Annotated in this window: 48 protein-coding genes and 4 pseudogenes (1 of these 52 running past the window's edge); 20 read left to right on the top strand and 32 right to left on the bottom strand. The window is 72.5% G+C overall.

The window, feature by feature from the left end:
- Together ACFVYK_RS01440 and ACFVYK_RS01435 are read right to left on the bottom strand one after the other, a co-directional pair.
- A pseudogene (locus ACFVYK_RS01440) lies at positions 1-552 on the bottom strand (SDR family oxidoreductase); its annotated part reaches 140 nt to the left of the window's first position; the annotation flags it as partial.
- Positions 553-641: 89 nt separating this feature from the next.
- Positions 642-956 (bottom strand): annotated as a pseudogene (locus ACFVYK_RS01435) (PaaI family thioesterase); the annotation flags it as partial.
- A gap of 441 nt (positions 957-1,397) precedes the next feature.
- Here ACFVYK_RS01435 and ACFVYK_RS01430 point away from each other — a divergent pair.
- A complete protein-coding gene (locus ACFVYK_RS01430) occupies positions 1,398-1,547 on the top strand; it encodes a hypothetical protein (protein WP_389767273.1) in 150 nt (49 codons plus the stop codon).
- Positions 1,548-1,779: 232 nt separating this feature from the next.
- Here the strand turns inward: ACFVYK_RS01430 and ACFVYK_RS01425 are convergent, their stop codons facing one another.
- A complete protein-coding gene (locus ACFVYK_RS01425) occupies positions 1,780-2,622 on the bottom strand; it encodes a helix-turn-helix transcriptional regulator (RefSeq protein WP_389767504.1) in 843 nt (280 codons plus the stop codon).
- A 151-nt stretch (positions 2,623-2,773) separates the two neighbouring features.
- Between ACFVYK_RS01425 and ACFVYK_RS01420 the strand changes: the two genes are divergently transcribed.
- Positions 2,774-3,724: a zinc-binding alcohol dehydrogenase family protein gene (locus tag ACFVYK_RS01420; protein ID WP_389767271.1), complete on the top strand. Its 951-nt coding sequence runs from the start codon at positions 2,774-2,776 to the stop codon at positions 3,722-3,724.
- A 427-nt stretch (positions 3,725-4,151) separates the two neighbouring features.
- On the opposite strand, the gene ACFVYK_RS01415 is transcribed toward ACFVYK_RS01420, so the two are convergent.
- Positions 4,152-5,099, bottom strand: a complete 948-nt coding sequence (locus tag ACFVYK_RS01415; protein WP_389767269.1) for a LysR family transcriptional regulator — start codon at positions 5,097-5,099, stop codon at positions 4,152-4,154.
- Between the two features lie 125 nt (positions 5,100-5,224).
- On the opposite strand from ACFVYK_RS01415, the gene ACFVYK_RS01410 reads away from it, so the two are divergent.
- The 7 genes and pseudogenes from ACFVYK_RS01410 to ACFVYK_RS01380 form a co-directional block, all read left to right on the top strand.
- Complete coding sequence (locus tag ACFVYK_RS01410) at positions 5,225-6,034, top strand: inositol monophosphatase family protein (RefSeq protein ID WP_389767267.1); 810 nt, start codon at positions 5,225-5,227, stop codon at positions 6,032-6,034.
- Between the two features lie 289 nt (positions 6,035-6,323).
- A complete protein-coding gene (locus tag ACFVYK_RS01405; protein WP_389767265.1) occupies positions 6,324-7,157 on the top strand; it encodes a GNAT family N-acetyltransferase in 834 nt (277 codons plus the stop codon).
- A gap of 172 nt (positions 7,158-7,329) precedes the next feature.
- Complete coding sequence (locus ACFVYK_RS01400; RefSeq protein ID WP_389767263.1) at positions 7,330-7,857, top strand: hypothetical protein; 528 nt, start codon at positions 7,330-7,332, stop codon at positions 7,855-7,857.
- A gap of 42 nt (positions 7,858-7,899) precedes the next feature.
- On the top strand, positions 7,900-8,091 hold the full coding sequence (locus ACFVYK_RS01395) for a hypothetical protein (protein WP_389767261.1): 192 nt from the start codon (positions 7,900-7,902) through the stop codon (positions 8,089-8,091).
- Between the two features lie 217 nt (positions 8,092-8,308).
- The gene (locus tag ACFVYK_RS01390; protein ID WP_389767259.1) at positions 8,309-9,118 is read left to right on the top strand and encodes an inositol monophosphatase family protein; all 810 of its coding nucleotides are present in this window, start codon (positions 8,309-8,311) and stop codon (positions 9,116-9,118) included.
- Positions 9,119-9,191: 73 nt separating this feature from the next.
- Positions 9,192-9,812 (top strand): NAD(P)-dependent oxidoreductase, encoded by a 621-nt coding sequence (locus ACFVYK_RS01385; RefSeq protein ID WP_389767257.1) that lies wholly within the window; start codon positions 9,192-9,194, stop codon positions 9,810-9,812.
- 170 nt (positions 9,813-9,982) lie between these two features.
- A pseudogene (locus ACFVYK_RS01380) lies at positions 9,983-10,105 on the top strand (response regulator transcription factor); the annotation flags it as partial.
- Here the strand turns inward: ACFVYK_RS01380 and ACFVYK_RS01375 are convergent.
- Both ACFVYK_RS01375 and ACFVYK_RS01370 read right to left on the bottom strand, forming a co-directional pair.
- Complete coding sequence (locus ACFVYK_RS01375; protein ID WP_389767255.1) at positions 10,075-10,755, bottom strand: DedA family protein; 681 nt, start codon at positions 10,753-10,755, stop codon at positions 10,075-10,077. The pseudogene ACFVYK_RS01380 and the gene ACFVYK_RS01375 overlap by 31 nt on opposite strands.
- Entirely contained in the window at positions 10,752-11,483 is a 732-nt protein-coding gene (locus tag ACFVYK_RS01370; protein WP_389767253.1) for a class I SAM-dependent methyltransferase, read from the bottom strand. Before ACFVYK_RS01370 ends, ACFVYK_RS01375 begins: the two co-directional genes overlap by 4 nt.
- 132 nt (positions 11,484-11,615) lie before the next feature.
- On the opposite strand from ACFVYK_RS01370, the gene ACFVYK_RS01365 reads away from it, so the two are divergent.
- The 3 genes and pseudogenes from ACFVYK_RS01365 to ACFVYK_RS01355 all read left to right on the top strand — a co-directional run.
- Positions 11,616-12,761, top strand: a complete 1,146-nt coding sequence (locus tag ACFVYK_RS01365; protein WP_389767251.1) for a sensor histidine kinase — start codon at positions 11,616-11,618, stop codon at positions 12,759-12,761.
- Positions 12,758-13,408, top strand: coding sequence for a response regulator (locus ACFVYK_RS01360; protein WP_389767249.1), 651 nt, complete (start codon positions 12,758-12,760; stop codon positions 13,406-13,408). The genes ACFVYK_RS01365 and ACFVYK_RS01360 overlap by 4 nt, the downstream gene beginning before the upstream one ends.
- Positions 13,409-13,577: 169 nt before the next feature.
- Positions 13,578-13,865: pseudogene (locus ACFVYK_RS01355) on the top strand (glycogen debranching N-terminal domain-containing protein); the annotation flags it as partial.
- Positions 13,866-13,922: 57 nt separating this feature from the next.
- On the opposite strand, the gene ACFVYK_RS01350 reads toward ACFVYK_RS01355, so the two are convergent.
- From ACFVYK_RS01350 to ACFVYK_RS01320, 7 genes are all read right to left on the bottom strand, one after another.
- Positions 13,923-14,252, bottom strand: a complete 330-nt coding sequence (locus ACFVYK_RS01350) for a CU044_2847 family protein (RefSeq protein WP_389767247.1) — start codon at positions 14,250-14,252, stop codon at positions 13,923-13,925.
- A 40-nt stretch (positions 14,253-14,292) separates the two neighbouring features.
- The gene (locus tag ACFVYK_RS01345) at positions 14,293-15,525 is read right to left on the bottom strand and encodes an extracellular solute-binding protein (RefSeq protein ID WP_389767245.1); all 1,233 of its coding nucleotides are present in this window, start codon (positions 15,523-15,525) and stop codon (positions 14,293-14,295) included.
- Positions 15,522-16,379, bottom strand: coding sequence for a hypothetical protein (locus tag ACFVYK_RS01340; protein ID WP_389767243.1), 858 nt, complete (start codon positions 16,377-16,379; stop codon positions 15,522-15,524). Before ACFVYK_RS01340 ends, ACFVYK_RS01345 begins: the two co-directional genes overlap by 4 nt.
- Positions 16,376-17,830: a VWA domain-containing protein gene (locus tag ACFVYK_RS01335; RefSeq protein WP_389767241.1), complete on the bottom strand. Its 1,455-nt coding sequence runs from the start codon at positions 17,828-17,830 to the stop codon at positions 16,376-16,378. The genes ACFVYK_RS01340 and ACFVYK_RS01335 overlap by 4 nt, the downstream gene beginning before the upstream one ends.
- Before the next feature lie 77 nt (positions 17,831-17,907).
- Positions 17,908-20,046, bottom strand: a complete 2,139-nt coding sequence (locus ACFVYK_RS01330; protein ID WP_389767239.1) for a tetratricopeptide repeat protein — start codon at positions 20,044-20,046, stop codon at positions 17,908-17,910.
- Between the two features lie 8 nt (positions 20,047-20,054).
- Positions 20,055-21,776: a serine protease gene (locus ACFVYK_RS01325; protein WP_389767237.1), complete on the bottom strand. Its 1,722-nt coding sequence runs from the start codon at positions 21,774-21,776 to the stop codon at positions 20,055-20,057.
- A 67-nt stretch (positions 21,777-21,843) separates the two neighbouring features.
- Entirely contained in the window at positions 21,844-23,094 is a 1,251-nt protein-coding gene (locus tag ACFVYK_RS01320) for an MFS transporter (protein ID WP_389767235.1), read from the bottom strand.
- Between the two features lie 172 nt (positions 23,095-23,266).
- On the opposite strand from ACFVYK_RS01320, the gene ACFVYK_RS01315 reads away from it, so the two are divergent.
- Positions 23,267-24,175: a LysR family transcriptional regulator gene (locus tag ACFVYK_RS01315; protein WP_389767233.1), complete on the top strand. Its 909-nt coding sequence runs from the start codon at positions 23,267-23,269 to the stop codon at positions 24,173-24,175.
- Positions 24,176-24,363: 188 nt separating this feature from the next.
- Here ACFVYK_RS01315 and ACFVYK_RS01310 read toward each other — a convergent pair whose 3' ends face one another.
- From ACFVYK_RS01310 to ACFVYK_RS01285, 6 genes are all read right to left on the bottom strand, one after another.
- Positions 24,364-25,236 (bottom strand): LLM class flavin-dependent oxidoreductase, encoded by an 873-nt coding sequence (locus tag ACFVYK_RS01310; protein ID WP_389767502.1) that lies wholly within the window; start codon positions 25,234-25,236, stop codon positions 24,364-24,366.
- 245 nt (positions 25,237-25,481) lie between these two features.
- Positions 25,482-26,540: a glycoside hydrolase family 5 protein gene (locus ACFVYK_RS01305; protein ID WP_389767231.1), complete on the bottom strand. Its 1,059-nt coding sequence runs from the start codon at positions 26,538-26,540 to the stop codon at positions 25,482-25,484.
- Positions 26,541-26,931: 391 nt separating this feature from the next.
- Complete coding sequence (locus ACFVYK_RS01300; protein WP_319281287.1) at positions 26,932-27,969, bottom strand: rod shape-determining protein; 1,038 nt, start codon at positions 27,967-27,969, stop codon at positions 26,932-26,934.
- Between the two features lie 158 nt (positions 27,970-28,127).
- Positions 28,128-29,546 carry an FAD-binding protein gene (locus ACFVYK_RS01295; protein WP_389767229.1) on the bottom strand — a complete coding sequence of 473 codons (1,419 nt, stop codon included), beginning with the start codon at positions 29,544-29,546 and terminating at the stop codon, positions 28,128-28,130.
- 617 nt (positions 29,547-30,163) lie between these two features.
- Positions 30,164-31,600 carry a carboxyl transferase domain-containing protein gene (locus ACFVYK_RS01290; RefSeq protein ID WP_389767227.1) on the bottom strand — a complete coding sequence of 479 codons (1,437 nt, stop codon included), beginning with the start codon at positions 31,598-31,600 and terminating at the stop codon, positions 30,164-30,166.
- Positions 31,597-33,090 carry an acyl-CoA synthetase gene (locus tag ACFVYK_RS01285; RefSeq protein ID WP_389767225.1) on the bottom strand — a complete coding sequence of 498 codons (1,494 nt, stop codon included), beginning with the start codon at positions 33,088-33,090 and terminating at the stop codon, positions 31,597-31,599. Before ACFVYK_RS01285 ends, ACFVYK_RS01290 begins: the two co-directional genes overlap by 4 nt.
- Before the next feature lie 239 nt (positions 33,091-33,329).
- Between ACFVYK_RS01285 and ACFVYK_RS01280 the strand changes: the two genes are divergently transcribed.
- Complete coding sequence (locus ACFVYK_RS01280; protein WP_389767223.1) at positions 33,330-34,205, top strand: RimK family alpha-L-glutamate ligase; 876 nt, start codon at positions 33,330-33,332, stop codon at positions 34,203-34,205.
- Between the two features lie 191 nt (positions 34,206-34,396).
- Here ACFVYK_RS01280 and ACFVYK_RS01275 read toward each other — a convergent pair whose 3' ends face one another.
- Positions 34,397-35,017 carry a hypothetical protein gene (locus tag ACFVYK_RS01275; protein WP_389767221.1) on the bottom strand — a complete coding sequence of 207 codons (621 nt, stop codon included), beginning with the start codon at positions 35,015-35,017 and terminating at the stop codon, positions 34,397-34,399.
- A 161-nt stretch (positions 35,018-35,178) separates the two neighbouring features.
- Here ACFVYK_RS01275 and ACFVYK_RS01270 point away from each other — a divergent pair, with 161 nt between their 5' ends.
- Entirely contained in the window at positions 35,179-35,952 is a 774-nt protein-coding gene (locus ACFVYK_RS01270; protein ID WP_389767219.1) for an IclR family transcriptional regulator, read from the top strand.
- A complete protein-coding gene (locus tag ACFVYK_RS01265; RefSeq protein WP_389767217.1) occupies positions 35,949-36,800 on the top strand; it encodes an SMP-30/gluconolactonase/LRE family protein in 852 nt (283 codons plus the stop codon). The genes ACFVYK_RS01270 and ACFVYK_RS01265 overlap by 4 nt, the downstream gene beginning before the upstream one ends.
- Here ACFVYK_RS01265 and ACFVYK_RS01260 read toward each other — a convergent pair.
- Genes ACFVYK_RS01260 through ACFVYK_RS01250 form a run of 3 tightly spaced genes read right to left on the bottom strand, consistent with a single transcriptional unit; the run spans position 36,689 to position 40,327 of the window.
- Positions 36,689-38,332: an NAD(P)/FAD-dependent oxidoreductase gene (locus ACFVYK_RS01260; protein ID WP_389767215.1), complete on the bottom strand. Its 1,644-nt coding sequence runs from the start codon at positions 38,330-38,332 to the stop codon at positions 36,689-36,691. The genes ACFVYK_RS01265 and ACFVYK_RS01260 overlap by 112 nt on opposite strands.
- The gene (locus ACFVYK_RS01255; protein ID WP_389767214.1) at positions 38,325-39,674 is read right to left on the bottom strand and encodes an MAB_1171c family putative transporter; all 1,350 of its coding nucleotides are present in this window, start codon (positions 39,672-39,674) and stop codon (positions 38,325-38,327) included. The genes ACFVYK_RS01260 and ACFVYK_RS01255 overlap by 8 nt, the downstream gene beginning before the upstream one ends.
- Positions 39,671-40,327: a toxin-antitoxin system, toxin component family protein gene (locus ACFVYK_RS01250; RefSeq protein WP_389767212.1), complete on the bottom strand. Its 657-nt coding sequence runs from the start codon at positions 40,325-40,327 to the stop codon at positions 39,671-39,673. The genes ACFVYK_RS01255 and ACFVYK_RS01250 overlap by 4 nt, the downstream gene beginning before the upstream one ends.
- A gap of 304 nt (positions 40,328-40,631) precedes the next feature.
- Between ACFVYK_RS01250 and ACFVYK_RS01245 the strand changes: the two genes are divergently transcribed.
- The 3 genes from ACFVYK_RS01245 to ACFVYK_RS01235 all read left to right on the top strand — a co-directional run bounded on the left by ACFVYK_RS01245 (position 40,632) and on the right by ACFVYK_RS01235 (position 43,556).
- Positions 40,632-42,146, top strand: a complete 1,515-nt coding sequence (locus ACFVYK_RS01245; protein ID WP_389767210.1) for an alpha-N-arabinofuranosidase — start codon at positions 40,632-40,634, stop codon at positions 42,144-42,146.
- A 93-nt stretch (positions 42,147-42,239) separates the two neighbouring features.
- Positions 42,240-42,701: an RrF2 family transcriptional regulator gene (locus tag ACFVYK_RS01240; protein ID WP_389767208.1), complete on the top strand. Its 462-nt coding sequence runs from the start codon at positions 42,240-42,242 to the stop codon at positions 42,699-42,701.
- Between the two features lie 204 nt (positions 42,702-42,905).
- The gene (locus ACFVYK_RS01235; protein WP_389767206.1) at positions 42,906-43,556 is read left to right on the top strand and encodes a DUF4360 domain-containing protein; all 651 of its coding nucleotides are present in this window, start codon (positions 42,906-42,908) and stop codon (positions 43,554-43,556) included.
- Positions 43,557-43,629: 73 nt separating this feature from the next.
- Here ACFVYK_RS01235 and ACFVYK_RS01230 read toward each other — a convergent pair whose 3' ends face one another.
- The 9 genes from ACFVYK_RS01230 to ACFVYK_RS01190 all read right to left on the bottom strand — a co-directional run bounded on the left by ACFVYK_RS01230 (position 43,630) and on the right by ACFVYK_RS01190 (position 55,096).
- Positions 43,630-44,391 (bottom strand): intradiol ring-cleavage dioxygenase, encoded by a 762-nt coding sequence (locus tag ACFVYK_RS01230; protein ID WP_389767205.1) that lies wholly within the window; start codon positions 44,389-44,391, stop codon positions 43,630-43,632.
- A gap of 229 nt (positions 44,392-44,620) precedes the next feature.
- Positions 44,621-46,444, bottom strand: a complete 1,824-nt coding sequence (locus tag ACFVYK_RS01225) for a pyridoxal phosphate-dependent aminotransferase (RefSeq protein WP_389767203.1) — start codon at positions 46,442-46,444, stop codon at positions 44,621-44,623.
- Positions 46,445-46,639: 195 nt separating this feature from the next.
- Entirely contained in the window at positions 46,640-47,686 is a 1,047-nt protein-coding gene (locus tag ACFVYK_RS01220; protein ID WP_389767201.1) for an aldose epimerase family protein, read from the bottom strand.
- Between the two features lie 84 nt (positions 47,687-47,770).
- Positions 47,771-49,018: a multiple monosaccharide ABC transporter permease gene (mmsB, locus tag ACFVYK_RS01215; RefSeq protein ID WP_389767199.1), complete on the bottom strand. Its 1,248-nt coding sequence runs from the start codon at positions 49,016-49,018 to the stop codon at positions 47,771-47,773.
- Positions 49,015-50,565 carry a multiple monosaccharide ABC transporter ATP-binding protein gene (mmsA, locus tag ACFVYK_RS01210; protein WP_389767197.1) on the bottom strand — a complete coding sequence of 517 codons (1,551 nt, stop codon included), beginning with the start codon at positions 50,563-50,565 and terminating at the stop codon, positions 49,015-49,017. Before mmsA ends, mmsB begins: the two co-directional genes overlap by 4 nt.
- Positions 50,566-50,597: 32 nt before the next feature.
- The gene (chvE, locus tag ACFVYK_RS01205) at positions 50,598-51,704 is read right to left on the bottom strand and encodes a multiple monosaccharide ABC transporter substrate-binding protein (RefSeq protein ID WP_389767195.1); all 1,107 of its coding nucleotides are present in this window, start codon (positions 51,702-51,704) and stop codon (positions 50,598-50,600) included.
- Between the two features lie 139 nt (positions 51,705-51,843).
- Positions 51,844-52,815, bottom strand: a complete 972-nt coding sequence (locus ACFVYK_RS01200; protein ID WP_389767193.1) for a hypothetical protein — start codon at positions 52,813-52,815, stop codon at positions 51,844-51,846.
- A gap of 122 nt (positions 52,816-52,937) precedes the next feature.
- Complete coding sequence (locus ACFVYK_RS01195) at positions 52,938-53,942, bottom strand: zinc-binding dehydrogenase (protein WP_389767191.1); 1,005 nt, start codon at positions 53,940-53,942, stop codon at positions 52,938-52,940.
- Positions 53,939-55,096, bottom strand: a complete 1,158-nt coding sequence (locus tag ACFVYK_RS01190; protein WP_389767189.1) for a mandelate racemase/muconate lactonizing enzyme family protein — start codon at positions 55,094-55,096, stop codon at positions 53,939-53,941. The genes ACFVYK_RS01195 and ACFVYK_RS01190 overlap by 4 nt, the downstream gene beginning before the upstream one ends.
- Positions 55,097-55,351: 255 nt before the next feature.
- Between ACFVYK_RS01190 and ACFVYK_RS01185 the strand changes: the two genes are divergently transcribed.
- Complete coding sequence (locus ACFVYK_RS01185) at positions 55,352-56,272, top strand: hypothetical protein (protein WP_389767187.1); 921 nt, start codon at positions 55,352-55,354, stop codon at positions 56,270-56,272.
- Positions 56,273-56,432: the final 160 nt, after the last annotated feature.

The raw sequence follows: 56,432 nt of genomic DNA, 5'->3' as shown, positions 1-56,432 counted from the left end.
GCGCGGTGACCGTCCGAGTCATGTCGGTGTCCATGTAGGCGACGTGCAGGCCTGCTACCCGGATGCCCCGGTCGGCGAGTTGGAGGCGCAGAGAGTTGGTGAGGGGCCACTGCACGGATTTCCCGGCGCAGTAGGCGCCGGACTCCGGGAAGCTGAACCAGGACAGGGCGGACAGGATGTTCAGGACGGCGCCGCCGCCGTTGGCCGCTATCTGGGACGCGAAACCGCGGACTACCGAGAGGGTGCCGTAGAAGTGGGTGTCCATCTCCAGGCGGATGTCGTGCAGGTCGCCCGCGAGCAGATCGGTGCCAGTGGATGAGCCGGCATTGTTGATCAGAACGGTCCGTCACCCGTGGCCCGGGCGGCCGCCGCGACGGAGGCGGGGTCGGTGATGTCGAGCGCGATCGGCGTGACGCCCGGCAGGTCCACCTGGTCAGGGTTGCGGGCGCCGGCGTAGACGGAGGCGCCGCGGCTGGGCAGTTCTGCGGCGAGGGCGCGGCCGAGGCCCCGGTTGGCTCCGGTGACGAAGGCGGTGCTGGGGGAGAGGTCCATGTGAAGTCCCTTTTTGCATGGGGCGGGGGGAAGGAATTGCCGATCGGATCGGGGTGGTGTTCCGTGCCTGGACGTGGTTCAGCCGCAGGTCAGGAAGCCTGAGAGGTGCCCTGGCCCACGTGTTGACGGGTGTGTGCGGTTTGCCGGTCGTCGGCTGGGAAGATCGGGCACGTGGTGGCGGCGTGGGCGAGCAGCCGACCGGTGAGGTCGGTGACGGCGGCGGTCGCGTAGGCGGTGCGTCGGTCGACGTTGAGGGCGGTGCCCTCGCAGCTGACGCGGCGGGTGTCGATGGTGACCGGGCGCAGGAAGGTGACGTCGATGCCCTGCGTGGTGTAGCCGGTTCCGGCGGGGAGGCGGGTGTAGACGGAGGCGCCCAGCGCGTCGTCGGCGAGGGCTGCGAGGACGCCGCAGTGGAATTGTCATGCTCTCGACGCTTTAAGCCCGTCCGGAAAGAGGCTGTCGTCAACTCGTCATCGACACACTCCTGCACGGCGCGGGACCACGCGGGGGCCGCCGGCACGCTTCGGCGGCGTCGGCGGTCGGTCAGTGGATCGCCAGTTCCTTGAGTCGGGCCGGAGATCTCCCCCGGCGCGTTGAACCTGCCGTGCGCGGCACCTCGGCCCCTTTTCCCTGTACCAGAACTTGTCTCCGCACGGCGTAGGGCCACCCGCCATAACGGCCACTGGGGCTCCATCCTGGGTGGCGGACGGACCTGTGCGCTGGAAGGGGAATCCGCTGCGGGCGAGTTCGAGAGCCCCTTTCGAGCTGGCGCGATCGCATGCTGGCCCGACGGCACGACCGTTCCGATCGACTTCGCGGACCTGAACCTGACGTTCGCCCAGCGGGTGCTCCTCAAGGCGCAGTTGAAGACCGGCGCCATCACGAAGGGAGTCGTCAAGGGCTGCAAGCCGGGCTCGGTGGTCGGCGTGTCCCCGCACGCCCCGAAGACCGTCAAGAGCGGCGCTACGGTCGACCTGACCCTCTGGGCCGGCTGACCCGGACCCTGACATGACGCCCGCCCCTGCGCCCATCAGGGGCGGGCGTCCGTTATAGGATCGCACCAGCCGGGTCCTTCGCGCCGGAATCGGCTGGAGAGGGCCGGCCGGTGGGCACACGCGGCTCCCTCCTGCGAGGAACAGGCGCCCAGGGCCGGCCGCCGCTTCCCGTCGGCGGTGCGGGATCGGCGTGCCGGGAGGGGCCGGCGCGCGGACCGGGTTCCGTGCCGAATCAGCGGGCGTCCAGCAGGCCTGCGAGGATGTGCAGGCGTTCGGCGTCGGGGCTGTCGTCGGCGGCGGTGCAGACAATGAGAGCGGGGCCGGGGTTGCCCGGTATCGGGTATGCGTCCCAGTCCAGGTTCAGTTCACCGACCTGGGGATGGTTGAGGCGCATGTGGCCACGAGTCGGTTCCTCCACGTCGTGGAGGGCCCACACGGCCGCGAACTCGTCACTGCGGACGGCGAGTTCACCGACCAGTTCCACGGCGCGCGGATGTCCCGGATCGGCGGCGACCTGTGTCCGTAGCATTCCGATCAGCTCGGCGACGGTGGCGGCGCGGTTCGGGCAGGTCCGGTCGGCTTCGGGGTGCAGGAACAGAGCCAGCAGGTTCCGCTCCCTCTGCGGCTGCCGGGTCGACTCTCCCAGCAGGGCTGCGCCGAGGGGGTTCCAGGCCAGCACGTCCAGGAAACGGCCGACGACCAGAGCGGGCGAGGTCGTGCCGCGCAACAGCCGTAGCGTCGTGTCCGGTACCGTCTCCGGTTCGTACGCACGCGGCGGACGGGCCGGGGTGCGAGCGGCGGCGGCGAGACCGTGCAGGTGGCGCGTCTCCTCGGCGGAGAAGTCGAGTGCGCGGGCGAGGGCGTCCAGGACCTGTTCGGAGGGACGTACGTCGCGGCCCTGCTCCATGCGCTGGTAGTAGTCCGGGCTCACCCCTGCCAGCAGGGCCAGTTCCTCCCGCCGCAGCCCGGCGACGCGCCGCCGCGGGCCGGGCTCCAGGCCGACGTCCTGAGGGCGCAGCCGGGTTCGGCGGGTGCGCAGGAACTCGGCGAGTGCGCGTCGGGGATCGTCGTTCATGGCGTGGGAGGAGTCGGTCACGGCGCCAGTATGCCGTCGGCGCGGCCCGTGAGGGTGGGTCTGCCGGACCCAGGAAAAGGAGAACGACCGTGATGCCGCGTGCGGGGGCCAGCATCGGACACACCACAGCCGGTCACGGAAGGACAGCGACATGAAGGCCGTTCAGGTCATGAGTTTCGGTACGGCGGACGTCCTGCGGATCAATGAGGTGGACCGTCCCGCTCCCGGCGCGGGGGAGGTCCTGGTGGCGGTCGAGGCGTCCAGCGTGAACGGGCACGATGTGATCGTCCGGGCCGGGGAGTTGAAGATGGTGTCGGGGCGCCGCTTCCCGATCGGTGTGGGACTGGACTTCGCGGGGACGGTCGCCGCGACCGGCGCCGATGTCACGGGTCATCGGGTGGGGGACCGCGTGTGGGGCATGGTGCATCCCCGCCAGAGGCACACGACCGCGGGGGCCGCCGAGTACGTAGTGGTCCCTGCGGACCGGATCGCACCCGCCCCGGAAGGCGTTTCGCCGGTCGAGGCGGCCTCCCTGGTCGTCGCGGGCTCCACGGCACTGCTCGCGCTGCGTGACAGCGTGCGTCTCACCGGCGGGGAACGGGTTCTGGTCCGGGGTGCGGCCGGCGGAGTCGGCACGGCCGCCGTGCAGTTGGCGCACGCGATGGGCGGCCGTGTGACCGCACTGGCCCGCGACCGCCACGCCGAGCTCCTCACCGGCCTCGGCGCCGACGAGGTCCTGGACTACCGCTCCACCACCTCGGGCCGGATTGGCCCGTTCGACGTCATCGTCGACACCGTCGGCTCGGAACTGAACTGCTACCGGAGCCGGTTGGACAGGGGCGGCCGGATGGTCACCGTGGGACTGTCCGCTTCCGCCCTGGCCGCGATCGCCGCGTCGAGCGTGTACGGGGCCCGCCGCATCCGCACTTTCAGTGCCAATCCCGAAACCGCCCTGCTCCGTGACCTGGCCGGTCATGTCACGTCGGGTGCGCTGCGCCCCATGATCGACAGCGTGTACCCGCTCACTGACATCGCTGCGGCGCACCAGGCGTTCGAGCGCGGCGGCGTCGCGGGCAAGCACGTGGTCGCGGTGGCGGAGTAACTCCGTCGTCCTGGTGCCCATCCGGTGTGAAGGGCGCTCGCGCGGGCTGTGATGCCGGCGCCGGTTCCGGCATGGCCTGCGCGGTGACGGGTGCCGCACATCCTCTGCCGCTCCCGCCGCGCGGCGACGAGCAGCGTCGCCCACAGTGCTTCGAGCACCGCCACAGCGGGCCGGTCCGGCCGCACCAGCAGCAGGGGGAGCAGTCCGAAGGGCGCCGTCAGGGCGGCGGCGGAGAGCCGTACAGCAGCGACATCAGCGATGTCGGCGGCTCCGGCCACGGGCACGGAGGTGGCCGCCGCGACGGTCAGGGAAGTCTGCCGCACACCGTACAGGCGCAACAGGGACGCGGCGGGGTTGGCCGTCGGCCCTTCACGGGTAATCCATCCGTCACCACCGAATGTGAGACAGGGCCGTTAAATTGCCGCCGTTAAATTGCCACACCCGCGGGTGGCCTGTTGGGCTCCTGCTGGCTGGGTGAGGTGAAGAGGGTGCGCAGGGTTTGGGTGGCTGTTTCGCGTAGCCAGGTGTGGGCGGGGTCGTTGTCGTGGCGTTGGTGCCAGAGCAGGTGCAGGGGTACTTCGGGCAGGTCGAGTGGCACTGGCAGGGTGGTCAGGCCGAGTTGGTGGCGGGCGGAGCGGGTGACCACGTCGGGGAGGGTGACCACGAGGTCGGTGTCGCGAGCGAGTTGGAGCGCGGTGGCGGTGGTGGGGGCGGAGGCGATGACGCGGCGTTTGTGGCCGAGGGCGCTCAGGGCGTCGTCGATCCGGTTGTGGAGGAGTCCGCGCCGGGAGACGGTGAGGTGATCGGCCGCCGCGTATCTCTCAGGGGTGACGGGCTGTTGAGTGAGGGAGTGGCCCGGGCGGACGGCCAGGACGAGCCGGTCGCGGCCGATGAGGCGGTGGCGGATGTCGGGCAGGGACGGCGGGCCATCACTGGAGGCGAGGTCGACCTCACCGCGGCGTAGCTCGGGGGTGTCGTCACCGGGCTCGGCGGTCAGCCGGAGTTGCACCCCGGGGGCCTGGCGGTGCACTGCGGCGATCAGGGCGGTTGCGCAGGTGGTGGCGAGGGCGTCGTGCCAGCGGACGGTGAACACGCGCTCCAGCCTCGCCAGGTCGAGTTCCGTCTGAGCGGACAGCAGGTGGTGGGCCTGCTGCACCAAGGCGTGGACCTGGGTGCGCATGGCCAGGGCGCGGGTGGTGGGAGTCATGTGGCGTCCGGTGCGGACCAGGATCTGGTCGCCGGTGGCTTTGCGGATACGGCCCAACGAGCGGCTCATCGCCGGTGAGGTGACGTGGAGGCGGGCGGCGGCGCCCTGGACGCTTCCTTCCTCGAGGAGCGCGTCCAGTGCGGCGAGCAGGTTCAAGTCCAGTTGCATGCCGGTAACTATACGAGTGAATACATTGCACTTGCTGTTAACAATGGCGGCTTCTACCTTCGAGGTGCGGGGCAGGGACAGCGTTCGTGAACACCCCGCTTCTACCGACCCAAGAGGAATGCTTCATGCCCACAGCCATGCCTTGTGACCCCGACGCCACGCTCCTGTCCGCGGTGACCGCTGCGGTGGAGGACGCCGGCGTCACCCTGCGGGAGCGCTACACGACCCATGCCCGGGGCGTGAGCCTGGAGGAGGTCGTCGGCGAGATCCACGCGAATGACGACGCAGTCCTCGCCGTGCTGCGAGAGCCGCTGCTGCGGGCGAGGGCGGGTTCGCAGTGGGCGGAGGACGAGCTGGCAGGCGGGGCGCTTCCGCCGGGCGAGTGGTGGGTCGTCGACCCGGCCGAGGGCAACATCAACCACGTTCACGGCATGCCGGACTGGGCCGTGACCGCCACCCTGGTGCGCGACAACCAGCCGGTCCTCACGGTCGTTCACCTCCCGCTGACCGGCGACACCTATACCGCCACCGCCGGCGGTGGCGCCCACCTCAACGGCCGTGCGCTGACGGTGTCGGCGAAGAGTGACCTGGGGGCCGCGTTGATCGGCACCGGACAGGCCCGGCCCGGCGAGAGCACCGACACCTTCCGCCGCATCGGGCAGTCGGTCACCGCCATGCTCGTCGCCGGTCTGGTTGTACGTGTGTCCGTGCCGGCCACGCTGCAGCTCGTCCACGTCGCCGCCGGACGTATGGACGCCTTCTGGCAGTTCTCCGACGTCCGCTCCGGTCTCGTCGCGGGCGCCCTCCTGGTCGCCGAGGCCGGAGGCACCGTCACCGACCTGGACGGCAAGCCCTGGAACGCGGCCAGCCGGGATTTCCTGGCCGCCGCTCCCCAGATCCACACCACTGCGCTGGACGTCCTGTCCTCGATCTGATCGGCTCCCTGCCGGACCACCCTGGCCCTGCCGACCCGACTCGCAATCGCGCGGGCCGAGCCGGGTGTTGTGGCTGATGGGGTGTCGCTGGTGTACACGAAGGCGCGTACGCCTGGCCGTCGGGTCCGCTCCGCTCCGTCCCACTTCGTTCTGCCCCGAGCAACGGGCGGTCGGGCGGTCGTGTGGTCGTGCGGTCGTGTGGTCGTGCCGGGCGTACGGAAAGTCCTCGCCATCCAAACGCAGTTGGTATCCGTCTTTCCGGTGCCGCTATGAACGTAGGGAATTACGCATGACGATCCCCGTGCCCTGCGACATTGCCGAGCTGACCGAGATCATGGCCTACGCCGACTTCGCGACCAGCGCTCCGGCATCAGTGCAGGAGGCCCTGGGACTCGGCACCGTGCACACCGGCGCCACGCAGGCACTGGTGATCCGCGAGGAGCCGAGCCACTTCTTCAACCGGGCAGGCGGTTTCGGCACCGACCGTCCGATCACCGTCGAGGACGTGAGCCAGGTATGCGACTTCTACCGGGAGCAGGGGGTGGCGCAGGGCTCGCTCATGATCGCACCACCCTTGCTGCCGCCCGACTGGGACGCCGCTGCCTCGAAACTGGGCCTCACCGAGGGCAGCCGATACACCAAGCTCGGCCGAGACCTCGAAACGGCGCCCACCCCCACCGGCCTTCCCGTCCTGGACCCCGGCTGGCGGGTCGGCGTCGTCGACGTCCAGCAGGCCCGTGAGTGGGCCACCGTCCTGATGACCACCTTCGGGTTCACCGCACCGGACCTGATCGAGATGGCCGCGTCATGCGTGGGCAAGGCGAACTGGCGGCAGTACGCGGTCTGGGCAGGTGAGCGCATTGTCGCGGTCGGGAGCGTCTTCTTCGACGCCGACTGCGCCCACATGTTCGCCGGCGCCACGCTGCCGGACGCGCGCGGCCACGGCGCCCAGTCCGCGCTACTCGCCGCCCGCCTCCGCGCGGCCGCGGACGAGGGCTGCCGATGGATCGTCGCGGAGACGGGCGCGGCGGGCCCCGCTGAACACAACCCGTCCCTGCACAACCTGGTGCGCGCCGGCTTCGAGCCGATGTATGACCGGGCCAACTGGCTGTGGCGCGCATAGAGCGAGGCCATGGTCCGTAGTGCTCCAGACAGACAGACAGACAGACACCCAGAAGACAGACAGACAGGCTGGACGGCCGCACACCGCTTGTCACCCATCCGTTCAGGGCGGGCCCCGTCACGGGCTCCGACCGCTGAGCCGTAGCCGAGCCGATCCACAGACGAGGACAGCCATGACCACGCTTTCCACAGCGCCAACCACCCCAACGCAACGGGCTCGCCGGGTCCTGTGGAGCATCCCGGCCCGGCTGCGCAAGAGCATCCTGGTCACGCACGTCGTCTCGGCGGGAGCCTGGATCGGCATCGATGTCATCTCCATCGTCCTGGTGGCGATCGGTTGGGCACGCGCGGGCGAGGACCGCACCACCGTATATCGCGCACTCGCGGACTTTTTCGTCGTCCCTCTTCTGCTCTCAGCACTCATAGCAGGGGCGGTCTGCCTGGTCACCGGTGTCCTACTGGGGTTGGCGACCAAGTGGGGCCTCGTACGCTACTGGTGGGTCGCCGTGAAGCTGGTCCTCAACGTCATCGCCTGCGCGATGATGCTGGCGTTCCTGGGTCCCGTCACCGAACTGGCCACGGGCGAACAGCCGTTGCAGGACATCTGGTTCGTCTCGTTCCTCGCCGCCACCGCCATGGCGCTGTTGAGTTTTGCCATGGTCCTCTCGGTCTTCAAACCGTGGGGCCGAGTTCGCACGTAACGCAGCCCTCGGGCGATCGTGGCACAGGGGGCCTTGGTCGGCGTGGTGCTGCGTGCGGTCCTCTACGTGCGTATGCCGGTGCCGGCCATCCACCAGATGTCTCGGGTCGCCGCAGGACGTATGCGTATGCACTGGCAGTACGAGGAGCGCGCGGTCCGGCTTGGCCGGGACGGTGTTGCTCGCCGGAACGGCGGCATCATCACCGGCGAAGGGCCGGCCATCGGAGCCGGCTGACGAGCATCGCGTCAGCACGTCGGCTCTGCACGCCGACGCCCTCGCCCTGCTCGCCGGTCCCTTTGAACCCCGCCCTCGGCCGCCTCGCGGTCCGACCTCGGTGGCGCCTCGCATCGCCCGTGCATGAACAACTGCCGCTGAAGCAGCAGTTGCTGCTCTTATCCCCTACCTCTCGGAGGTCCCTGCCATGTCTGCTCCTGCCAACTCCGCTTCTGCCGTGTTGAGCACGGTCACCGACGACTCGGCGATGCTCCCCGCCGTCGTCGAGGTCGCCGAACGGATCGGCGCCCGCGTACTTGCCCGCTACTCACCAGATGCCCGACCGGCCACCCGTGAGGACATCATGAGCCGCTTCGGACCTATGGAGGAAGAAGCCGCCGAGGGCGTTCAGGCTGCCCTGGCCGCGATCCGCCCGCAGGCCACCTGGCTGGGCGAGGATGAGGAGGAACAGCACCAAGGCGGCCTGCCCGCCGGCGAGTGGTGGGTGAGCGACATCGTCGAAGGCGCGATCAACCACCTGCACGGGCTGACGGAATGGGGCACCACCATCACCCTGGTCCGCGACAACGAGCCTGTGCTCGGCGTGGTGCATCAGCCCATCGGCAACCTCACCTATACCGCCGTGCGCGGCGGCGGTGCCTTCCGCAGCGGAACTCGGCTGCAGGCGTCCGCCAAGAACGACCTCAAAGTGGCGATGACGACCACCAGCCAGGACGGTGGTGAAGACCAGGCGCGACGCCAGCACATGGCGAAGGCATTCGCCGCCATGCTGGGCAACGCGTTGCTGGTACGCAGCACCGTCCCCACCACCTTCCCGCTGCTGGGCGTGGCCGCCGGTCAGTACGACGCCTACTGGCAGTTCCAGCCCGAGATGTCAGGGGTGGGCGCTGGTGTGTTGCTCGCCACCGAAGCCGGCGCGATAGCCACCGACCTGTACGGCCGGCCCTGGCGGCAGGGTGCCGACCTGCTCGTCGCCGCGCCAGGAGTGCACGCCGCCGCTCTGAACGTGCTTTCCAGTACCACCTGAACCGCTGCGGCGTCTGTCACCCGGCGGAAATCGCCAAGCCCCCAAGTTCCGCTTCCTTATGAGGAGTTCAACCATGCATCTCACTGTTTTGGGCGCTTCGGGCGCCACCGGGCAGCTGCTGATCCAGCAGGCCCTTGATCGTGGCCACACCGTCACGGCCGTCGCCCGTGATCCCGACCGCCTCCCGGCCACCGGCCATGACGACCAGCTCATCCGAGTGCGCGCTGACGTACGGGACACCGACGCCATCAGCCGGGCGCTCAAGGACGCCACCACCATCATCTCCGCACTGGGCATCCCCAGTCGTGACCAGGTCGGTGTGCTGACCGCGGGTGCTCGTGCCGCCGTGGCCGCCGTCCCCGAGCGCGTCATCTGGATGGGGGCGTTCGGCACCGGCGCCTCCGCCGCCGCGGCCGGCGTCTTGACGCGCACCCTGCTGCGGGCCATGGGTGCCGAACTCACCGACAAGGTCACCGCCGACACCACCGTCCTCGACGCCGGGGGCACGGTCTTTCACTGCGGGCCGCTGTCTGCCGGACCGCTCAGCGAACACCGTCGCACCGTGGACTTGAGCCAGGCACCCCATCGGATCTTCCCCGCCCGCGTCAGCCGCGCCACCGTCGCCGCCGCGTTGCTCGACGCCGCCGAAACACCGGACCTACCCGGCGGCACCTACGTGCCCCTCGACCGCTGAGTGTCCGCCTGGCGTACACGCTGGTCTTCTTTGCGCCTGGCCCGGCCTGACCCGAATCGACGGACAGGCGCGAGACGCTACTGACTTCGGCTCGTCAAGGTGACGCTGGCGCAGGCCGGCCTCGAGGTGGGACGCCGGGATTTGCTCGGCGTAAGCGGCGGCATTCTCTCCTTTCCCTCGCCGAGTCCACCGTCAAGTCGCACGTGAGCGGCATCCTGACCAAGATCGGGGTCCGGGACCGGGTCCAGGCCGTGATCTTCGCCTACGACGCCGGCCTCGTCAGGCCCGGCTGAGCATGGCCGCCGGACTTCGTGGCCGGCTCGGACGCCGGTTCCTGGGTCGGAGGAGACGGGCGGCGCCTTCTTCGCCACAGCAGCGTGCCGCCGATCGCCGCCAACGCGACCAGGGCGAGGGCAGGGCCGCCCAGCGTGAGGACGCGCTGGAGGGAGGTCGCGGCGGCGTATCCGACCCCTGCTTCCGCTGTGGCCCATACACAGGAGGCGACGACGCTGTACGGGGCGATGTGGCGGTAGGGCAGGCGGGTGACGCCCGCGGAGTGCGGGGCGAGGGTGCGCACCACCGGCAGGAAGCGGGCCAGGAAGACCGCCCGGCCGCCGTGGCGCGTCATCAGCGTCTCGGCCTGGTGCCAGGCGGCCCCCGGTATCCGACGGCCCATCCGGCCTCCGCGCAGCCGGTCACCGAGGAACCTGCCGGTGCGGTGAGCGAGGAAGTCACCCGCCACCACGGCTCCGGCCGCGGCAGTGATGACGAGGGGAAGGCTGAGGTGGCCGGTGCGGGCCAGCGCGCCGGCGGTCAGGAGCAGGGTGAGCGTGGGGATGAAAGCGCCGACGAGAAGGATCGACTCGGCCAGCACCGCGGTGGCCACCACCGCGTACGCCGCGGCCGGCGGGATATGGCCGAGGATGTCGGAGAGGGCGTTCACCGACTCGCCCAGTCCGTCTGCGACTCGGACTGGTCCGTGTCCGCGGAGACGAGAGGGCGTCGCAGATGCCAGACGTGGGCGGGGGGAAGATTGGCCCATACCGTCCAGCGGCCCGTGGCGTAGGCGCCCTGGTAGGCGGCCATGATCTCGTCGACGGCGGCGTGGCGGCGGGCTTCGGCTCGCGATGCCGTCAGGGCACGTGCCTTGCGGGTGCCGAGGTAGGCGAAGTAGGTCAGCGTGCCGCCGGGGTGGAGCAGTTCCAGGTAGCGGGCCATGATGCGCTCTACCTGCGCGGGCGTGAAGTTGGTCAGCGGCAGCCCCGAGACGATCACGTCGTAGCGCCGGTCGCTGTCGAGCTGCTCGACGTAGGTCTGATGCACGTTCACCTGCGCGGGCCTGGCAGCCAGGTCTGGGTGCGTGGTGACGAGACGGCGCAGTCGCGCGGCGAAACGCGGGTTGGCCTCGACGATGTCCAGGCAGCTTGCCCGGGGCAGTTCGGGTATCAGGGTGCGGGTGACCGCGCCGGTGCCGGCACCGGCTTCCAGGACCGCCAGCGGGCGGGGCGCCTGAGCCCGTACGGGATCGGTCAGAGCGCGGGCCAGGGCCTTTCCGCTGGGGGCTATGGCACCCGTGGTGCGCAGATCACGGGCTGCCTCGATCAGGAACATCCAGCCTTCGGCATTGCGCTGCGCCAGGACACGGTCGTGGGAGGTGGTCCGGTCGTTCATGGAATCGACGCTAGAAAGCCGCGACCGGTATCGGATCCGCCGTTCTGCGACGGCGTCCCCCTACGAAAGTACGGGGTGAACATCGCCGATCGCCGGACGGAATCGTGCACCGGGCTGCCTAGCATGGGCCGGGTGAGCAGCAGAGAAGGCCGCCGATGGGCGAGCTACGGGCGTGGGGCGGTCGTGGCGTTGTGCGTGCTGGCCGCCGCGCTGAACGACATGTCGTTCGAAGCGCGCTACCTGGCACCCGTCATCATCACGGCGCTGGTGTGCGGAACGGCGCTGCTCGTGCCCCGGCTGCGATGGCCGATCGCGCCACTGCTGGTCACCGTGGCCACGGCATGGTGGGGATGGCCACTGCTGCCCATGCTGGCCATCGCCCTGTACGACCTGGCCGTGGACCGCCGGGCGCGCATCGCGGCGGGCTGCGCTGCCGCCGCTCTGGGCGCCAACCTGCTCAGCTACCGGGCCACCTCCCTGTGGACAAGCCAGTCCTATGCGTCCACGCTGCTCCTGCCGGTCCTGGCCGTGCTCGTCGGGCTGTGGCTCGGCAGCCGGCGCCGCCTGGTCCAGGCGCTGGCAGCCGACGTCGAGCACCTGAGCGTCGAGGCGCGGCTGCGCGAGGAGGCGGCCCGCACCGCGGAACGCTCACGTATCGCCGCCGAGATGCACGACGTCCTGGCCCACCGCCTGAGCCTGATCGCCCTGCACACCGGTGTCCTGACCACCAAGAGCGACACCCTGCCCGCACCCGTCGCCGAACGCCTCGCACTGCTGCGCACCACATCCGTCGAGGCCCTCAGCGATCTGCGCGACGTTCTCGGTGTGCTGCGCGACCCCGACGCCACGCCGGCCGGCGCTTCCCTCACGCCGACGATGAGGGAAGTGGGGGAACTGGCCGACGAAGCCCGCGCCGCTGGCCAGCACATCGAGCTCACGATCGAAGGGCGCCCCGAGGAGGCTCCCACCACCCACCGTCTGGCCACATACCGCATCGTCCAGGAAGCACTGACCAACGCCCGCAAGCACGCCCATGGCGCTCCGGTGACCGTACGCATCGGCTACCGGCCGCCTGCCACCCTCGTCGAGGTCACCAACCCTCCCGGCGCTCCCCGCACGGACACCGTCGGCAGCGGCTACGGGCTCGTCGGCCTGCGCGAGCGCGTCACCGCTCTCGGCGGCCACCTGAACGCCGGACCGGCCGGCGCGGGCGCGTGGCGCGTGGCCGCCCGCATCCCCCACCCCCTCGGCATCGAGCAGAACGGCACCCCCACATGATCCGCGCCATGATCGTCGACGACGATGCCCTGGTCCGCCTCGGCCTGACCGACCTCCTCGACGGCGACCAGGGCATCGAGGTGGTCGCCCAGGCCGCCGACGGCCTCCAGGCCATCGAGCAGGCCACCGCCCACCGCATCGACGTCGCCCTCGTCGACGTCCGCATGCCCCGCATGGACGGCATCGCCGCCACCGCCCGCCTGCGAGCCCTGCCCCACCCCCCGAAGGTGATCACCTTGACCACCTTCGACCTCGACGAATACGTCTACGACGCCCTCGCCGCCGGAGCCGACGGGTTCCTGCTCAAGGACACCGACCCCGCCGAGATACTGCGCGCCGTCCACCTCGTGGCCGCCGGCTCGGCCATGCTCCACCCCACCGCGGCCCGCCGCCTCATCGACCGCTACCACGCCACGAACCAGCCCCAGGTCACTGCGGCCCAGGCCCGGTTGGAGCGGCTCACCCCTCGCGAACGCGACGTGCTCGCCCTGCTCGCCCAGGGCGACACCAACGCCGACATCGCCAGCCGTCTCGCCATGCGCGAGAGCACCGTCAAGGCCCACGTGAGCCGCATCCTGACCGCGCTGGAGGTCACCAACCGAGTCCAAGCCGCCCTCCTGGCCCGCGACGCAGGCCTCACCACCTGACCCGAGCATCTTGTTCGCCCCCAGGGTGCAGGTCTGAGCGCCGATGACTCCGGAACTCGTCGACGCGGTCCCGGCATAGGCCCAGGACCCGACGCACGTTTCGTCGGCCTGGTGCAGGCGCTCGGCGACGCCGTTCCCGACCCGACCGTGCGGGTCGGGTCGGCGGCGCAGCGTCACTCCCGGCCGGCTCACCGAAGAGCTGACCGTCCTCTCCACCGCGACGACGCCGGTGCATCTCGCCGTCCGGGTCGAAGTCGCCGGGGACCTCGGGACAGTGGATCACACCAAGGCGGGCCGGGCGCCCCGGCCTCCTGCCACGGCGACGAGTCGACTGCACTCCGGCCAAGATGTGTTGAGCTGGGGTGACGGGACGGTCACCGTTGCCGTCAGGGCCCCTGGCGCGACACCCGGCGCCGAGCGTTCCACGCTGACCTGGACCCTCACCGTCAAGCCCGGCGAGAGCGCCGATCCGCGCCTGACCGTCGAGGTCTCGGAGCCCGACGCGGCTGCGGATTCAGCTCGGCGGTGTCGGTTCCGTGCCGCTCCAGCGCAGGGTGACCTCCAGATGCGTGCTGAGGGCCGCGCTCGTCAGGATCGCGCCGAGCTTGGCGTCCAGGACGACGCCGAAGGTGACCTCCACCTCGTCGGGCCGCTGGGCGGCGGCGCGGAACTGGCCGATCACCTCGGAGGCGGCGGTGGTGATCGGCGCCAGCGCCTCGCTGAGGCTGGTCGCGGCGCTCTCGAGACGGGCGCCCAGGCCCACGGCTCCGGTGCCGGTGCGGGCGGGCGGGGACACGAGGACGACGGTGCCGTCGTCGAGGGTGAACTGAACGGCGTCCGGCATGGCGGGCTCCTGTAGGGGTCGGGAGAGGCTCAGGGGAGGTTCAGGGGGTGGCGCACAGGGGCGGCGACGTGGAGCGCGCGGGTCCGAGCGCGTCCTGGACCTTGTCGAGCGCCTTGAGCAGGGGACCTTCCGCCGTGCCGTCCGCGTACTCCAGGACCGCTCGGTAGAAGGCGGCGGACACGTCGGGGTCCATCGCGTCGGCGGCGCTGAAGCACAGGGTGTAGGCCGGGGAGTGGAGCATGGCGGCTATCGCGCCCTGGACGGCGTCGGCGTAGTGCCCCGCCGTCACCCGCCGGTCGGCGGAGAGCGCGAAGCCGGGGCGGTTCACCCACATCCCCTGCGCCTGCGTGCTCGCCAGGTACGCGATGAACGCGTCGGCGCTCTCGTTCCCGGTGAACTTGCCCACGAAGTCCGCCGAGACCTGCAGTGTTCTGCCGGCCGGCGACACGTACAGGTATCTGCCCCGCTTCACCCGGGCCGCGTCGAAGGACATCGCGGAGAGAGCGCCGTGGCCCAGCGAACAGGCGGGCATCGCCCGGGCTGCCGCCTTGAAGTTCGTCGTGGACGCGTTCTTGCGGGCGCCGCCCACCAGGTCCCCCCACGCGGTCCAGGCGTCGTGGACGGGGCCCTGGTCCCACCGCGCGTCCTCGCCGCCCGAGGCCCAGGCGGTGTATGCCTCGACGCCGGCCTTGCGGGCGAGCAGGAGGTCGGCTATCCAGTCGGCGCCCGGCCAGCCGGAGGTCGGACCCGACTCCAGCCCGAGGCACCACGAGTAGTGGCCGGCCCGCAGGCCGGCCCAGTCCGCGGGAGGCTTCTTCGTGGTGGCGGCGTCGTACCAGACGAGGCTCTTGACGTCGGCCTTGACGGGGACGGCGTAGACGTCGCTCCCGCCGTTCCCGGTCCCCATGCCGAGCCCGCGGAACGGCTGCACATAGTCGCCCGTGTCCACGGAGAGTCTTTGCAGCACGCCTTCCCGCTGGTACTTGGCGATCGCCCCCACACTGGGCAGCACCGCCAGGTCGGGCTTCGCGTCCGCCGCCACCGCGGCGTCGAGCTGCTGGGTCAGGGCCCGGGTGACCTGCGGTTCGACGTCGATGCCGGGGTGGCCGCGCTCGAAGGCCTCGACGACCGTGTAGAAGGCGTCGAACTCGTCGCCGGACCACGGAACCATGATCGTCACCTTGCTCTGCGCCGGTGCGCCGCACGCGACCGGCGACAGGAGCAGCCCGAGAGCCAGGGCGCAGCGGACCAGGGGCGCTGTCAGTCTTCTCATGAGCGGGGGAACCTGTATTCGGCGAGCCGCGGGCGGTACGCGAGATAGGTCAGCGCACCGGCGGCGGCGAGGACGGGGAGCGCGATCGCCACCTCGAGCGGCCGGTACACGCACATCAGGACGTCCACCGACGCGGTGGCCAGCAGGGCGAGGGCGAGCGCCGGGCTGGGATACCGCCGGAAGCGGCGCACGACGATGCGGCCGGTCGCGCAGACCAGCAGCAGCATGACCGTCAGCGGCGCCATGAACAGCGGCCACAGCAGCCGGCGGTCCCGCCAGCCCGATTCCAGCTGGGCCTTCTCGGCGTCGCTCTCGACCTCATGGAGATCCTGGAGCGACTGTTCGAGGCCGCCGGTGAACCGGACGGCGCCCCTGCCCTCGTGTTCCCGTGGTGCGCGCAGCGCCTTGCAGACGGTGACGACGGCCGGGGCCCCGTCGAGGACCGCCGCGTTCGCCAGCTGCACGCTGGTCGCCAACTGGCCCTGCACGAACTGGATGTGGCTCAGTCCCCGCCTCCCGGCCCCGTTGCCCTCCGTGGCCGAGGTGAGGTGGGAGCTGATGCGGGCGGCGGCGTTGGCGAAGTCGGCGCCGGTGCCGGTCAGGGCGATCGACACGGGATCTTCGATCCGGGAGACGGCCATCAGCGCGGCCTCCGCCTTCACGGCCTGTTCGTGTGCCTGGTCTATGTCCCGCATGGCCCCCTTCGTGCGGTGGGAGGCGGCGATCTGGTCACCGGCCCGGTCCTCCACCACCAGGCACAGCAGCGTCGTCACGGCCAGCACGCCCAGCAGGCCCGCCCTGAGCCAGCGCAGCACCACGACCGGATGGGAGTCGCGCAGCCGTCTCCCGGTCACGGGGCGTCCATCGGCTCGCCGCTCACGCCCGCTTCGCCGAGCCGGTGCCCGCACTCCTCGCAGAACTTGGCCGTCGGCGACGTGGACGTCGTCCGGCACCGGGGGCACACGCGGGGGGACGGAGAGTCCCGGGCCGGCCGGGCGGGCGGCCCGGCCGGTCCTCTGGCGGTCTTGGTCGAGTCGACGCCGATCCCCAGGATGCGGCCGCGGGCGACGTCCCGCCGCACCCGCGGCCGGCCGTCGGGGCCGTCGACGGCCACCGCGCGCAGGGACCGCAGACGCGCGCCGTCCCCGAGGGATTCCGCGAGGTCGAGGGCGAGGCGCAGCTCGCGGTCGGCGCGGTCGAGGTCTCCGCGCAGCTGGGCGTCCGCGCAGGCGCGCATCGCCATGCCGAGTTCGCGTTCGTTCTCGACGCGGGTCAGGTCGGGGGAGCGGGCGACGCCGAAGCCGGGCGTCGAGCGGCGGCGCACGACCATGGCGGCGCTCTCGGCGCAGGGACGGCGGGATCCGTCGGGGAACTCGGCGTGCAGGGTGATGCGGGCGGCGCGCAGGGTCTCGTCCACGGTCAGGGTGTCGGGGTCGACCCGCAGGGAGACCTGGTACTGGCGGGTCTGCGGGCCCCAGGAACCGAGCGGGACGTGCGTCTCGTCGCCCCGCTGCTGACGCGCCGTCAACTCCGCTTCGACAGGGCGCGTCTGCCGGACGAAAGCCAGCTGGAAGCGGCTGTTGAGGCGCAGCCCCAGATACACCCGGGGCACGACGATCCGCTGCGCCTCGCGCAGCAGGCGGGTGAAGTCCTCGGTCAGGTCGGAGAGGGTGACGACGGCCTCGGCGGAACCGTGCAGCGCCTCGGTGACGCGCAGGAGTTCGGTGTATCGCCAGTCGTCGCCCAGCCCCCGGGCGTCGCAGACGAAGTGGTCGGTGCACGCCGCGAGGATCTCGCCGAGCTCCTCGGGCGTCTCGTGCTCGTCCTTGCCGTCGGTGTAGAGCACCGCGTGGCGCACGGTCGCGGGGGACTCCACCGAGGCGAAGAGGCCGCGGGCGTGCGCCAGCCACTGACCGATCGCCGTGCCGCCCTCGGGGAGTTGCCCGGCCACCCGCAGCTTGGCGTCCTCCCTGGTCCGGGCGTCGACGCGGGCCAGGCCGCCCGAGGCCGGGAAGATCACGTCGGCCTGGTGGTTGCCCGCGACGACGGCCAGCAGGGTGCCATCCCGCAGGGTGTCGATGGCCGCCCACATCGCGCGCTTGGCCTCGTCCAGCTTGTGGCCCGTCATGGACAGGGAGCGGTCCATGATGAGGATCTCGGCGCTCGGAGCCGGCGCGGACGAACCCGCGGCGGAGTCCGCGGTGACGGTGATCAGGGCGTCCGCGCGGCCCTCGTCGTAGGGCAGATCCGAGGGCGCGTCCACTTCCAGGGCGAAGCTGAGCCCCAACGGCGACCTGTCCCCCACCGGCCACCATCCGATCGTCTCGCTGTGCGGTTCCTTACAGGGTGTGCAGGCGTCCTCGACGGAACGTGCGAGGGAGCTTAGCCTGCCGGGCGGTGCTCCGGAACGGGAATGACCCGTTCTGCATGCTTTCCCCGCCGTCGCCAACTCAGCGCCGGGCGCAGCCGGTTGGCGAGGTCCACCAGGGCGACGTACTCGCGCTCGGTCGGCGCGTGCGGCCCGAGCGCACGGATCGCGTCGGACAGCTTCAGCCGGTCGCGGGTGCGCAGGAACTCCGCGTACTGGATCTCCGCACGCAGGGCGGCCGCCGCCGCGTCGTCCACGTCGAGGCCGGGCAGGGCCGCCCGGGCCCGGGCCACGTCCTCCTCGGCCGGCGCCGGATGTCCCCGCTCCGGGACGACCATGACGCGCAGGCGTACGGCCGCCACGCGCGCCTCGCGCTCGTAGCGGAACTCCTCGGCGAGCTGTTCGGCGACGGCCACCGCCTTCGCGCGCTCGCCGGCCAGCAGCAGGACGCGGGCCAGACCGAAACCGGCCGCACCGAGCGCGGGGGTGGTGTCGAAGGCCATGCCGTAGTGCGAGCGCGCCATCGCGCGGTCCCCGCCCAACTCGGCGCAGAGACCGAGGCCGAGGGGCGGTATCAGCTCGCCGGGAAGCGCCCTGCGCACCTGCCCGAGCGCGTCGGCGGCCCGCCCCGGGCGGCCGTCCGCCAGCGCGGTCAGGCCGCGGTACCAGTCGGACAGCCAGTGCCAGTCGGGCAGGCGCGCCGCCCGCAGGTGCGCCGCCGCCGCGGCACCGTCCTTTCTGCGCAGGGCGAGCCGGATCTCGGCCAGCGCCCCGCCGGCCGGGCCGGTCACCTTCGGGTCGTCGGGGTCGGACAGGGGGGCCGGGAGGGCGGCCGCGATGTCGGCGGGCTCCGGCGACGAGAACGGCGCGGGCATCCTCAGCAGCCCCCCGTCGTCCGGCTGCGCCCCGACCCAGTGGGCCAGCGGCCGGGCCGCGCCCAGCCCGCCGTGCAGCGAGCCGGCCATCGACCCGAACAGCGCGGAAGGACGCGCCACCTGGCGGCGCGTCGGCGGAGCCGCCACCACCTGCCGGATGACACCGCTGAGCTGCTCGGCGAACTGCCGCGCCGACACGAACCGCCACCACGGCCGCTCGGGGTCGGTGGCCCGCTCCAGCAGCAGGTGCAGCGAGTCGACGCCCGGCGCCGAGCGGTCCGTCCAACGGGAGCGGCAGACCTCGCGCAGGGTCATGCCCAGGCCGAACAGGTCGAAGCCGGGGGTCGGGCGCAGATGCTCCGGGTCGGTCTTCGGCGGCGCGTACGCCTCCGTGTACGCCACGACCTTCCCGGTGTCCTGGGCGTGGCTGCGCACCGCGCCGAAGTCGATGAGCCGCACCCGGTCGAGCGCGCCGGCCGGGCTGTCCTCCCGGAAGCGGATGATGTTCAGGGGCTTGACGTCGCAGTGCAGCAAGCCCCGGGCGTGCAGGTAGTCCAGCGCCTGGAGAACGCGGACGCCGTGCGCGAGGAGGGTCTCCAGACGGTCGCCGTCGCGAGCGCGGAGCGGTTCGCCCGGCACGTACTCGAGGACGAGGTGCGGCCCCTCGTGCTCGTAGCCCAGGATGCGGACGATGCTGTCGTGCCGCAGCCCGACCAGGACGTCCCGCTCGTGCAGGGCGGTCCTGGCCACCGACTTGTGCAGGGCCTTGAGCACGACCTGGGTGTCGAGGTTGCGGTCGTGGACCAGGTAGGCGGCGCCGTACGCGCCGGAGCCGAGGACGCGTTCGACCTCGTAACGGCCGGCGATGACCAGGCCGTCGGGCTGGGAGAAGTCGTAAGGGTGGCCGCAGACCGTGCAGAAGCCCTCGAACCGGCCCGGCTCCTCGCCGCGGCCCCGGCCGACCGGGAGCCCGCAGTCGGGGTTCAGGCAGAAGCGGTGCTCCTCGGCGACCTGGCCCGACGGGCTCGACGGCACGTCCGGGGGCTGGTCGGCGTGGACCAGACCGAGGCCGTACCAGGGGTCCGGGCGTACCTGCGCCACACCGACGCCCGCCCCGCCCCGCGCCGGCGGCTCCGGCTCCGGCTCCGGGTCCCGGCGGTCACGTGCCGTCGCGACGTCGTCCTGCGGCAGCGGCGGCCGGTCGCACACCTGGCAGAAGCCCTGGTCGTCGATCGGACCGCGCCCGCAGTCCGCGCGGTTGCACACACGAGGGCTCATCCCAGGAGTCACCTTTCTTCCAGCCGCCGGTCTTCTTCCAGCCGTCTCTCGACCTCGTCGATGTAGCGCCTGACCAGCGGGCGGGCGGCGACGAGGTCGATCGGCTCCGTCTTCAGCGCCCGGAAGGCCGGGGCGTGCCGGTCGGCGAGGAGCCGGTCCTCCTCGCCGAAGTAGCGCGCGGCCCGCACCCGGTGCAGCTCCAGACGGGCGGTGAGGTCCTCGTGCTCCGCGAGCAGCCGGCGCAGATCGCGGGTGAAGCGGGTCACGACGGCCCTGGCCTCCTCGGCCCGGTCGTGGATCACGGCGAGTTCGGGGGTGGGTTCCGTCGCCCGGGCCGCGGCGAGGCGGACCCGCAGCCGCGGCGCGGCACGCGGCGGCAGCCGGGGCGCGGCGAAGAACCGCACGCCCCGCTCCCGGTGCAGCGCCGCCGCGGCGTCCTCCTCCGCCGCGAGCTGTCCGACGACGGTGTGGACCGCCGCGGCGCTCACGCTGCGGGCGGCGTCCCCGCGCAGCGGTTCGGGGTCGAGGCACACGTCGTGGACGAGGCCGGCCGGCGTCGTGCCCTCGAAGCCGAGCACGAGGCGGATGCCGCGCGACCGGGCCCGGGCGGCCAGCCGACCCAGCAACTCGTCCACGAGCGCCTCCGGGTCCTGCGCCCGGTCGACGCCGCCCACCACCAGACAGGCGGGCGGCCTGCGGCGCAGCAGCTGCCGGGCCACCTCGTGGGCGTCCCCGCCGGGGAGTCCGAACCGGCGCGCGAGGTATCCGCCGACGTCGGCGACCGATCTGCCGCGCGCGTCGTAGGCCGCGTCGATGGTGCCGAGGCCGAGGACGGTGTCCCCGGGGGCGCCGGTGAGTTCGGCGTCGCTGACGGTGGCCCGGGCCGCGGGATCGGCCGTGCGCACCAGCCGGACGAGCCAGGAGTCGCCCACCGCTGTCGTGCCGCCGGTGCCGACGACCACGGTGCCGCACCAGCCGCTGTCCAGCAGCCGGGTGAGTTCCTGGGTCAGCGCGAGCCGCAGCGGGTCGCCCAGCACGTCCGCAGGCAACTCCCCGCGCCGGGGGCCCAGTTCGTCGTTTCGGTCGCCGCCGGTGAACTCCTCGATCCGGGGCAGGTACGTCAGGATCGTCTCGGTCGGCAGCATCCAGGCGGCCTTGGCGTCGCCGTTGACGTAGTCGGCGACCACGATGCCGACGACCCGGCCGTCGAACTCGCCGCCCACCGCCATCGCCCCGGCGCCCGAGTAGCCCCGCTCGATCCACGGGTCACCCTCCCGCATCCGCTTCAACAGGCCCCACTCGCCCTGCCGGTGGCCGGACCCGGCCAGCCGCGCGTCCGCCCCCATGCCGAACGGCTCGTCCTGGGGGAAGCCGTAGACCTGGACCGTGCCGCCGGAGATGGGGGCCTTCCACAGCGTGGTCCGGGTGCCGCAGCCGGCCGGCTCGTCGAGTTCGAGCAGGGCCACGTCGCCGCGCTGGGTGCCCCGGTCGTGCACCCACGTGCCCGGCGCCACCTGCGCGGTGCGCGTCCACTCCGGGCGGCACGCCACACTGCTGACCCGCACCCCGGAGGCGGCGGCCTCCCCGGGCGCGCCTCCGGCGTAGCGGACCACATGGGCGCAGGTCAGCACATGCCGGTCGTCGAGCAGCACCCCCGCGCCACAGGGCGCGCCTTCTGCGTCGTCCACCCTCACGCGCCACGGACGGTCACTGTGGTGATGCAGCGCCATACGCCCACGGTAGGGCAACCTCCGTCACATTGCGCGGGGTTGGGGGGCACGAGCACGGCTCCGGCCGTCAGCCGGGCACGTCCGCCGGCTCGGCGCGCCGCCGCGGCGTGAGGTCCCGCCGGGGAAGCAGGACCGGGGTGATCAGCATGAGGAGACCGGCGACGGCGATCGCGGCGCGGGGGCCGACCGCGTCGGCCAGCAGCCCCCACAGCCCCGTCATGGCCGCGACGGTCGCCTTGCTGGTGACCGACCACGCCGACAGGGTGCGGGCGACGCGGTCCGTCGGCGTCCGGCCGAGGCGGTAGGCGGCGAACACCGGGGTGAACACGCCCATGCAGGCGATCAGCCCGAACTCGACCGCGACGACCAGCACCAGCCCGGCCACACCCGGCCGGACGAAGGCCAGGCCGAGGGACCAGCACGCGCGCAGCGCCCCCGCCGTGAACATCACCCTGTGCCGTCCGAACCGCGACACCAGCGGGCCGGCCAGCCGTGAGCCGAGGATGCCGCCGAGGCAGGGCAGCCCGAACGCCAGACCGTACTGCCAGGGGGCGAACCCGAGGTCGCCGAGCATGAGGACGGCCAGCAGCGGCGAGGTCGCCAGGATCAGACCGCTGACCAGGACCGTGTTCAGGAACAGGGGCCGCAGGGCCGGGTCGGCCAGGATGTACCGCCACCCCTCGAGCAGATCGCCGGGACGCAGCCGCGCCCCGGTTCCGGCGAGGCGCACGGGCCGTGGCTCGCCGCCGCCGATCGCGCGGAGCCCCGCGGCCGAGAGCAGATAGCTGACCGCGTCGGCCACCACGGTCACCACCGGGCCGAACAGCCCCATCGCGGCCGTGCCGACCGGCGGCCCGAGCAGGGTGGCGGTCCAGTTGGTGGACTCGAAACGGCCGTTGGCGACGATCAGGTCCTCCGGTGGCACGAGAGCCTTCAGGTAGGCGCCGCCCGCCGCGTTGAAGGCGATGTCGGCCGCTCCGACGACGACGGACACCGCCAGGAGCTGGACGAGGGTCAGCAGACCGACCGCGTACGCGGCGGGGACGCTCATCAGCGCCGCGCAACGGGTCAGGTCCATCGCGATCATCACCGGCCGTTTGCGGCGGAACTCCACCCACGGCCCGAGCGGCACCGCCACCGCCGCCGCCACCGCGAGCCCGGCGGCGGCGAGCGCCGACACCTGGGCCGGACCGGCGTGCAGCACCACAATCGCGATCAGGGCGAACGCGTCGAAGGCGAGCCGCGTGCCGAATACGCTGACCGCGTACGCCGCCCACAGCCACCCGAACCGCCGGCCCAACGCTCTCCCGCCCACCATGCCCGGCGCACCCCCCCTCGACGTCCCGCCCGAACGAACCGGCCCCGACCCGAAACGGCGCCCGCCGGCCCCGCCGACCGTGGGACGAGCCAACCGGGCGGCACAACAGCAGGTCAAACAACCGCGGAGCCACCAGGGCACAACCACACGTTGTGAACTAGGGTGCGTCGGCGTGGATCTCGAAGCCGTACGCACCTTCGTCGCCGTGGCGGACGCGGGCCAGTTCCAGGAAGCCGCCGCCGACCTGTCGATCACCCAGCAGGCCGTCTCCAAGCGCGTCGCCGCACTGGAGAAGGACCTCGCCGTGCGGCTCTTCACCCGCACGGCGCGCGGAGCCCGGCTCACCGTCGACGGACAGGCGTTCCTGCCCCACGCCCGCGACCTCCTGCGGGCCGCGGAGCGGGCGGCCGACTCCGTGCGCCCCGGCCGCCGCGCCCTGCGCGTCGACGTGATCAACCGGCGGATCGCCCCGGCCGCCCTGCTCCGCGGCTTCCACTCCGCGCATCCCGGCACCGAGCTGGACGTCGTGACCCTCTTCGACGCCGACACGGCCCTCGCCGCCGTCCGGGCGGGCACGGTCGACGCGTCCTTCCGGGCCGTCACCCTGCCCCCGCAGCAGCTCCCCGACGACATCGGGACCGCTCGGGTCCTCGACGACCCCCTGCGCCTCCTCACCGGACCGGCTCATGAGCTGGCCGGGGCGGGCGCGGTGGCCCTCGCCGAGCTGGCCGGGCAGCGGATCTGGATGCCCGGCAACGCCGCGGGGACCGAGTGGACCGCCTACTACGAGGAGCTCGCCGCCGAGTTCGGGCTGATCATCGACGCGATCGGCCCCAACTTCGGCTCCGACGCCCTCCTGGAGTCGATCGCCGGCTCCACGACGCTGGCGACCTTCGTGGGCGAGCACGACCGGCTCGTCTGGCCCGCCCACTACGACCTGCGCCGGATCGTCGTGCACGACCCGACGCCGGTCTACCCGCATTCACTGGTGTGGCGCCGCGACAACCCCCACCCCGCCCTCGCCGCCCTCCGCGACCACCTCGCCGCCACCCGGCCCGCCCACCCGGACGACCCCACCTGAACCCCGGCCTGGACGGGCCGGGGGAGGGGGCTCTGAGCGGGCGCCGACCCGCGGGGCGTCCTCGTCCTGGTTCAGGGGTGAGGCTCTCGGTCTGTCCGACGTGCCGACGTGCCGACGTGCACGGGCCTTCCGTGACCGCGCCGTCCCGCAGCGGAACGTCCGGACGGCGGCCCGGGGTTCCGCGGGCCTCAGCGCTCGACGTGGGTCAGCAGCGCTTCGAGCTGAGCGAGCGGCTCGGGCCCGACGATGCGCAGGACGACGGTGCCGGCGCCGGAGTCGCGCAGGGCGCGGATGCCGTCCGCGGCCCGGGCGGCGGGTCCGGACACGGTGAACACCTCGTCCTGCGGGCGGCCGAGCCATGCGCCCTGTCCCTCGGTGTGCGGGCGCAGGATGCGGGCGACCTCGTCCGGGTCGTCGCCCACGCAGGCGAAGGACAGCACGGTCAGGGTGTGTTCGGGGCCGGCGCCGCCCTTGGCGACCAGAGCCCGGATGCTCTCCAGATCGCTCGGCCCGTGGCCCTCGGCGATCAGCGTGCCGTCCGCGACCCGTCCGGCCAGTTCGAGCGAGCGGGGCCGGACGACGCCCGCGACCACCGGCGGGACCTGCGCCGGCGGGTGTACCAGCGTCAGGCCGTCGAGGCGCACTTCCCGCCCGTCCAGCTCGACCCGTTCACCGCGCAGCAGCGCGCGCACCGAGTCGATCGTCTCCTCCAGGAGGGCCAGCGGCGACCGGGGCGCGACGCCGACGGACTCCATCCACTCCCGCACGCCGTGCCCGATCCCGGCCACCAGCCGTCCGGGGAACACGCGTGCCAGGGTGGCCAGTTCCATCGCGAGCAGCGCCGGACTGCGCAGCGGGGCGGGAGCGATGCCGATGCCGACCGTGAGGCGTTGCGTGGCTCCGAGCGCCACGGCCGCCGCCGACACCCCGCCGTTCCATCCGAGGTCCTCGACCACCCACAGGTCGTCCACCCCGAGCGCCTCGGCCCGCCGGGCGAACCCGGGCAGGCCCTCCGGCGCCCAGTCGCGGTCGTACATGACACCGATCCGTACGTTCGCCAGGTTCGTCATGCTCCGGAACCTATGCGGCGAACGGCGAGACGATCAACGGGGTATCGGGGCGGGGGCCCCGGGCCCGGGCGTGTCGGCCGGCGCGGGGAGGCGGCGCCTGCCGGGGGAGCGGCGACGCCGACGTGCGGACGAGGCTCGCGGCCTGCCGCGGGCGCCGCCTCGGACGCCCCTCGGGCGCGCGGACCCGCCGGATTCAGGGCCGGCGGGCCCGCGGGTGGGGGGGGTGGGGGGGAGGGTCAGTTCTTGACCGGCTTGCCGCGGCCCCAGGCCCAGGCGAGGCGGTCCGCGCCGGACTGGTTGGTGGTGGCCAGCCAGGGGCGGTTCGCGGGGCCGACGAGGGTCTGCAGCGAGTACGTGTCGTCGGTGCGCAGACCCGGCCAGTACACGGAGCCCATCTTCAGCTCGCGGAAGGTGTCGGTGACGGCCTGGACGTAGTTGACGAAGTTGTCGTCAGGGGTCTTCACGTCGTAGTTCAGGCCGGTGGTCATCGGCGCCCCGAACTCGTCCGCCACCGTGCGGCCGGCGCAGTCGCCGATGCGCACCTTCAGGTCGGCCACCCACTGGTCGTAGGTCGCGTAGTCCTTCCAGAACCCGTAGTGGTGGAGGGAGAGGTACGTGCCCTTCAGCCGTGGGTCGGCGCAGACCGAGGTGACGTGGTCGTTGTAGCCGGCGCCGCTGACGAACACGCGGTTGCGCGGCACCTTCGCGTACGTCGACAGCCACTTCGCCGCGATGTCGGCCCACTGGGTGTCCGTGTAGCCGTGCGGCTCGTTCATCGGCTCGAAGTAGACGCGCTTGTCGTTCTTGTACGTCTTGACGACCGTGTTCCACATCGGCCAGTAGGCGGCCTCGTCGTCGATGAAGCCGTCCTTCTGCGCGCCCGTGCCCTCCCAGTAGGAGACGATGACCTTGAAGCCCTGGTCGGAGGCCGCGTCGATGACTGCGCGGTAGGACTTCCAGTAGGCGCCGTTGACCGTGTACGGGTTGATGGGCAGCCGCACGGTGTTGGCCCCGAGGTTCGCCCGGAACGCCGCGATGATCCGGCTGGACTTGGCGTAGGTCTGCCGGTAGCCGTCCTTGGTCGACAGGCCGGACAGCTGGAGGTAGTCGTCGGCGAAGTTGTCGCGCGGATCGGCCCAGTTCACGCCCTTGAACTGGGTCGTGTCGGTGGCGGGCGCGGCGGCGGAGGCCGGGGTGGCGGCGAGGGTGGTGCCGCTGACCGCGGCGACGGCGACCGCGACGAGAGCGGCGCGCACGCGGGGGGACAGGGAGGCTCTGGCGGGGGACTTGCGCATCGACTTGCCCTTTCGGCTCTGATGTTTGCGTAAACATCGGAGCCCCGCGATGGCTGATGTTTACGTAAACATGGCGGCGCCGGAATCGTGGCACCCGGGCAGGTGATCGTCAAGGTGTCGAGCGTGTTACGCGGGTAAAGCCCTGGGGCGGGCAGTGAAGCCAGGGGCGGGCAGTGAAGCCGGGGGTGGGGGGTGTGCCCGACGGCGGACGCGCCGCCCGGGCCGGGCCCGCAGGGTCGCCGCTGTCCGCCGGGTCCGCCGCGCGGGGCGACCCCGTAGCGCGCAGAGCGCACGGGGATCGCATCGCTCCTGTGGGCGCCGGGGTGACCCGTGCGGTGGTGCGCCGGGGTGACCTCGTGCGGTGGCGCGCCGGAGCCGCCCCTCGGCGGGCTCACGCGCCCAGCGGGTTCAGGGTCAGCGGCTCGATCTTGCCCTCCAGCATGGCGCCCAGGCCCTGGGCGGCGCAGATGTCGGGGCGCTCGGCGATGTGCACCGGCATGCCCGTGGCCTGGCGCAGCATCTGGTCGAAGCCGGGCAGCAGGGCGGAGCCGCCGACCATCATGATCCCGCGGTCGGCGAGATCGGCGACCAGGTCGGGCGGGCACTCGCGCAGCACCCGGCCGATGCCGTCCAGCACCGCCGTCAGCGGGGTCTCGATGGCGTCGCGGACGGCGGCGGTGTCGACCTGGACGGAGCGGGCCAGGCCGGTGGCGACGTCCCGGCCGTGGATCTCGGTGGACGCGGGGCCGTGCGGGGTGAGGCCGTTTCCGGACAGGGCGAGCTGCAGCGGGCGCACGGACTGGCTGGGCAGCATCAACTCGTGCTCGTGACGCAGGTGTTGGACGATCGCGTGGTCCACCGCCTCGCCGCCCACCGGAATCCGTTCGGCGGTCACGATCGAGCCGAGGGAGAGAACGGCGACCTGGGTCGCGGCCGCCCCGCACACCATGATCATCGTGGCCTCGGGACGCTCCACGGGCAGGCCGCAGCCGACGGCGGCCGCGATCAGGGTGTCGACGAGCTCCACGCGCCGGGCGCCGAGCCCGACCAGGGTCTCGATCGCGGCGCGCTGGGCGAGCGGGTCGGCGTCGTGCGGGGTGCACGCGGCCGCGCGCAGGAACGGCTTGCGGCGCAGCTGACGGCGGATCTTGTCGCCGATGAGATGGCGCAGCATGCGCTGGGCCATCTCGATGTCGACGACCGTGCCGCCGGAGACCGGGCGCACGACGCGGATGTAGTGCGGGGTCCGCCCGGTCATCTTCTCGGCGAACTCGCCGACCGCGATCAGCGCGCCGGTGCGGGTGTTCACGGCGGCGGCCGACGGCTGGTCGACGACCAGCCCGGCCCCCTTCACGTACACCCGCGTCCGCGCCGCTCCCAGGTCGACGGCGAAATGGCAGCGGCGCAGCTGCTCCAGACTGGCGGTCATGGCAGGTCCTCCCGAGAGCGCAGACCGTGGCGGCCGCCGGGCGGTCGGCCTTCTACGCATCGTGCGGGAGCGCGGGGAGGCCCGCCCTTTCTGGTGGGCCGGGCGGGGTGCGCCCGAACGGGTGGTTCCGCCCGGCCCGCACCCCGTCTGTCGGTCCGTCAGCCGAAGACGCCCTGGCCGGGGACCAGGATCCCGCGGGGGTCGTAGGTGTGCTTCGCCGCCGCCAGGGCCGCCCAGGCCGAGCCGAAGTGCGCACGCCAGTCGGCCGGCGTGAGGGGAATGCTGCCGACCGGGTAGTGGGTGCCGCCGGCCGCGGCCGTCGCCTCGTAGGCGGAGCGGTTGGCGGCCAGCAGGCGGTCGACGGCGGCGGTGTCGTCCGCCGGGGCGGCGCTCAGGACGTCGAAGAGGTACGACACGTCCTCGTCGGAGGTGCGCAGCAGCGGGGCGGTGAGAGGGTCGCGCAGCAGCGGGTAGAACAGGATCACCGCGCCGGGGCCCGCCTCGGCCGGCGTGAGCCCGTCGAGGACCTGCGCGCCGAGCGCCGCCGCGGCGCTGCCCGGCAGCATGAGGTTGAGCCAGGGATGGGCGAACGACCAGGTCCCGGCCTTCTTCATGGCGGCGATCAGCGGGGCCAGCCGGTCCAGGAAGTCGTAGTAGGGCTGGTCGACGATCTGCGCGGAGGCCGGGTCGTGGCGCAGTCCGTGCAGCAGCGCCGCGTCGTCCGCGGTGGGCCCGGCCGGCGGGCCGTAGGCCACCGCCTCCAGGACGAACACGCCGAACGTGCCGGCGTCGTCCGCGTGGACCTGGCCCTCGACGTAGTCGAAGCGGCCCTCCTGGACGAGGACGCGCTGGTCGTCGAGGAAGGTCTCCAGGTCGCCGTAGGTCAGCTGGTAGCGCCGCACGGTCTGCGGTGCGGGGACCAGGCGCAGGGTCGCCTCGACGATGACGGCGCACTGGCCGAGGCCGGCCAGGACGGCGTGGAACAGGTCGGCGCGCCGGGTCGGCGAACAGCGCACCAGTTCGCCCGCTCCGGTGACGACCCGCAGTTCGGTGACGTTGTCCACCTGGGCGCCGACCCGGTGGGTTTGGCCGCCCAGGCCGCCCACCGACAGGGTGCCTCCCACGGACAGTTCGAGGTAGTCGGTGAAGACGGGCGGGGTCAGGCCGTGGGCGAGCGTGGCCCGGGCGACCGCGCTCCACTTGGCGCCCGCGCCCACGGTGACCGTCCTGCCGGCCGTGTCCACCGGGCCGACGGCCGCGAGGGGCGCGGTCTCGACGACCAGACCGCCCTGCACCTGAGCCTGGCCGAAGGGGGCGTGGCCCTGGCCGCGTGGTGCGACCGGCAGGCGCTGGTCGTTGCAGAACCGGATCATGGCGACGACGTCACGGACCGAGCCCGGGCGCAGCACCGCCGAGGGGCGGTGGTGCACGATGTGCCCGTAGTCGTCGGCCGCGGCGGTGAGCGAGGCGTCGTCCGTGACGAGCGTTCCGTCCAGACGGGGGACCCGGGCCAGGTCCGCGTCCGACTCGGCCGCGGTCGCGGCCCAGCTCCGGGCGGCGGTGTCGAAGCCGGTCACCGTCGCTCCGGTGACCGTGAGTCCACGCAGAACGGTGCGTCTTGACGGTGTGCCAGGCATGTGCAATCCCCCTGTCGGTCTTCACTGAACCTTCAAATGCGGCTCAGCCTAGGGCAGTTGGCTTTCGATCGGTGCGTCTATTCGGCTGGTTCGCCCTCCGCCGAAACGCGCAGGCCGACCGGGCCGGGAGCAGGCCGGGCGCATCCCCGCCGGGCGCACGCGCTACAGGGCGCGGGCCGCCCGACCGGGCCGGGAGCAGGTCGGGAGCATCCCCGCCGGGCGCACGCGCTACAGGGCGCGGGCCGCTTCCCGGGCGGGGGTGAGGGAGGGGACCGTGACGTCGCAGCCCGCCCGCGCCAGGGACCGGGCCACGGTGGGGTTGCGGGCGAGGCCGGGTCCGGGGCGCCGGCGCCGGGACCGGCGGCAGCCGTCTCGGCGCGGAACTCGCCGATCGTGAGGCCCGCGCGTTCGTCGATCGGGGCGCCGACGCGCTCCAGGAGCTCCCGGGCGCGGCCGCGGGTCGTGCGCGCAGGGTGCGCAGCGGCAGCTCGCGCACGCCGGGGCGGACGTCGTACGAGCCGGGCGGGCCGGGGACGGTGCTCGCGATCGTCCCGCGTTCACCGCGACTTCGTGGCCCGGATCACGCCCAGCTCCACCAAGTCCTGCGGACGAATGCGCAGTTGGTCGGCGGTGGCCTCCGCCTCCGTCGGGGGCCGCTTGAGGACCGCGGCCGCCGCCTCCGGGGCGATGACCGAGAAGTAGCTGTCCGGCGTGGCCCAGGTGCGGCCCGGCGCCGCCAGGGCCAGCGCGCCGCCCGAGCCGCCCTCGCCGATCACCAGCGTGGTGATCGGCGTGCGGGCCGCGGCGACCACCCCGAACAGCTCCGCGATCGCCGCGCCCGCGCCCTGGCGCTCCGCCTCGGCGTCGTTGGCCGCGCCCGGGGTGTCCACCAGGGTGAGCACCGGGATGCCGAGCCGCTCCGCGAGCCGGATCAGCCGCACGGCCGTGCGGTAGCCGGCGGGCCGGGTCGCCGCCCCGGTCTGTGCGGCGTACGCGACGGTGCGGCCCTGGTGCTCGCCGAAGCCGCACAGCATTCCGTCGGGGTCGACGCCGCCGCACCGGTCGCCCGAGATCGCGAGCCGACGGGTGAAGTAGGCGTCCAGATAGGCCCCCGCGCGCGGACGCCCCGCCGACCGGGCCCGCCGCACGGCGTCCCAGCCGCTGGCGGGCAGCCCGACCTCCCCCAGACCCCCCGGAACAGGCGCCGCCACGACGCCGCCCCCCGGACCCCCTTCGGCGCCCGGGTCGCTCACCGAGCCCGGGCCGGGACCGGTCGCCCGGCCGGTCCCGGTCACCGGGCCGGGACCGGGCTGCGGGGCGCCGCCGGTCAGGAGGCGCAGCCACAGGGCGAGCACGTCCCGCAGCTCCGCCGCGGGCACCACCGCGTCCGCGGCGCCCGCGGCGACCTGCGCCTCCGCCGTGTAGGCCGCCGGGTCCGCGTCCGGCGGGCGGACCCGTGAGCCGGCGAAGCCGACCTGGGCGCCCGGCAGCGCCAGCACCACGTCGGCGCCGGCGCCCAGGGTGGCCCAGCCGCCGCCGGTCGTCGGGTCCCGCAGGACCGCCACCTGCGGCAGGCCCGCCTCCCTGGTGAGCGCCGACTGCCGGGCCACCCGCTGGAGCTGGGTGAGCGCGAGCATGCCCTCCTGCATACGGCTGCCGCCGGTGGCGACCAACGGCACGACCGGGAGCCGGTGCGCTCGGGCGTACGTGTACGCGGCGACCAGCCGGTCACCGGTGCGCTCCCCCAGCGAACCGCCCAGGAATCCGAACTCGAAGGCGATCAGGACGGCCCGTGTTCCCCCGACGGTCGCGGCGCCGCAGACGACGGACTCCGACTCGCCGGTGCGTTCGGCGGCGCGGGCGCGGGCGGCGTCGTAGCCGGGCCAGCCGAGGGGGCCGTCGGGGGCGGCGGGCCGTTCCTCGTGCGGGAGGGGGACGAAGTCGTCGGCGAGGAGGGCGATGACATGGCGTGCGCTCGCACGTCCCGTCGTCATGACGGCAGCGCCCGCTTCATGATCTTGCCCATGTCGTTGCGGGGCAGCGCGTCGAGGTACCGCACCACGCGGGGTCGCTTGTGCGGAGCGAGCCGGCGGGCGACGTGATCCGCCAACTCGCCCTTCCCCGGCGGCGACTGGGGGTCCGCGGGCACGACCCACGCGACGATCCGCTCACCGAGGTCGGCGTCCGGCTCGCCGGTGACGGCCGCCTCGCGCACGCCCGGATGCTCCAGCAGCGCGTTCTCGATCTCGCCGGCCCCGATCTTGTACCCGCCGCTCTTGATCAGGTCCGTCGCCTTGCGCCCCACGATGCGGACATAGCCGTCCGGGTCGCGCACGGCCACGTCGCCGGTGCGGAACCACCCGTCGGCGGTGAAGGCGGCGGCGGTCGCGTCCGGGCGGTTCAGGTACTCGGTGAACAGGTTCGGCCCGCGTACCTGGATCTCGCCGACGCGATCCCCGTCGTCGGCGGGGAGCACCGACCCGTCGTCCTCGACGAGCCGCAGCTCCACGCCCGGCAGCGGCACCCCGACGGTTCCGGCCCGGGCCTCGCCGTCCGCCCGCACGGAGGTGTTCATCAACGTCTCCGTCATGCCGTACCGCTCGACGACCCGCCGTCCGGTCGCGGCCGCGATCCGCTCGTGGTCGTGCACGGGCAGCGCGGCCGATCCCGACACCAGCAGCCGGGCTCCCGCGAGCGCCTCGGCCAGCGCGGGGTCGGCGGGCAGCGCCTCGGCGATGCGGTGGTACATCGTCGGCACCCCGAACAGCATGGTCGCGCCACTGCCCAGCTCCCGCGTCACGCCGTGCGTGTCGAACCGTCCCAGATGCCGTACGGATCCGCCCCGGCGCAGCGGCCCGAGGATGCCGAGGACCAGCCCGTGGACGTGGAACAGCGGCAGCCCGTGCACGAGGACGTCCGTCTCGGTCCACCGCCAGGCGTCGGCGAGCGCGTCCAGGGTGGCGGCGACCGCCCGACGCGGAATGACCGCGCCCTTGGGCGGCCCGGTGGTGCCGGAGGTGTACACGACCAGCGCGGGCGTCTCCTCGCCGACGGCCGCCCCGGCCGACGCCCCCGCCCCACCGTGCGGGCCGGCGTCGGCGTCGACGTCGATCCGCCGCAGAGCCCGCAGCGGGGCGGGCAGCTCGGCGCCCGGCGCGGCCAGCACCAGGTCGGGCGCGCTGTCGGCGAGGATGTGCCCGAGCTCCTTCTCGCCCGACTTGGGATTCAGCGGCACCGCGGCGGCCCCGGCCAGCAGCACGCCCACGACCCCGACGGCGGTCTCCAGCGACGGGGTCGCCCACACCGCGATCCTCCCGCGCTCCCGGCCCGGCTCCGGCGGGGGCGCCCCGACCGCCTCCCGCACCCGCTCGGCGACGGCGCCGGCCGCCGCCGCGAGCTCCGCGTACGTCAGACGGCGCTCCCCGAACCGCAGGGCGGGGCGGCTGGACGGATCGTCGGTCAGGGCCGGGAAGAGAGAGGACACGCGGACACTCCTTGCGGACGGCGGACGGCGGACGGCGGACGGCGGACGGCGGACGGCGGGCAGCGGGCGGTGGGCGGTGGACGGCGACAGCACGTTCCTACCCCGCCGCACCCGCCATCCGTCAGCGCCACCGCTTGATCCCGATCACGTCCGTCCGCGCCCGAGGGCCGTCCGGCGACGCCGTGCGCGGGCCTTGTTAGCCTTCGGGACCGGACAGTCGTACGAAGAGGGAGTCCGCCGTGGCCCGTGTCGCGCTCGCCACCTATGACCCCCGGCCCCTGGCCGGCAAGGACGTCGATCTTCCGGTGCTGCTGGGGGCGTTGCGGGCGGCCGGGGCCGAGGCGGACGTGGTCTTCTGGGACGACGCCGAGGTGGACTGGGCCTCGTACGACCTCGTCGTCATCCGTTCCACCTGGGACTACAGCTGGCGTGCGGACGAGTTCACGGCCTGGGCGCAGAAGGTCGCCGGCGTCACCCGGCTGGCCAACCCGGCCGCGGTGGTGCGCTGGAACGCCGACAAGCGGTACCTGGGGGAGCTCGCGGCGGCCGGGGTGCCGATCGTGCCGACGCGCTACGTCGCGCCCGGCGAGCCGGCCGAGCTGCCCGACGGCGGAGAGTACGTGATCAAGCCCGCCTCGGGCGCCGGGGCCCGATACGCCGCCCGCTACACCCCCGACGCGCACGAGACGGCCGTGCGCCACCTCGCGCGGATGCACGCCGAGGGGCTGACGGCGATGGTGCAGCCGTATGTGCGCGGCATCGACACCGGCGGCGAACGGGCGCTGCAGTTCTTCGGCGGACGCCTCCTGCACGCCAGCCGCAAGCGGGCCGTGCTGGCCCCCGGCACCGCCTTCGACGCGGACAAGGTCGCCCACCCCGGGCTGGAGCCCTGGACGCCGACCCCGGCCGAACGCGCCGTCGCCGAACGCGCCCTGGCCGCCGTGCCCGAGGCGCCCGAGCTGCTCTACGCCCGGGTCGACCTCGTGGACGGCGACGACGGGCAGCCGCGGGTGATGGAGCTGGAGCTGGTGGAACCGAACCTCTTCCTGTTCCTGCACCCGGAGTCGACGCCGGCGGTCGTGACGGCGATCCTGGCGGCCGCCGACGCCCGCTGACCGGCCCTTCGCCCGCTGACCGGCCCCGCCCGCTGACCGCCGCGGTCAGCCGGCCGTCCGCCGTCCGCGGCGGTCTGCCCGGCCGTCCGCCGTCCGCGGCGGTCTGCCCGGCCGTCCGCCGTCCGGCGTCCGCTGCGGTCTGTCGGCCGTCCGCCGTCCGCCGCGGTCGCGTCCGGTGAGCGGCCGCCGGTCTACTCCCTGACCGTCGTGCGCTGGAGCAGGCCCCAGGTGAACTCGGCGACGACCTCCCGGCGTACGCCCCGTCCGTCCGGGGCGGTGAAGGCCAGCCCTGGGGGTCCCCCCACGCTTCTGAGGCTGTGGGGGAGGTTGGGGGCCGTGCCCTCCAGGGGGCGGGCCGGGGGGAAGGCGAGGGCGACCTCGTCGACCGTGCAGGACCAGGGGGTGAGGTCGTCCAGGCTCTCCAGGGACGGCGGCCGGCCCCCCGGGGCGCGCACCAGCCACTCGTTCCAGACGGCGCCGTTCGGGGCGAGCAGCACCTCGAAGCGCAGCCCGGGCCAGAGGGAGACCGGCCACAGCCAGGCCTCGCAGTCGAGGTCGCCGACCCGGCGGGCGGCTCTCGACTCGGGTTCGCCGAGGACCGAGCGGTAGCGGGCGAGCGCCCCCCTGGTGTGCGGGGAGTGGACCATGGCCTGCCAGCGTTTGTTGGCCTCTCTCATCTGGGTCAGGGAGACGCCCAGGTCATGGCGCGAGTCCTCCACCAGGTCCGGGTTGTGGTCGGCCATGCGGCGCAGCAGGACCAACTGGAAATCGAAGGCCGTGAACGAGCCGGCGAGGCGTTTCTGGGTCGGCATGCGTCCCATCCTGGCCCACCGGGGGCCCTCTCCGGGGCCACCGTGCGTTTCCCGCCCATTGCCCGGCGCAACGGCGTATGACAGCCTGTGTTCGTCATGCCGATCGCCTGTTGATATGTCGAACACAGGCGCCGACCACCGATTAAGGGAGGGGGCCGGTCGTGGGACGCCTCGTACCTGCCGTGACCCGAGCTCTCGACATCCTCGAGCTCTTCCTCGACGGGGACGGTTCGCTCTCCGCCCCCGACATCGTGCGCAAGCTGCAGCTTCCGCGCACCACCGTGCACGAACTGGTGACCACGCTCTCAGCGCGGTCGTACATCGTGCCCGTCCCCGGACAACCCGGACGGTACCGCCTCGGAGTGCGCCCGTACCAGCTCGGCAGCCGTTACGCCGAGCAGCTCGACCTCGCCGCCGAGGGTCAGCAGGTCGCCCGCACCGTCGCCGAAACGTGTGACGAGACGGTGCACGTCGCGATCCTGGAGGGCGCCGACGTCATCTACATCGCCAAGGTCGACTCCACGCACGCGGTCCGGATGGTCTCGGCCGCGGGCCGTCGCCTCCCGGCCCACTGCACCTCCGTCGGCAAGATGCTGCTGGCCTCGCTGCCCGAGCCGGAGCTCAGCGCGCGCATCCCCGACGACGCCGACCTCGTGCGGATGACCCCCAACAGCATCACCGAGCCCGGTGCGCTGCGCGCGGCCCTGGCCGAGATCCGGGAGCGGGGCGTCGCGGTCGAGAGCCGCGAGTCCAACCCGGACGTCAGCTGTGTGGCGGCGCCGGTGCGCGACCGCACGGGTCAGGTCGTCGCCGCGCTGTCCATCTCCGTCCCCATGATCCGCTGGAGCGACGACCGCCGCGGCGAGCTGGAGCAGCTCGCCGCGAAGGGCGCGGCCGAACTGTCCGAACTGCTGGGATACCGGAGCGTGGCATGACGACGTCGTACGAGGTGGCCGTGCGGGCCGAGGCCACCCTCGGCGAGGGCCCCACCTGGGACCCCGCCACCGGCCGCCTGCTCTGGCTCGACATACTCGGCTCCCGCCTGCACGCCTACGACCCCGCCACCGGCCGCCGCACGGTCCGGGCGACCGACCAGCACGTGGGCGCGGCCAAGCCCCGGGCGGGCGGCGGGCTCGTGCTCAACCTCCGGGACGGGGTGGGCCTGCTCGACCCCGACGACACCTTCCGCTGGCTGCGCCACGAGCCGGTCCCCGGCCGTCGCGCCAACGACGCCGCGGTCGCACCCGACGGCTCCCTGTGGGCGGGCACCATGCGCTACGACGAGGCGCCCGGCGGCGGCACCCTGTCCCGGATCGCCGGGGACGGCTCGGCCGAGGTGATCCTCGACGACGTGGCGGTGAGCAACGGCACGGGCTGGAGCCCGGACGGCACGCTGATGTACTACATCGACTCGCCGACGCGGCGGGTCGACGTCCTCGACTGCTCGGCGGACGGCCGGGTGAGCGGCCGGCGCCCGTTCGTCTCCGTCGAGGACGGCGCCGGCTTCCCCGACGGCCTCACCGTCGACGCCGACGGCTGCGTGTGGGTGGCGCTGTGGGACGGCGCAGCGGTGCGCCGTTACACCCCGGACGGCGAACTGGACCGGGTGATCGCCCTGCCCACCCCGAGGGTCACCGCGTGCGCCTTCGGCGGCGCCGGCCTGACGGATCTCTACGTCACCACCGCCCGGGTCGGTCTGACGGCGCCGCACCCGGTGGCGGGCTCGCTCCTGGTGGTCCCGGACGCGGGCAAGGGCCTGCCCCTGCCCGCCTTCGCCGGCTGACGGCCGGCCGTCCCGCTCCGCGCCGCCCCCCGGGGCTCCCGCCACGCCGCCCCCGGGGCTCGCGCCGCGCCGGCCCCCGCCGCCGGGGCCGGGGGGCCCCCCCCCCGACCCCCCCGGTATAGCACGGCGGGGGGGAGCCGGGGGCCGGGCACGGGCCGCATGAGGGGGGCGGCGGGGGGGGGCAGCAGGACCGTCGGAGTCAGCAGGACCTGCGGGCCCCGCTCCAGGGACGTCACATCGGTCACCCGGCGGGCGATCCGGCCGCTGCCGGTGGCCGTGAGCATCAGCCGGCCGACGTACGCGGCCAGGAGCCGGTCGCGCAGCGTGGGGCCGTTCTCGGTCGCGCCCGGATAGAACACGTCCTGGCCGACGGCGAGGTCCCAGGCGGCGCCGGCCGGCCGGGCCGCCGCCCGCTGGACGCGACGGGACAGTCCGGCCGAACCCCACCCGTGCCGCCGGACGGCCTCCCGCAACGCGACGGCGCTCTGGGCGGCGACCGCGAGCCCGTGGCCGTAGAGGGGGTTGTACGCGGCCAAGGCGTCGCCGAGGACGGCGAAGCCCTCCGGCCAGGCCGCCATCCGCTCGTAGTAGCTGCGCCGGTTGACCGTGGCCCGGGTGTACGACACGTCCGACAGCGGCTCGGCCCGCTCCAGCAGCTCCCCGATGACGGGGTGACGCAGTTCCTCGCGGGCGAAGCGGAGGAAGTCGTCGTTCCCGGCGGACGGCTCGCCGCCCCGCGTGCCGTTGAGGGTGACGATCCAGCGGCCGTCCTCGATGGGCAGCAGGAACCCCGCCCGGCCCGGACGGCCGTCCCTCGGATCGGCCTGCACGTTGACGATCGGATACCCGGAGCGGGCCTGCTCGGGCGCCAGATAGAGGCGGCTCGCGTAGGCCAGCCCCGAGTCCACCTCGCGTCGCTCCACCGCGGGCAGGCCGAGGTCCTGGAGCCATCCGGCCGCCCGGGAGCCCCGCCCGGTCGCGTCGACGACCAGGGCGGCGGAAACGATTCGCTCGGGGCCGGACGCCGCGCCGTCCCGCCCGTCCGCAGCGCCCCGCGCGCGCACCCGCACCCCCGTGACGGCCCCGGCGTCCCCCGCCAGACCCGTCGCCTCGGCGCCGGCGAGCAGCTCGATCCGCTCGTCCGCGAGGACCTGGGCGCGGATCGTCGCGTCGAGCAGATCGCGCCCGGCCAGGATCACGTGGTGGGACTCGGGCCAGCGGCGGAACCAGCCGCGCGGTCCCAGGACGACCATGTCCGTCGTGACCGGCGACCGGCGCGCCCCGGCGGCCCGCAGGGCCTCGGTGACGCCCGGCAGCAGTTCCTCCACCGCCCGCACCCCGCCCGACCACAGCATGTGGGCGTGGCGCGCCTGGGGCAGGCCCCTGCGGGGCGCCGGCCCGTCGGGCAGCACGTCCCGCTCGATCACGACGACCCGGTCGGCGAAGCCGCTCAGGGCGCGTGCGGCGAGCATGCCCGCATGGGATCCCCCCAGCACTACGGCGGTTCTGGCGGGGTTGGAGGGCTCACTCATGCGTGGACATGCTCTCTGCCGGGGCGGTCGCGCGAGCGCGGACCGCCTGGAGGTCGACGGGATGGCGAAGGACGCGGGACACGGCCTGGATCTCCCTCAGGAGATAGGTGGTGTCCGGACCGGAGGAGGAAGCGGCGGAAGCCGAAGCACCGGACGGTGGGGCGCTCTTGCTGTTGCTGTTGCTGTTGCCGGTGCCGGTGCCGGTGCCGGCGGTGGCGGGGGCGGGGGCGGCGGTGCGGCGGCCGTCGGCTGCCCGCTCGGGCCCCGGAGTCCGTGGCGCGGCCGTGCCGCGCCGGGCCCGCTCGCGCGCCTCCACGGCGTCCAGCAGCGCCACACCCGCGGCCAGCGCCTGCGCCCGGCCGCGCTCGAACCCGAGGGCGACGGCGGCGTCGTAGGACCGGGCGCGCAGGTCGTCGTCCAGATGACGGGCCAGCTGGAGGAGCGCGTCGCGGATGAACGTCTCACGGCGGATCAGCCGCAGTTCGGGGGTGGCGCGCAGGTCGAACGGCTCGCGCCCGCCGGTGACGGTTCGCATCAGCCGGGACAGCGGCTGCAGGCTCCGGTGCCGGCGGCGCACCCGCCAGCGCTCCTGCAGATACTGGCCGGCGTGCGGCACGATGAAGCCGATCGCGACCAGCGTCGCGGCGATGCAGGCCGCCGACGGCGCGATGTCGGTGTTCAGCCGGTCCAGGTCGTGCCCGGTCCAACGGGCCGCCACCGCCGTCAGCTTGGCCGCGCTGAACACCAGGTTCGTCACATAGCCGGCCCCCAGGAAGCGCAGTCCCCAGCGCAGCCAGGCGTCGAGGCCCTCGGTGCGGCTCCAGTTCCACACCAGTCGGGCGGTGACCGAGCAGGCCACCGTGTGCGCGAGCAGGTAGAGCAGGATCTCCTCGCGCATGAACGGCGTGTTGGCGTAGTACGTGTCGAGGTCCCGGATCCGCTCCACGGGCACGTCGGCCAGCGCGAAGAGCACCCAGAGGGCGACCACCACGCCCGCGTAGACGGAGACGACCCAGCGCGTCGCGCGCCTCGTCTGGGCCGAGCGCTCGGTGCGGCCGTTGCGCCAGGCGATGATCAGCAACAGCCAGGACGCGGACAGCGCGGTGAGCAGGGAGTAGACCCACGGCGCGGCGATGTTCGGCACGCCGGTGAACCGGTTGGTCCAGGCGATGGTCTTCGGGGCCGCGAAGACGAACACCGCGCAGGCGAACACCAGCAGGCCGCCTACGGCGCGCAGCAGCGGGTCCCGCCAGAGCTTGAGGATGCTGGGCAGCTTGATGGCGAGGGCCGCGCCGAGCACCACGGTGGGCAGCCAGAAGGAGATGTACAGCCCGTGGTTCACCGTGCGGTACCCCGGCGTCCCCGGTAGCCCAGCGTCCGCTGGACCGCGCCCGTGTCCGCGCCCGGTCCGGCGGCGGCCGGTCCAGCGCCGGTCGGCCCGGACCCGTAGCCGGAGTCGGACTCGGACAGATAGCGTCGGCAGCGGGCCGCGAGGCGGTGGCCGAAGTCGTCGGCCTCGGCCTCGTCGTCCTCGCGGGAGCCGTTGCGGGCGGCGACGGTCAGCGCGAAGGAGTCCCAGCCCGACCGGTCGGCCAGCATGCCCGCCGCCACCGCGCCGACACCGTGATGGTGGTGGCGGTGCCCGGCGTGCAGATGCCACAGTTCATGGCCGAGGATGACCAACTGCTGTACGGCCTCGGCCCGTTCCTCCACGATCACCAGGTCGAACTCCTGGAACTCCACCCACAGGCCGGTGACTTCGATCTCGTCGGGGAACCGTTCGAACCGCACCTCGACGGGCCGGCCGCCGCGTCGTGCGGACATCTCCTCGCACAGCGCCCGGCACACGTCCCGCACCCCGCGAGGGCGGCGGGGGCGTGCCCGCAGCGCGGCAAAGAGACCACCGGTCAGCTCGCGCATGGCAGGCCCGGTCCGCGCGCGCCGCAGCGCCGAGGCGATCCGGGCCGCCCTCCCGCGCGCGCCCGCCCTGTCCATCCGCTCCCCCTTCTGCACCGCCCGGCGGCAGCCTGTTCGAGCGTACGCGGCCGGTTGTGGTCACGTCACGAGAAGTTTTCACGGGGGCGTCGATGGAAAGCGCTGTCAGATATCGCGTCGAAACCATTGACGGGCGGGCGCATCGATTTTACGGTCCCGTTCGGCGTCACGATCATGAGGCGAGATATCGAACGCGACCAGGAGAACGGCAGGGCCGGACGGGGCGTGCGAACGGTGCGACCGACCGACCGGCCTTGCGTCATGTGCCGCGCCCGCAGCGGAAACCGAGACCCGAGAGGCCACGATGAGCACCGCCCGCTTCACCCTCGACCCCGACTTCACCGTCGGCGACGTCGACCCCCGTGTCTTCGGCTCCTTCGTCGAACACCTCGGCCGCTGCGTCTACACGGGCGTCTTCGAGCCCGGGCACCCCACGGCGGACGAGGCCGGTCTGCGGCAGGACGTCCTGGAGCTGGTCCGCGAACTCGGCGTCACCGCCGTCCGGTACCCCGGCGGCAACTTCGTCTCCGGCTACAGATGGGAGGATTCGGTCGGCCCGGTGGCGGACCGCCCCCGCCGCCTCGACCTGGCCTGGCACTCCACGGAGACGAACCGTTTCGGCCTCTCCGAGTACATCGACTTCCTCAGGAAGATCGGCCCGCACGCCGAGCCCATGATGGCCGTCAACCTCGGCACGCGCGGAGTCGCCGAGGCCCTCCAACTCCAGGAGTACGCCAACCACGCCGGCGGCACCGCCCTCTCCGACCTGCGCGCGAGCCACGGCGACAAGGACCCCTTCGGCATCAGGCTGTGGTGCCTGGGCAACGAGATGGACGGCCCCTGGCAGACCGGCCACAAGACGGCCGAGGAGTACGGCCGCCTCGCCGCCGAGACCGCCCGCGCCATGCGCCAGCTGGACCCCGGCGTGGAACTCGTCGTCTGCGGTTCCTCCAACCAGTCCATGCCGACGTTCGCCGAGTGGGAGGCGACGGTCCTGCGGGAGACGTACGACCTCGTCGACCACATCTCGCTGCACGCCTACTACTGGCCGGAGGACGGCGACGTCGACTCCTTCCTCGCCTCCGCCGTCGACATGGAGTCGTTCATCGACAACGTCGTGGCGACCGCCGACCACGTGGGCGCGCGACTGAAGTCGAAGAAGCGGATCAACCTCTCCTTCGACGAGTGGAACGTCTGGTACCTGCCCGAGTGGGAGGAGCACGCCAGGGGCCTCGACCAGGCCGACTGGCCGGAGGCCCCGCGTCTGCTGGAGGACTGCTACAGCGTCACCGACGCCGTCGTCTTCGGCTCGCTGCTCATCGCGCTGCTGCGGCACGCCGACCGGGTCACCGTCGCCTGTCTCGCCCAGCTCGTCAACGTCATCGCGCCGATCATGACCGAGCCCGGCGGTCCGGCCTGGCGGCAGACCACGTTCTTCCCGTTCGCCCAGGCCGCCCGGTACGGCCGCGGCCGGGTCCTCGACGTCCGGGTGGACTCGCCGACGTACGAGACGCGCAAGTACGGCGAGACGGACCTGCTGCACGCGACGGCGGTCCGCGCCGAGGACGGGACGGTCACCGTCTTCGCCGTCAACCGCGGCCGTACCGAGGCGCTGCCCCTCCAGGTCCGCCTGGCCGGCCTGGGCCTGACGTCGATCGTGGAGCACAGCGTGCTCGCGGACGCCGACCCGGACGCCCGCAACACCCTCGCCGACCCCGAGCGGGTCGCCCCGCACGCGGCCGAGGGCACGACGCTGACCGGCGGGACGCTGACGGCGACGCTGGAGCCGCTGTCCTGGAACGTGATCAGGCTGGCCTAGCTCCCACGTGACCGCGGGGCCGCGGCGGGACCGAGGCCGGGCCGCGGCGGGACCGAGGCCGGGCCGCCGGGTCGCCGACCGCACAATGGGGCCATGAGGATCTCGGCGAGGGCGGACTACGCGGTTCGGGCGGTGCTGGAGCTCGCCGTGCGGCAGGGCGGCGGCGACCCGGTGAAGGCGGAGTCGATCGCCGCCGTGCAGGACATCCCGCACAAGTTCCTGGAAGGGATCCTGGGCGATCTGCGGCGCGGCGGGATCGTCGACAGCAGGCGGGGCGGCGGGGGCGGTTACCGGCTGGCCCGCGACCCGGCGGCGATCACGGTCGCGGACGTGATCAGGGCGGTGGACGGCCCGATCGTGTCGGTGCGCGGCGAACGCCCGACGGGACTGACGTACACGGGCTCGGCGCAGCCCCTGCTGCCGCTGTGGATCGCGCTGCGGGCGAACGTGCGCCGGATCCTGGAAGGCGTGACCATCGCGGACATCGCGGCGGACGCGCTGCCCGGCCCGGTGAAGGAGCTGTCGGAGGAGCCGGCGGCCTGGGAGAACCCCTGACGGCTCCCGAGGGGCGCCGGCGAGCGCGGATCCACAGGGTGTGAACGGGCCGGGGTGAATGGCCGGAGTTCCACCTGGGCGCGCCCCAGCGGTCTCCCTACGATGCGATCGCCCCGGTTCTTCACAGCAGCTTCATTGATTCTTCACAGAGTTGCTGTGCGGAGCCGGTCGCATCCACCCCCCACCGACCGAAGGGGAGAGACCATGGCAAGTGGGCTGCTCCTGGGCGGCGCTGTCGCCGCTCTCGTCACCGCGGCGATGCCCGCGCACAACCCGTCCTCGGGGTTCGTCGACCCGCCCCCGGACAAGATCGTCATCAATGTGGCCACGGTGAACGGCTCGGGCTGTCGCCCGGGTTCGGCGGCCGTCGCCGTCTCCGAGGACAACACCGCCTTCACCGTGACCTACAGCGAGTACCTCGCGCAGGTCGGCGGCAACTCCGACCCGACCGCGTTCCGCAAGAACTGCCAGCTGAGCCTGATCGTCCACGTCCCGTCGGGCTTCACCTACGCCATCGCCAGCGCGGACTACCGGGGCTTCGCCTCGCTGCAGTCCGGGTCCAGCGGTGTGCAGCGGGCCTCGTACTACTTCCAGGGCTCGTCGCAGACGGTGTTCAAGAACCACACCTTCAACGGCGCGCTCAACGACAACTGGCAGGCGACCGACACCACCGACTGGGCCAACCTCGTCTACGCGCCCTGCGGGGTGCAGCGCAACTTCAACATCAACACCGAGCTGCGGGTCAACGCGGGCTCGTCCTCCCCGGCCAAGGTCAGCTTCATGACGATGGACTCGACCGACGGCGACATCAGCACCGTCTACCACATGGCCTGGAAGGAGTGCCCGGGCAAGTGAGCCGGTCCGGGATCTGAAGCCGCCCGGCCTCTCCGGTGCGCCGGAGAGGCCGGGCGAAGCCGTGTGTGCCGGATCAGCGCTCGACGCCGAGCGTCAGCGTCCCCGCGTACCCGGACGAGGTCGAACCGCCCAGGGCCGTCAGGGTCAGGAGCCCTGACGCGGCGCCTCCGCCGTCGTAGACGGAGTCCCGGGCGAGGGTGGTGCGGGTGACCCTGTTCGCCGAGTACGGGGAGAGGCTGCTGACGCGCGTCGTGATCGTCTCGCTGAAGTACAGCTGGCCGGTGTGGAGTTCCTGGCCGCCGGTGAACGAGCCGTCGGGGGTCAGGGTGACGTTCGTGTGCACCTTGATGTGGATGTGGATGCAGCGCCCCACGTACCAGCCCGGGTAGATCGTGGTGATGTTCGCGAGGCCGCTGGAGTTCGTCAGAACGCCACCGCGCAGGAACGTGCCGTCGTCCGGTTCGGTGTGGCCGTTGGCGCCCACGAAGCCCGAGTACTCGCCGAGGTGGTCGGCGTGCCAGACCTCCACGAGGGCGTTGGGGAGCGGTGCGCAGGTGTCGTCGTCGACGACGGTGAGGGCGAGCTTGAGCGGGATGCCCGGCTTGCCCTCGGTGATGTCGGCGCGGACGTACTGTCCGTCGAGGTAGTAGGGGCCTTCGGTCATTTCCTTCGTGAGGGTGCAGACGGCGGCGGCGACGGGAACGGTGTCGGCCGGCTCGGCGGGGGCCTCGTTCCTGCCCGCGGCGCCCACGGCGAGGGCCGCGGCGGTGGCGCCGGTGGCCGCGAGCACGGCGCGGCGCGTGAGGGGGGTGCGTGCGTCTGAGGTGTCTGTCATGGACACGGCAGCATAGGGGAGTTTCCTGTGAGTATCTGACGAGTCAGGGATTTTGTTGTGCGTCAAGTGGCTTGCAGGCCAGAGCGCTTCGGGCGCACCGGCCGGGCGCCGCCTTCGACGGGTTCCGTCGTCGGAGGGTGCACCGGGAGGCGGTCCGTGACTTCCCGTGCGGCGATGTGCCGGACGGCTCGGGCACCGCCCGCCCGTCCACTCCGTCCGGTCACGGCGACTAGCCCGCCTGGCCCATCCCCGCCGCGTTGGGCCAGCTCTGGGCGTTGGGCCAGCCGGTGGCCGCGGCGGGGGAGAGGCCGTTGGTCCCCCTGACCTGAGCGGCCGTGAGTCCGCCGCGGGCCGGGACGCCGGGCGGGGTCGGACCCGTCGGCGGAGCCGTGACGGGAGCCGTCGCAGGAGCCATGACGGGTGCCAGCGGCGGAGCCATGACCGGGGACATCGGGGGAGCCATGGCGGGGGACATCGGGGGAGACATCGGGGGAGCCATGGCGGGAGACATCGCCGCGGGAGACATGGCGGCGGGGGACATCGCCGCGGGAGACATGGCGGCGGGGGACATCGCCGCAGCCGGAGCCAGCGGCGGCGCCGGGGCGGGAGCCGGGGTCGGGAACGGGAGGGGGGTGGGAGCGGGCGCCGGGGGCGGAGAGGGAGCCGGGGGCGGGGTGGGAGCGGACTGGGGGAAGACCTGGGCTGCGGCCGGCATCGGCATCCCGGCGCCGTTCGAGGGAGCGGGCTGCGGCTGGGCCGCCGCGGGGGCGGGCATCGCCGGCGCGGGAGCCGCCGCGACCGGTCCCGGCGCGGGCATGCTCATGGCCTGAGCGGCCAGGTTCCGCATGCCCGCCCCGTTGGTGACCAGCCGGTCCACCGCCGCCGTGCCCGAGCTGTAGCTGGTCCCGGCGCCCAGCTCGGGCACGGGGGCTCCCCTCCTGGTCCCGTAGAGCACCTGTTCCATGCCGGACACCAGGCGACGCACGTCGACCTGGGGACGCACCACGAGCCTCAGGAAACGGCTCGACGAACCGATCTTGTTGCCGCACTCGCGGACCAGGATGCGGTGCTCGGCGAGGAGCCGGTCGCGGACCACCGTGCCCTCGGCGCCCACGGGCAGACGCACGAAGAGGAAGTTCCCCTGGGAGGGATAGACGGTCAGGCCCGGCAGCGCGGAGAGCTGGCTCGCCATGTCGAGGCGGTCGCGGCGCACCTGCAGCAGGCTCTGCGCGTACTCGGGGCCGTGCTCCTTCAGCATGAACACCACGTACTCGGCGAAGGCGTTGAGGTTCCACTTCGGCAGCATCGAGCGGACCCGTCCGGCCAGCGACGGGTTGGCGACCATGTAGCCGAAACGGATGCCGTGCAGACCGAAGTTCTTGCCGAGGCTGCGCAGCACGATGACGTTCGGCCGGATCATCGCCTCCTGCACGACGCTGGGTTCCTGCTCCGCGTCCGCGAACTCCAGGAACGACTCGTCGATGACGATGAGGTCCAGGTCGGCCATCGCGTCCATGAACTGCACGAGCGCGCGCTTGGGCAGGAAGCCGCCGTCGGGGTTGTTCGGGTTGCAGATGACGGCGACCCGGGTGCCCCGGGTCCGGATGAAGTCGGCGTACTGCGCGAGGTCCAGGGCGAAGCCGCTGGACTCCTGGAGCGGGAACATGTCGACCCGCTTGCCGGTCTCCATGGGCTGGTCGGTCCACCGGCCGAAGGTCGGGACCGGGACGGCGAGCGACTCACGGACCATCAGATGGTCGATCCAGGTGATCAGTTCGGTCGAGCCGTTGCCCATCGCCACAGCCTGCGGCGGGAGTTGGAGCAGGTTGCACAGTTCGGCCGTGATCGTGTCGGCGCTGCTCGGGTAGTACGTGATGATGTCCCGCAGCCGGGCGGCCATGGTGTCCATCATGGCCGGGGTGGGGAAGTACGGGTTGCAGGGGATGCAGAAGTCCACCGGGCCGACCTCCTCGCCGCCCTCGCGTGTCAGCGCCGCCATCGACGGGCTGTGCGCCACGCTGTTGCGGAACAACGAGGAGACGTTGTCGGCCATGGAACCTCCGTATGGGGCGGACCCGGCGGGGACGACCGGGCCCGTCGTCATGGGGTGGCCCGCGCGGGGGAGCGCGGACCGCTCTTACATACGGAGGGGTGCGCGAGGCCGTTCAACCGCAGAGGGACCGGTCGGAATTCGTGGTCCGGGCGTGAGGGTGCGGTGCGCGGACGGGCTGAACGGACGGGTGCCGGGTCAGACGCCGAACGAGTGGACCGTCGTCGTCCGGTACGTCTGCCCGGGCCGCAGCACCGTGGAGGGGAACGACGGCTGGTTGGGCGAGTCCGGGAAGTGCTGCGTCTCCAGGCAGAGCGCGTCGCCCTGACGGTAGGTGCGGCCGCCGGCGCCGACGAGGCTGCCGTCGAGGAAGTTGCCCGAGTAGAACTGCAGCCCCGGCTCGGTGGTCGCGATCGTCAGGGTGCGGCCGGAGGCGGGGTCGCGCAGGACGGCGGCGGGCTCGGGCCCGGCGGTGAGGCCCTTGTCGAGGACGTAGTTGTGGTCGACGCCCTTGCTGTGCAGGGACTGCTCGTGGGCGACCCGCAGGTCGCGGCCGACCGCCTTGGCGGTGCGGAAGTCGAACGGGGTGCCCGCGACGTCGGCCTGTTCGCCGGTGGGGATGAGCCCCGCGTCCACGGGCAGGTAACGGGAGGCGGCGATCTCCAGCTCGTGGTCGTGCACCGAGCCGCTGCCCTCGCCGGCGAGGTTCCAGTAGACGTGGCTGGTGAGGTTGACGACGGTGGCCCGGTCGGTGGTGGCCTCGTAGTCGATGCGCCAGTCGCCGCCCTCGGTGAGGGTGTACGTCACCCGCACCTGGAGAGTGCCCGGGTAGCCCATGTCGCCGTCGGGGCTCGTCAGACTCAGCCGCAGGCCGACGTCCGCCCCCTCGGTGAACGGCTCGACCTGCCACAGGCGCCGGTCGAAGCCCTCGGAGCCGCCGTGCAGGCTGTGGGCGCCGTCGTTGCGGGGCAGCTGGTGGCTCTCGCCGTCCAGGGTGAAGCGGCCCTCGGCGACGCGGTTGGCGAACCGGCCGATCAGCGCCCCGAAGTAGGGGCTGCCGGCCACGTAGTCCTCGACGGAGGCGAAGCCGAGGGAGACGTCGGCGTACCGGCCGTGCCGGTCGGGGATCTCCAGGGACTGGACGATCCCGCCGTAGTCGAGGACCCTCAGCCGCGTTCCGCCGTTCTCCAGCGACCAGCTGGAGACCTCGGCGCCGTCGGCCAGTGTGCCGAAGAACGTCTTCACCGCTGTTCCCGCCTTCCCCTCGTCGTTGCCGCGCCCGCCCGGAAACAGAGCGGGCCCCGCCTTCCGGCGGGGCCCGCTATCGGTTCAGGAACCGGACTTGCGCTTGTTCCAGACGTCGAACCCGACCGCGATCAGCAGGGCGAGGCCCTTGATGACCTGCTGCCAGTCGGTGCCGACGCTGAGCAGGTTCATGCCGTTGTTCAACACACCGAGGACGAGACCGCCGATGATCGCGCCGAGCACGGTGCCGACGCCGCCGCTCATGGACGCGCCGCCGATGAACGACGAGGCGATCGCCTCCAGTTCGAAGCTGAGGCCGGCCTTCGGCGAGGCCGCGTTCAGCCGGGCGGCGACCACCAGACCCGCCACGGCCGCGAGCACGCCCATGTTCAGGAAGACGAGGAAGGTGACCTTCTTGTCCTTGACGCCCGACAGCTTGGCCGCCGGCAGGTTGCCGCCGATGGCGTAGATGTGCCGGCCGAAGACGGCGTTGCGCATGATGTAGCCGTAACCGACCACCAGCGCGCCGAGGATGATCAGGATGATCGGCGCGCCCTTGTAGCTGGCGAGCAGCAGCGTGACCGTGAGGACCGCCGCGGCGATGGCGACGAGCTTGAGCAGGAACAGGTTCTTGGGCGCCACGTCGAGCGCGAACTCCTGCTGACGCTTGCGGTCCCGGACCTCCTGCAGCACCACGAAGGCCAGCAGGGCGAAGCCCAGCAGCAGGGTGAGGTTGTGGTAGTTGGTGTCCGGTCCGACCTCGGGCAGGAAGCCGTTGCCCATCTTCTGCAGGCCGTCGGGGAACGGGCCGAGGGTCTGCCCCTTCAGGAACATCTCCGTCAGACCGCGGAAGATCAGCATGCCCGCGAGGGTGACGATGAAGGAGGGTATGCCGAGATACGCGATCAGGAAGCCCTGCGCCGCGCCGGCGACCGCTCCGATCGCCAGGCACAGCACCAGCGCGATCGGCCACGCCACGCCGTGCTGCACGGTCAGCACGGCGGCGAACGCGCCCGTGAAGGCCGTCAGCGAGCCCACCGACAGGTCGATGTGGCCGGCGATGATCACCAGCATCATGCCGATCGCGAGGATCAGGATGTAACTGTTCTGCAGGACCAGGTTGGAGACGTTGCGCGGGAGCAGCAGGTCACCGCCGGTCCACACCTGGAACAGGACGACGAGCAGGCCGAGCGCGATCAGCATGCCGTACTGGCGCATGTTGCGCCGCAACCCGTCCACGATCAACTGCAGCAGCCCGCCGCCGGTGGCTGAGCCCCCGCCCTTACCGGGCGGCGCGGCCGCCGGGCTCTTGTCGGTCACGTCCGTGCTCATCGCGATACCTCTTTGTCCTTCGTCATCTGACGCATCAGCACTTCCTGCGTGGCCTCGGCCCGCGGGAACTCGCCCGTGAGCCGTCCGGCGGCCATCGTGTAGATGCGGTCGCACATGCCGAGCAGTTCGGGCAGCTCGGAGGAGATGAAGACGACCGCCTTGCCCTGGGCGGCCAACTGGTCGATGACCGTGTAGATCTCGAACTTGGCGCCGACGTCGATACCGCGCGTGGGCTCGTCCAGGATCAGCACGTCGGGACCCGCGAAGATCCACTTGCTGAGGACGACCTTCTGCTGGTTGCCGCCGGACAGCTTGCCCACCGGCTCGAAGACGGTCGGGGCCTTGATGTTCATGGACTTGCGGTAGCCCTCGGAGACCTGCCGCTCCTCGTGCTCGTCGACCACGCCCCGCTTGGCGACCTTCTTCAGGGCCGTCAGTGAGATGTTGCGGTTGATCGTGTCGATGAGGTTGAGGCCGTAGTGCTTGCGGTCCTCGGTGACGTAGGCGATCCCGTGCCCGATGGCCTCGGCGACCGTCCTGGTACGGATCTCCTTGCCGTCCTTGAGCACCGTGCCGCCCGCGTACCGGCCGTAGCTGCGTCCGAAGACGCTCATGGCCAGCTCGGTGCGGCCGGCGCCCATGAGGCCCGCGATGCCGACGATCTCCCCGCGGCGCACCTGGATCGACACGTCGTCGACGACCTTGCGCTGCTGGTCGATCGGGTGGTGGACGGTCCAGTCGCGGATCTGCAGGGCCGGAGCCGCGCCCTTCTCCGCCTCGTGCGGGGTGCGCTCGGGGAAGCGGTGGTCGAGGTCGCGGCCGACCATGCCGCTGATGATCCGGTCCTCGGTCGTCTCGGGCGACTTCACGTCGAGCGTCTCGATGGTGTGCCCGTCGCGGATGATCGTCACCGAGTCCGCGACCTTGCGGATCTCGTTGAGCTTGTGGGAGATGATGATCGAGGTGATGCCCTGATTCTTCAACTCCAGGATCAGATCCAGCAGTTTGCCGCTGTCCTCGTCGTTCAGCGCCGCCGTGGGCTCATCCAGGATGAGCAGTTTCACCTTCTTCGACAGCGCCTTCGCGATCTCCACGAGCTGCTGCTTGCCCACGCCGATGTCGGCGACGCGGGTCTCCGGGTGGTCGTCGAGACCGACCCGGCGCAGCAGTTCGCTGGCGTGCCGCAGGGTCTCCCGCCAGTCGATGAACCCGCCCTTGGCGTGTTCGTTGCCGAGGAAGATGTTCTCCGCCAGGGAGAGGTACGGCGACAGCGCCAGCTCCTGGTGGATGATCACAATGCCGTGCTGCTCGCTCGCCCGGATGTCCTTGAACTGGACGACCTCCCCCTCGAAGAGGACGTCGCCCCCGTAGGTGCCGTGCGGATGGACGCCGGAGAGCACCTTCATCAAGGTGGACTTTCCGGCGCCGTTCTCACCGCAGATGGCGTGGACCTCGCCCTGCCGGACGGTCAGTGTGACGTCCGACAGCGCTTTGACGCCGGGAAAGGTCTTGACGATCGAGCGCATTTCCAGGACGGGTCCCGCCATGGTCGTGCCTTCCAATCCGTAAGGTTCGACGCTTACTTGAGCTGGTCCGCCGTGTAGTAGCCGCCCTGGACGAGCTCCTTCTCGTAGTTCGCCTTGTCGACGCTCACCGGCTGGAGCAGGTAGGCGGGGACGACCTTGGTGCCGTTGTCGTACGACTTGGTGTCGTTGATCTCGGGCTTCTTGCCGTTGAGGGTGGCGTCGACCATGTCCGTGGCGACCTGGGCGAGCTTGCGCAGGTCCTTGTAGACGGTCATCGACTGCTGACCCGCGATGATCGACTTCACCGAGGCCAGTTCGGCGTCCTGACCGCTGATGACCGGCAGGGGCTTGGCGGCGGTGCCGTAGCCGTCCGACTTCAGCGCGGCGATGATGCCGATGGAGATGCCGTCGTAGGGCGAGAGCACCGCGTCGACCTTGCCGGTCTTGTAGGACGAGGTGAGGATGTCCTCCATGCGCTTCTGGGCGGTGGCACCGTCCCAGCGCAGCGTGGTGACCTGGGTCATCTTGGTCTGGCCGGACTTGACGACGAGCTTCTTGCTGTCGATGTACGGCTGGAGCACGCTCATCGCGCCGTTGAAGAAGTACTTGGTGTTGTTGTCGTCGTTGGAGCCGGCGAACAGCTCGATGTTGAAGGGACCCTTGCCGGACGCCAGGCCCAGCTTGTCCACGAGGTAGCCGGCCTGGAGCTTGCCGACCTTCTCGTTGTCGAAGGACGCGTAGTAGTCGACGTTCTTCGTGCCGAGGATCAGGCGGTCGTAGGAGATGACCGGGATCTTGGCGTCGGCGGCCTGCTGAAGGACGTTGTTCAGCGACTTGTTGTCGATGGCCGCGATGATCAGCGCCTTGACGCCCTGCGTGATCAGGTTCTCGATCTGCGAGACCTGCTGGTCGGGGTCGTCCTCGCCGAAGACCAGCTTGGTCTTGTAGCCCTTGGCCTTGAGGTCCTTCTCGACGTTGGCGCCGTCGGTGATCCAGCGCTCGGAGGACTTGGTCGGCATCGCGATGCCGACCGTCCCGCCCTTGGCGTCGCCCGACTCCGCCTTGCTGCCACCGTCCCCGGACTGCCCGCAGGCGGTCAGGGTCAGGGCGAGGGAAGCGGCTCCGGCTATGGCGGCGAGGGCGGCTCTGCGGTTACGCATGATCATCATCCTTGATGTGTGTGCAGTGGTCGGTCTCGCGCTGCGAAGGACTCCGGAGCGAGCGCCGGAAAGACCGAGAAGCGATGTGTGGGATTCTGCGCGCCTGTGTCGGCTTCTGTGAAGCGAGGTTTCCGGAACGTTATGACGCCATGTCGAACCTGTTCAGTTCGCCGGGCAGTCGCGAGCCGAGCGGGGCCATGTCGCCGTCGGCTCCGTGGCGCGCGAGCAGGTCGAGGGCGAGCCGCCCGCGGCGCACCCGCTCACGGGCGGTGGACAGCGCCAGATCCCGCAGGTGGTGGCCGTACGGGTAGATCCCCGGCGCCTTCGACAGGCCGAACTTGAGATAGAGCGGTGCGCCGCGCCGGATCAGCTCGGCGACTTCGTACATCCGGATATAGCCGCCCAGGTCGTCGGGGGCCTCGATGTACATGTCCATGGGAGCGCCCGACACCCGCCGGATCTCCGTGAGGTGATCGAGCGTCAGGTCGCTGGGCACGTTGACCGAGTCCGCGCCGAGACGCTCGTAGACCGCGTACGCCGCCGGGTTGACGGGACCGATGAGCGCCGACACCTTCAGCGTCGTGTCGGCCGGGATGATGCCGGCCGCGCGGGCGCGGTGCAGGGTCCACAGCACGCCCTCGTCGGCGACGAGCAGGCACTTGACGCCCAGCTCCGTGGCGCGCACCGCGTCTTCGACGCAGCCGGCGACGGCGTCGTGGCCGCGGGCCCGCAGTCCGCCGCCCCGGGAGTCGGTGCGGGTCGAGCCGCCGATGTCCCAGGTGCCGCGCGGCCCGGTGAACAGGCAGAGCTCGATGTCGCGTTCACCGGTGGCCTCGACCATCTCGGTGATCTCGGCGTCGGTCAGCATCCAGATGCCGCTGCCCTGACTGATCCGGTGGATCGGCACGTCCAGGCGCGAGGCCTCCTTCAGGATGACCGCCAGCGCTTCGGGGCCCTCGCACGAGGGGACCTCGGTGCGCCAGCGGCCGCCGCCCGGGAAGACATGGGGAGAGGCGTCGTGGGGATCGAGCGCGGGCGCGCCCAGGCCGAGAGCGGTGAGCGCCTGCTCACCGGGTCGGCGGGCTGCCGTGGTGGAAGCGTCGGTGGTCACATGCCGTCCTTCGTGTTCGATATGTCGGTCAGGGTTCGCGGCTCAGGTCATGACAGGGCTTGGGTGTACGCCGGCGCGGGGACCGTCAGGTGGGCCCCGCGCCGGCGTACGGCTTGCGGGGCCTACGGCCTGAGCAGCACCTTGCCCACCTTCGGGTCGCCGGACCCCACCAGCTCGATGGCCTCGGAGAACTCGGCCAGCGGAAGCTCGTGCGTGACCAGCGGCAGCGGATCCAGCAGTCCCGCGCCGAACACCCGCACGGTGTGCGACCAGGCGTCCGGCGGAGCGCCGAAGACGGTGTGCACCTCCAGCTGCCGGACGACCAGGTCCGTCGGGTCCAGCCCGGCGGCGCCCGGCGCCGGGATGCCCGTCAGGACCAGCCGGCCGCCGCGCCGGAGCAGGGACGCGGCGGTCTGCGCCGCGGAGGCGGACCCGGCGGTCTCGATGACGACGTCGAAGTCGTCGGGGAGCGGCTCGTCCCGGGTGCGGAAGTCGGTGGCCCCGAACCGCCGGGACAGACCCTCCCGGTCGTTGCGGGTGCCCACCACCAGCAGCTCGGCGGGCGAGCCCGCCTTCAGGAACTGCACGGCGAACATGCCCAGCGTCCCGGTGCCGACCACGGCCACCTTCTCCCCCGGCAGGGCGTGCGCCTTGATCGCAGCGGCCGCGATGCAGGCGGCGGGCTCCAGCAGGGCGGCGGCGGTGAGGTCGGCGTCGTCCGCGAGGGCGTGCAGCAGCCGGGCCGGGAGGGTGAGGGTGGCGGCCATGGCCCCCGGCTGGGTGAAGCCCGTCTCCTCGTACCCGTCCGTGCACAGCGTCGTCTCGCCCGCGTGGCAGCGGTCGCACACCTGGCAGTTGCGGAAGCCCTCGCCCACGACCTTGCGGCCGACGAGCGACGCGGGGACCCCGGCGCCGACCGCCTCGACCGTCCCGGACCACTCGTGGCCGGGCGTCAGCGGGTAACGGACGTATCCCTCGGGCCGGTTGCCCTGGTACACCTCGCGGTCGCTGCCGCAGATGCCGGTGGCGTGGACGCGCACCAGCGCCTCGCCGGCCTCCGGCTGCCGCGGCTCGTGCGGGACGAGCCGGTGCTCGCCCGGCCCGTCGACGACGACAGCGGTGCTCACTTGCTGCCCTTCGGCTTACGCTGCTCCCAGCCCTCGGCCCACAGGTCGAAACGGGCCTGCTGCTGCGGGAACTCGGCGGCGGCGTCCACGTCCAGCTCGACGCCGAGGCCGGGCTTGTCGGAGAGGTGGAAGTAGCCGTCGATCACCTCGGGCGCGCCCTTGACGACCTTCTTGATCTCCGCGTCGGCGAAGTCGTTGAAGTGTTCCAGGATCTTGAAGTTCGGGGCGGTGAACCCGACCTGCAGGGAAGCGGCGGTGAGGACCGGGCCGCCGACGTTGTGCGGAGCCACGAGCATGTAGTGGGTCTCGGCGGTCGCGGCCAGCTTGCGCGTCTCCCAGATGCCGCCGATGTGACCGACGTCCGGCTGGATGATGTCGACGGCCTGGCTCTCGAAGAGCTCGCGGAACTCGATGCGGTCGTGGATGCGCTCACCGGTGGCGACGGGGATGTCGACCTTGGCGGCGACCTTCTCCAGAGCCTTCAGGTTCTCCGGCGGGCACGGCTCCTCCAGCCACGCGGGCTTGAAGGGCGCCAGCTCGTTGGCCAGTCGCACGGCGGTGGCGGGCGAGAAGCGGCCGTGCATCTCCAGCATCAGCTCGGCGTCCGGCCCGATGGCGTCGCGCACGGCCTCGATGAGGGAGACGGCGTACAGGGACTGCTGGTGGTCGAGCTCGAAGTGCCCGGTGCCGAAGGGGTCGATCTTGAGCGCCTTGTAGCCGCGCTCCATGACGCCCTTGGCGGCCTTGTGGTAGGCCTCCGGAGTCCGCTCGGTGGTGTACCACCCGTTGGCGTAGGCCTTGACCTTGTCGGTGACCTTGCCGCCGAGGAGCTGCCAGACCGGCACCCCGAGGGCCTTGCCCTTGATGTCCCAGCAGGCCATCTCGACGACGGCGATGCCCGACATCACGATCTCGCCGGCGCGGCCGTAGTCGCCGTACTTCATCCGGCGGGCGAGGTCCTCGACAGCGAACGGGTCGGACCCGAGAATGTGGTTGGCCTCCGCCTCCTTCAGGTACCCGAGCAGCGCGTCGGTGTGGCCCAGCATGCGGGTCTCTCCGACACCCGTGATGCCCTCGTCGGTGTGCACCAGGACATAGGTCAGGTTCCGCCACGGCGTCCCGACGACGTGCGTGCTGATTCCGGTGATGCGCACGGAAATTACCCTTCGGCTGTTCGAGATTTCGTCACACGTTCGAAATGCTGACCAGACAGTAAAGACGGCGCGAGCGGAGTGTCAATGGGTCGAACAGGTAACGGTTTCGACAGGTTCGCCGACCCTTTCGACCTTTGGGGCGTCGCCGTGTGGGGCAGGTCACCCGATCCGACGCGCCGTATGGCCGGTTTCCCACACAACTTTCACAGCCGCACCCGCGAACGCGGCTGTCCTGGAACTTAGTCTCTCCGCGTCATGGACTACTGCCACCCGTGCCGACGGCACCTCAACGGCGCCCTCGCTTGCCCGGGGTGCGGCGCACCCGCCGAACAGCTACGCGCGTATCCGCAGAGCGCGTACGCCCCGGAGCCGCAGCCGCAGCCGTACGAGCCCGAACCGTACGGGTCCGAACCGTACGGGCGGTCCGAACCCTACGAGCGCGAACCGTACGCGCCCGGGCTGCCCGGCGCGGTGGCCGACGAGCGCGACGCGCGCGCGGCCGACGCGGTGGCCGACGAGCACGGCGGGGCCGACAGCGGAACCGCGGCCGAGGCCGAGGCCGAGGACGGCGAGCCGCAGGGGCGGGCAAAGCGCCGCCGTGAGCAGGGCCGCGGCGGCCGGCCGGCTCCCGGCGGGACGCCGGTCGCACCGGACGCGAGCCGGCGTGACCGCAAGGCCTCCGCCCACCGCCGACGCCGTAAGCGCGTGGTGCTGATCGGCGTCGGCTTCGCCCTGGCGGCGGGCGGCCTGAGCCTGGCCGAACTCGGCGTGGACGCACCGGGGTTCTCCTCGCCGGCCGACCCGGCGGCGGCCGGGGGAGAGTCGTCCGAGCTCGACGGTTCGACGTCGGAGCCGAGCGCGTCCGCGCGACCCCTGGACGACAGGACGGGCGCCGGCCGGGGCGAGGCCTCGCCCTCCCCGGACGCCTCAGCGTCCCCGTCGGCATCGGCGTCGGCGTCGGCGTCCGCGGAGGCCGGGACGGCCAGTCCCTCCGCCGGTGGTCAGGCCCAGTCGGGGGCCCTGCCCGGCTCCTCCGGGGCGACCTCCTCGGCGTCGGCCCCGGCGGACCCGTCCGGCGCCGACGCCACCCCGAGTCCCGGCCCGACGGCCTCGGGCCCCTCCGCGCAGCCGTCGCCGTCGCAGACCTGCACGCGTTTCCTGTGGTGGTGCTCATAGGGCCGGTCCGGCCCTCGCCCGCCGGGACGCCGCCTCCCCTGCCGACCCGCCGCCACGCGGAGAACCCCTCCCGCAAGCCGCCGGGCGTGAGGTCGGCCCGGGTGACCGGGTTCGCGTGCCGCGTGCCGCCTGCCGTCGGCCGCGTGCCGCCTGCCGCGTG

The sequence above is a fragment of the Streptomyces sp. NPDC058291 genome (assembly GCF_042880855.1).
Taxonomy (GTDB): Bacteria; Actinomycetota; Actinomycetes; order Streptomycetales; family Streptomycetaceae; genus Streptomyces.
This window is presented reverse-complemented; position numbering and strand designations above follow the sequence as displayed.

What these genes read in the sequence shown, in the direction of transcription:
- ACFVYK_RS01425 (WP_389767504.1), bottom strand. Translation starts at nt 2,622, where the DNA reads ATGAACGACGATCCCCGACGCGCACTCGCCGAGTTCCTGCGCACCCGC.
- ACFVYK_RS01420 (WP_389767271.1), top strand. Translation starts at nt 2,774, where the DNA reads ATGAAGGCCGTTCAGGTCATGAGTTTCGGTACGGCGGACGTCCTGCGG.
- ACFVYK_RS01415 (WP_389767269.1), bottom strand. Translation starts at nt 5,099, where the DNA reads ATGCAACTGGACTTGAACCTGCTCGCCGCACTGGACGCGCTCCTCGAG.
- ACFVYK_RS01410 (WP_389767267.1), top strand. Translation starts at nt 5,225, where the DNA reads ATGCCCACAGCCATGCCTTGTGACCCCGACGCCACGCTCCTGTCCGCG.
- ACFVYK_RS01405 (WP_389767265.1), top strand. Translation starts at nt 6,324, where the DNA reads ATGACGATCCCCGTGCCCTGCGACATTGCCGAGCTGACCGAGATCATG.
- ACFVYK_RS01400 (WP_389767263.1), top strand. Translation starts at nt 7,330, where the DNA reads ATGACCACGCTTTCCACAGCGCCAACCACCCCAACGCAACGGGCTCGC.
- ACFVYK_RS01385 (WP_389767257.1), top strand. Translation starts at nt 9,192, where the DNA reads ATGCATCTCACTGTTTTGGGCGCTTCGGGCGCCACCGGGCAGCTGCTG.
- ACFVYK_RS01370 (WP_389767253.1), bottom strand. Translation starts at nt 11,483, where the DNA reads ATGAACGACCGGACCACCTCCCACGACCGTGTCCTGGCGCAGCGCAAT.
- ACFVYK_RS01360 (WP_389767249.1), top strand. Translation starts at nt 12,758, where the DNA reads ATGATCCGCGCCATGATCGTCGACGACGATGCCCTGGTCCGCCTCGGC.
- ACFVYK_RS01350 (WP_389767247.1), bottom strand. Translation starts at nt 14,252, where the DNA reads ATGCCGGACGCCGTTCAGTTCACCCTCGACGACGGCACCGTCGTCCTC.
- ACFVYK_RS01345 (WP_389767245.1), bottom strand. Translation starts at nt 15,525, where the DNA reads ATGAGAAGACTGACAGCGCCCCTGGTCCGCTGCGCCCTGGCTCTCGGG.
- ACFVYK_RS01330 (WP_389767239.1), bottom strand. Translation starts at nt 20,046, where the DNA reads ATGAGCCCTCGTGTGTGCAACCGCGCGGACTGCGGGCGCGGTCCGATC.
- ACFVYK_RS01325 (WP_389767237.1), bottom strand. Translation starts at nt 21,776, where the DNA reads ATGGCGCTGCATCACCACAGTGACCGTCCGTGGCGCGTGAGGGTGGAC.
- ACFVYK_RS01320 (WP_389767235.1), bottom strand. Translation starts at nt 23,094, where the DNA reads ATGGTGGGCGGGAGAGCGTTGGGCCGGCGGTTCGGGTGGCTGTGGGCG.
- ACFVYK_RS01305 (WP_389767231.1), bottom strand. Translation starts at nt 26,540, where the DNA reads ATGCGCAAGTCCCCCGCCAGAGCCTCCCTGTCCCCCCGCGTGCGCGCC.
- ACFVYK_RS01300 (WP_319281287.1), bottom strand. Translation starts at nt 27,969, where the DNA reads ATGACCGCCAGTCTGGAGCAGCTGCGCCGCTGCCATTTCGCCGTCGAC.
- ACFVYK_RS01290 (WP_389767227.1), bottom strand. Translation starts at nt 31,600, where the DNA reads ATGACGACGGGACGTGCGAGCGCACGCCATGTCATCGCCCTCCTCGCC.
- ACFVYK_RS01275 (WP_389767221.1), bottom strand. Translation starts at nt 35,017, where the DNA reads ATGCCGACCCAGAAACGCCTCGCCGGCTCGTTCACGGCCTTCGATTTC.
- ACFVYK_RS01265 (WP_389767217.1), top strand. Translation starts at nt 35,949, where the DNA reads ATGACGACGTCGTACGAGGTGGCCGTGCGGGCCGAGGCCACCCTCGGC.
- ACFVYK_RS01260 (WP_389767215.1), bottom strand. Translation starts at nt 38,332, where the DNA reads ATGAGTGAGCCCTCCAACCCCGCCAGAACCGCCGTAGTGCTGGGGGGA.
- ACFVYK_RS01250 (WP_389767212.1), bottom strand. Translation starts at nt 40,327, where the DNA reads ATGGACAGGGCGGGCGCGCGCGGGAGGGCGGCCCGGATCGCCTCGGCG.
- ACFVYK_RS01245 (WP_389767210.1), top strand. Translation starts at nt 40,632, where the DNA reads ATGAGCACCGCCCGCTTCACCCTCGACCCCGACTTCACCGTCGGCGAC.
- ACFVYK_RS01240 (WP_389767208.1), top strand. Translation starts at nt 42,240, where the DNA reads ATGAGGATCTCGGCGAGGGCGGACTACGCGGTTCGGGCGGTGCTGGAG.
- ACFVYK_RS01235 (WP_389767206.1), top strand. Translation starts at nt 42,906, where the DNA reads ATGGCAAGTGGGCTGCTCCTGGGCGGCGCTGTCGCCGCTCTCGTCACC.
- ACFVYK_RS01230 (WP_389767205.1), bottom strand. Translation starts at nt 44,391, where the DNA reads ATGACAGACACCTCAGACGCACGCACCCCCCTCACGCGCCGCGCCGTG.
- ACFVYK_RS01225 (WP_389767203.1), bottom strand. Translation starts at nt 46,444, where the DNA reads ATGGCCGACAACGTCTCCTCGTTGTTCCGCAACAGCGTGGCGCACAGC.
- mmsB (WP_389767199.1), bottom strand. Translation starts at nt 49,018, where the DNA reads ATGAGCACGGACGTGACCGACAAGAGCCCGGCGGCCGCGCCGCCCGGT.
- mmsA (WP_389767197.1), bottom strand. Translation starts at nt 50,565, where the DNA reads ATGGCGGGACCCGTCCTGGAAATGCGCTCGATCGTCAAGACCTTTCCC.
- chvE (WP_389767195.1), bottom strand. Translation starts at nt 51,704, where the DNA reads ATGCGTAACCGCAGAGCCGCCCTCGCCGCCATAGCCGGAGCCGCTTCC.
- ACFVYK_RS01185 (WP_389767187.1), top strand. Translation starts at nt 55,352, where the DNA reads ATGGACTACTGCCACCCGTGCCGACGGCACCTCAACGGCGCCCTCGCT.